The sequence below is a fragment of the Hymenobacter montanus genome (assembly GCF_014699115.1).
GTDB classification, from domain to species: Bacteria; Bacteroidota; Bacteroidia; order Cytophagales; family Hymenobacteraceae; genus Hymenobacter; species Hymenobacter montanus.
This window is the reverse complement of sequence record NZ_JACXAD010000016.1, coordinates 1-57473: the sequence shown is the minus strand read 5'-3', so window position 1 is coordinate 57473 and position 57473 is coordinate 1. Positions and strand designations below refer to the sequence as shown.

At 59.9% G+C, this 57473-nt stretch carries 51 protein-coding genes and 1 riboswitch (1 of these 52 running past the window's edge); of the genes, 30 read left to right on the top strand and 21 right to left on the bottom strand.

Features of this window, described 5'->3' with window-relative positions; genetic code table 11:
• On the bottom strand, positions 1-262 hold the beginning of the coding sequence (gene prmC, locus IC235_RS14490) for a peptide chain release factor N(5)-glutamine methyltransferase (protein ID WP_191005909.1). Its footprint begins 596 nt before the window's first position; 262 of the gene's 858 nt are visible here — the first part of the coding sequence; it begins with the start codon at positions 260-262; its stop codon lies beyond the left edge, outside the window.
• A gap of 61 nt (positions 263-323) precedes the next feature.
• Between prmC and ribD the strand changes: the two genes are divergently transcribed.
• The 8 genes from ribD (at position 324) to IC235_RS14450 (ending at position 8016) form a co-directional block, all read left to right on the top strand.
• Positions 324-1358 (top strand): bifunctional diaminohydroxyphosphoribosylaminopyrimidine deaminase/5-amino-6-(5-phosphoribosylamino)uracil reductase RibD, encoded by a 1035-nt coding sequence (gene ribD, locus IC235_RS14485; protein ID WP_191005908.1) that lies wholly within the window; start codon positions 324-326, stop codon positions 1356-1358.
• 114 nt (positions 1359-1472) lie between these two features.
• The gene (locus IC235_RS14480; protein WP_191005907.1) at positions 1473-2351 is read left to right on the top strand and encodes a hypothetical protein; all 879 of its coding nucleotides are present in this window, start codon (positions 1473-1475) and stop codon (positions 2349-2351) included.
• A 4-nt stretch (positions 2352-2355) separates the two neighbouring features.
• On the top strand, positions 2356-3288 hold the full coding sequence (locus IC235_RS14475) for a hypothetical protein (protein ID WP_191005906.1): 933 nt from the start codon (positions 2356-2358) through the stop codon (positions 3286-3288).
• Between the two features lie 4 nt (positions 3289-3292).
• Positions 3293-4498, top strand: a complete 1206-nt coding sequence (locus IC235_RS14470) for an adenylosuccinate synthetase (RefSeq protein WP_191005905.1) — start codon at positions 3293-3295, stop codon at positions 4496-4498.
• 115 nt (positions 4499-4613) lie between these two features.
• On the top strand, positions 4614-5096 hold the full coding sequence (locus tag IC235_RS14465; protein WP_191005904.1) for a GAF domain-containing protein: 483 nt from the start codon (positions 4614-4616) through the stop codon (positions 5094-5096).
• Positions 5097-5276: 180 nt separating this feature from the next.
• Positions 5277-5960: a hypothetical protein gene (locus IC235_RS14460; RefSeq protein ID WP_191005903.1), complete on the top strand. Its 684-nt coding sequence runs from the start codon at positions 5277-5279 to the stop codon at positions 5958-5960.
• Between the two features lie 359 nt (positions 5961-6319).
• On the top strand, positions 6320-6658 hold the full coding sequence (locus IC235_RS14455; RefSeq protein ID WP_191005902.1) for a hypothetical protein: 339 nt from the start codon (positions 6320-6322) through the stop codon (positions 6656-6658).
• A gap of 182 nt (positions 6659-6840) precedes the next feature.
• Positions 6841-8016: a glutathionylspermidine synthase family protein gene (locus IC235_RS14450; RefSeq protein ID WP_191005901.1), complete on the top strand. Its 1176-nt coding sequence runs from the start codon at positions 6841-6843 to the stop codon at positions 8014-8016.
• 188 nt (positions 8017-8204) lie between these two features.
• Here the strand turns inward: IC235_RS14450 and IC235_RS14445 are convergent, their stop codons facing one another.
• The 4 genes from IC235_RS14445 to IC235_RS14430 form a co-directional block, all read right to left on the bottom strand.
• Positions 8205-8867 (bottom strand): phosphatidylserine decarboxylase family protein, encoded by a 663-nt coding sequence (locus tag IC235_RS14445; RefSeq protein WP_191005900.1) that lies wholly within the window; start codon positions 8865-8867, stop codon positions 8205-8207.
• 248 nt (positions 8868-9115) lie between these two features.
• Positions 9116-10402, bottom strand: coding sequence for a Glu/Leu/Phe/Val family dehydrogenase (locus IC235_RS14440; protein ID WP_191005899.1), 1287 nt, complete (start codon positions 10400-10402; stop codon positions 9116-9118).
• 330 nt (positions 10403-10732) lie between these two features.
• Positions 10733-11644, bottom strand: coding sequence for a phosphatidate cytidylyltransferase (locus tag IC235_RS14435; RefSeq protein WP_191005898.1), 912 nt, complete (start codon positions 11642-11644; stop codon positions 10733-10735).
• 91 nt (positions 11645-11735) lie between these two features.
• Entirely contained in the window at positions 11736-12716 is a 981-nt protein-coding gene (locus IC235_RS14430; protein ID WP_191005897.1) for a CPBP family intramembrane glutamic endopeptidase, read from the bottom strand.
• A 199-nt stretch (positions 12717-12915) separates the two neighbouring features.
• Here IC235_RS14430 and dusB point away from each other — a divergent pair, with 199 nt between their 5' ends.
• Together dusB and IC235_RS14420 are read left to right on the top strand one after the other, a co-directional pair.
• Positions 12916-13905, top strand: coding sequence for a tRNA dihydrouridine synthase DusB (gene dusB / locus IC235_RS14425; RefSeq protein ID WP_191005896.1), 990 nt, complete (start codon positions 12916-12918; stop codon positions 13903-13905).
• A 100-nt stretch (positions 13906-14005) separates the two neighbouring features.
• Positions 14006-15211 (top strand): ATP-binding protein, encoded by a 1206-nt coding sequence (locus tag IC235_RS14420; protein ID WP_191005895.1) that lies wholly within the window; start codon positions 14006-14008, stop codon positions 15209-15211.
• A 338-nt stretch (positions 15212-15549) separates the two neighbouring features.
• Here IC235_RS14420 and IC235_RS14415 read toward each other — a convergent pair whose 3' ends face one another.
• From IC235_RS14415 to IC235_RS14405, 3 genes are all read right to left on the bottom strand, one after another.
• Entirely contained in the window at positions 15550-16623 is a 1074-nt protein-coding gene (locus IC235_RS14415) for a lipocalin family protein (protein WP_191005894.1), read from the bottom strand.
• Between the two features lie 127 nt (positions 16624-16750).
• On the bottom strand, positions 16751-17452 hold the full coding sequence (locus tag IC235_RS14410; protein ID WP_191005893.1) for a carboxypeptidase-like regulatory domain-containing protein: 702 nt from the start codon (positions 17450-17452) through the stop codon (positions 16751-16753).
• Between the two features lie 78 nt (positions 17453-17530).
• Positions 17531-18319: a carboxypeptidase-like regulatory domain-containing protein gene (locus IC235_RS14405; RefSeq protein WP_191005892.1), complete on the bottom strand. Its 789-nt coding sequence runs from the start codon at positions 18317-18319 to the stop codon at positions 17531-17533.
• Positions 18320-18435: 116 nt separating this feature from the next.
• On the opposite strand from IC235_RS14405, the gene IC235_RS14400 reads away from it, so the two are divergent.
• Positions 18436-20211, top strand: a complete 1776-nt coding sequence (locus tag IC235_RS14400) for an amino acid permease (RefSeq protein WP_191005891.1) — start codon at positions 18436-18438, stop codon at positions 20209-20211.
• A gap of 210 nt (positions 20212-20421) precedes the next feature.
• Complete coding sequence (locus IC235_RS14395; protein ID WP_191005890.1) at positions 20422-21507, top strand: sensor histidine kinase; 1086 nt, start codon at positions 20422-20424, stop codon at positions 21505-21507.
• On the opposite strand, the gene IC235_RS14390 is transcribed toward IC235_RS14395, so the two are convergent.
• Together IC235_RS14390 and IC235_RS14385 are read right to left on the bottom strand one after the other, a co-directional pair.
• Positions 21504-21914, bottom strand: a complete 411-nt coding sequence (locus tag IC235_RS14390; RefSeq protein ID WP_191005889.1) for a response regulator — start codon at positions 21912-21914, stop codon at positions 21504-21506. The genes IC235_RS14395 and IC235_RS14390 overlap by 4 nt on opposite strands.
• Positions 21915-21920: 6 nt before the next feature.
• On the bottom strand, positions 21921-23348 hold the full coding sequence (locus IC235_RS14385; protein ID WP_191005888.1) for a PAS domain-containing sensor histidine kinase: 1428 nt from the start codon (positions 23346-23348) through the stop codon (positions 21921-21923).
• Positions 23349-23951: 603 nt separating this feature from the next.
• Between IC235_RS14385 and IC235_RS14380 the strand changes: the two genes are divergently transcribed.
• On the top strand, positions 23952-24506 hold the full coding sequence (locus tag IC235_RS14380; RefSeq protein WP_191005887.1) for a transposase: 555 nt from the start codon (positions 23952-23954) through the stop codon (positions 24504-24506).
• 48 nt (positions 24507-24554) lie between these two features.
• Here IC235_RS14380 and IC235_RS14375 read toward each other — a convergent pair whose 3' ends face one another.
• Positions 24555-25598 (bottom strand): DMT family transporter, encoded by a 1044-nt coding sequence (locus IC235_RS14375; protein ID WP_191005886.1) that lies wholly within the window; start codon positions 25596-25598, stop codon positions 24555-24557.
• Positions 25599-25742: 144 nt separating this feature from the next.
• On the opposite strand from IC235_RS14375, the gene hemA reads away from it, so the two are divergent.
• From hemA to IC235_RS14355, 4 genes are all read left to right on the top strand, one after another.
• Positions 25743-27017, top strand: coding sequence for a glutamyl-tRNA reductase (hemA, locus tag IC235_RS14370; RefSeq protein WP_191005885.1), 1275 nt, complete (start codon positions 25743-25745; stop codon positions 27015-27017).
• Positions 27018-27203: 186 nt separating this feature from the next.
• Positions 27204-28379 (top strand): acyltransferase family protein, encoded by a 1176-nt coding sequence (locus IC235_RS14365; protein ID WP_191005884.1) that lies wholly within the window; start codon positions 27204-27206, stop codon positions 28377-28379.
• Positions 28380-29256: 877 nt separating this feature from the next.
• Positions 29257-30129, top strand: coding sequence for a helix-turn-helix domain-containing protein (locus IC235_RS14360; protein ID WP_191005883.1), 873 nt, complete (start codon positions 29257-29259; stop codon positions 30127-30129).
• Between the two features lie 75 nt (positions 30130-30204).
• Positions 30205-30942 (top strand): SDR family oxidoreductase, encoded by a 738-nt coding sequence (locus IC235_RS14355; RefSeq protein WP_191005882.1) that lies wholly within the window; start codon positions 30205-30207, stop codon positions 30940-30942.
• A gap of 258 nt (positions 30943-31200) precedes the next feature.
• Here the strand turns inward: IC235_RS14355 and IC235_RS14350 are convergent, their stop codons facing one another.
• The 3 genes from IC235_RS14350 to fdhD form a co-directional block, all read right to left on the bottom strand.
• On the bottom strand, positions 31201-33753 hold the full coding sequence (locus IC235_RS14350; RefSeq protein ID WP_191005881.1) for an FdhF/YdeP family oxidoreductase: 2553 nt from the start codon (positions 33751-33753) through the stop codon (positions 31201-31203).
• A gap of 250 nt (positions 33754-34003) precedes the next feature.
• Positions 34004-34327, bottom strand: coding sequence for a DUF7009 family protein (locus IC235_RS14345; RefSeq protein ID WP_191005880.1), 324 nt, complete (start codon positions 34325-34327; stop codon positions 34004-34006).
• A gap of 198 nt (positions 34328-34525) precedes the next feature.
• Positions 34526-35401 carry a formate dehydrogenase accessory sulfurtransferase FdhD gene (fdhD, locus tag IC235_RS14340; protein WP_191005879.1) on the bottom strand — a complete coding sequence of 292 codons (876 nt, stop codon included), beginning with the start codon at positions 35399-35401 and terminating at the stop codon, positions 34526-34528.
• Between the two features lie 213 nt (positions 35402-35614).
• Between fdhD and IC235_RS14335 the strand changes: the two genes are divergently transcribed.
• Positions 35615-36871 carry a cation:dicarboxylate symporter family transporter gene (locus IC235_RS14335; protein WP_191005878.1) on the top strand — a complete coding sequence of 419 codons (1257 nt, stop codon included), beginning with the start codon at positions 35615-35617 and terminating at the stop codon, positions 36869-36871.
• Positions 36872-37002: 131 nt separating this feature from the next.
• Entirely contained in the window at positions 37003-38175 is a 1173-nt protein-coding gene (locus tag IC235_RS14330; RefSeq protein ID WP_317173585.1) for a putative sulfate/molybdate transporter, read from the top strand.
• A gap of 129 nt (positions 38176-38304) precedes the next feature.
• Here IC235_RS14330 and IC235_RS14325 read toward each other — a convergent pair whose 3' ends face one another.
• The 3 genes from IC235_RS14325 to moaA form a co-directional block, all read right to left on the bottom strand.
• Entirely contained in the window at positions 38305-39465 is a 1161-nt protein-coding gene (locus IC235_RS14325; protein WP_191005877.1) for an MFS transporter, read from the bottom strand.
• A gap of 287 nt (positions 39466-39752) precedes the next feature.
• Positions 39753-40610, bottom strand: coding sequence for an alpha/beta hydrolase (locus tag IC235_RS14320; RefSeq protein ID WP_191005876.1), 858 nt, complete (start codon positions 40608-40610; stop codon positions 39753-39755).
• A gap of 136 nt (positions 40611-40746) precedes the next feature.
• A complete protein-coding gene (gene moaA, locus IC235_RS14315) occupies positions 40747-41784 on the bottom strand; it encodes a GTP 3',8-cyclase MoaA (RefSeq protein ID WP_317173584.1) in 1038 nt (345 codons plus the stop codon).
• Positions 41785-41928: 144 nt separating this feature from the next.
• On the opposite strand from moaA, the gene IC235_RS14310 reads away from it, so the two are divergent.
• Both IC235_RS14310 and IC235_RS14305 read left to right on the top strand, forming a co-directional pair.
• Entirely contained in the window at positions 41929-42171 is a 243-nt protein-coding gene (locus tag IC235_RS14310) for a MoaD/ThiS family protein (protein WP_191005875.1), read from the top strand.
• 33 nt (positions 42172-42204) lie between these two features.
• Entirely contained in the window at positions 42205-42627 is a 423-nt protein-coding gene (locus IC235_RS14305; protein ID WP_191005874.1) for a molybdenum cofactor biosynthesis protein MoaE, read from the top strand.
• A gap of 468 nt (positions 42628-43095) precedes the next feature.
• Here the strand turns inward: IC235_RS14305 and IC235_RS14300 are convergent, their stop codons facing one another.
• From IC235_RS14300 to moaC, 3 genes are all read right to left on the bottom strand, one after another.
• The gene (locus IC235_RS14300) at positions 43096-43788 is read right to left on the bottom strand and encodes a porin family protein (RefSeq protein ID WP_191005873.1); all 693 of its coding nucleotides are present in this window, start codon (positions 43786-43788) and stop codon (positions 43096-43098) included.
• A gap of 223 nt (positions 43789-44011) precedes the next feature.
• Positions 44012-45208, bottom strand: coding sequence for an NTP transferase domain-containing protein (locus IC235_RS22155; RefSeq protein WP_223847313.1), 1197 nt, complete (start codon positions 45206-45208; stop codon positions 44012-44014).
• Positions 45209-45216: 8 nt separating this feature from the next.
• A complete protein-coding gene (gene moaC / locus IC235_RS14290; protein ID WP_191005872.1) occupies positions 45217-45708 on the bottom strand; it encodes a cyclic pyranopterin monophosphate synthase MoaC in 492 nt (163 codons plus the stop codon).
• Between the two features lie 378 nt (positions 45709-46086).
• Here moaC and IC235_RS14285 point away from each other — a divergent pair, with 378 nt between their 5' ends.
• Positions 46087-47304 (top strand): molybdopterin molybdotransferase MoeA, encoded by a 1218-nt coding sequence (locus tag IC235_RS14285; RefSeq protein WP_191005871.1) that lies wholly within the window; start codon positions 46087-46089, stop codon positions 47302-47304.
• 316 nt (positions 47305-47620) lie between these two features.
• Here the strand turns inward: IC235_RS14285 and IC235_RS14280 are convergent, their stop codons facing one another.
• On the bottom strand, positions 47621-48214 hold the full coding sequence (locus tag IC235_RS14280; protein ID WP_191005870.1) for an FMN-dependent NADH-azoreductase: 594 nt from the start codon (positions 48212-48214) through the stop codon (positions 47621-47623).
• 115 nt (positions 48215-48329) lie between these two features.
• On the opposite strand from IC235_RS14280, the gene IC235_RS14275 reads away from it, so the two are divergent.
• From IC235_RS14275 to IC235_RS14240, 8 genes are all read left to right on the top strand, one after another.
• On the top strand, positions 48330-48731 hold the full coding sequence (locus tag IC235_RS14275; protein ID WP_191005869.1) for a winged helix-turn-helix transcriptional regulator: 402 nt from the start codon (positions 48330-48332) through the stop codon (positions 48729-48731).
• 87 nt (positions 48732-48818) lie between these two features.
• Positions 48819-48924: riboswitch (SAM riboswitch) on the top strand.
• Positions 48925-48998: 74 nt separating this feature from the next.
• The gene (gene metH, locus IC235_RS14270) at positions 48999-52805 is read left to right on the top strand and encodes a methionine synthase (RefSeq protein WP_191005868.1); all 3807 of its coding nucleotides are present in this window, start codon (positions 48999-49001) and stop codon (positions 52803-52805) included.
• 142 nt (positions 52806-52947) lie between these two features.
• A complete protein-coding gene (gene metF / locus IC235_RS14265; RefSeq protein WP_191005867.1) occupies positions 52948-53904 on the top strand; it encodes a methylenetetrahydrofolate reductase [NAD(P)H] in 957 nt (318 codons plus the stop codon).
• Between the two features lie 122 nt (positions 53905-54026).
• Positions 54027-54506, top strand: coding sequence for a tetratricopeptide repeat protein (locus tag IC235_RS14260; RefSeq protein ID WP_191005866.1), 480 nt, complete (start codon positions 54027-54029; stop codon positions 54504-54506).
• A 183-nt stretch (positions 54507-54689) separates the two neighbouring features.
• Positions 54690-55199, top strand: a complete 510-nt coding sequence (locus IC235_RS14255) for an energy transducer TonB (RefSeq protein WP_191005865.1) — start codon at positions 54690-54692, stop codon at positions 55197-55199.
• A gap of 211 nt (positions 55200-55410) precedes the next feature.
• On the top strand, positions 55411-56190 hold the full coding sequence (locus IC235_RS14250) for a hypothetical protein (protein WP_191005864.1): 780 nt from the start codon (positions 55411-55413) through the stop codon (positions 56188-56190).
• 26 nt (positions 56191-56216) lie between these two features.
• Positions 56217-56762, top strand: coding sequence for a hypothetical protein (locus tag IC235_RS14245; protein ID WP_191005863.1), 546 nt, complete (start codon positions 56217-56219; stop codon positions 56760-56762).
• A gap of 26 nt (positions 56763-56788) precedes the next feature.
• Positions 56789-57229 (top strand): putative signal transducing protein, encoded by a 441-nt coding sequence (locus IC235_RS14240; RefSeq protein ID WP_191005862.1) that lies wholly within the window; start codon positions 56789-56791, stop codon positions 57227-57229.
• The last annotated feature ends 244 nt before the right edge of the window (positions 57230-57473 follow it).

Genomic DNA, 57473 nt, shown 5'->3' with positions numbered 1-57473 from the left:
TCACTTCCAAAGCCATGCCATCGAAATCGGCCGTGCCCAACACGTACTGCACCGGCTCGTGAGCCAGCAGCCGGGCCCGCACGGCCGGCAGCTCCGCCAGAGCGGCAGCCGGCACCGTTGCCTGGGCATTTAGTACGCGCTGGAGGGCATCCTGGTGCAGCAAGTGCTCGGCCACCAGCGCGGCAATAGCCTGGGCTTCGCGCGCCGGGTAGAGGGGTTGGAGCTCCGAAGTCAGGGAGGCCGTGAATTCGCGGACAGTCATGGCCGTAAAGGTAGGTTCAAGGCCTGGGTACTGGGTACGGCCCGGGCGCTACCTTCGCCGCATGAAAACCGCAGAGGCCACTTTCATGCGGCGCGCCCTCGACCTGGCGCACCTCGGCACGGGCTACGCACGCCCTAACCCATTGGTAGGCTGCGTGGTTACGCACGAAGGGCGCATTATTGGCGAGGGGTGGCACCAGCAGTACGGCGGCCCGCACGCCGAAGTAAACGCCCTGGCGGCCGTAGCCGACCAGTCGCTGTTGCCTACCAGCCGCGCGTACGTGACCCTGGAGCCCTGCGCCCACCACGGCAAAACGCCGCCTTGCGCCGACTTGCTCATTGCCAGGGGCGTGCCCGAAGTCGTGATTTGTAACGACGACCCCTTTCCGTTGGTGGCCGGCCGCGGCATCGAGAAGCTGCGGGCGGCGGGGGTGCGCGTAACAACCGGCCTGCTGGCCGCCGAAGGCCGCTGGCTCAACCGCCGCTTCTTCACCTTTCACGAAAAAAAGAGGCCCTACCTGGTGCTGAAGTGGGCGGAAACCGCCGACGGCTTCTTGGCCGGGCGCTATTTTCAGCCGGTGCGAATCAGCAGCCCCCAGGCCGGCTTACTCACCCACCAGTGGCGCGCCGAGGAGCAGGCCATTTTAGTGGGCACGCGCACGGCGCTGCACGACAACCCCCGCCTGAACGTGCGCGACTGGCCCGGCCCCCAGCCCACCCGGCTCGTCATCGACAAAAACCTGAGCCTCCCCCCTACCCACTACTTGCTCGACGGCTCGCAGCCCACGCTGATCTACACGTACCGGCAGCCCTACCACGCCGCCAACCTCGACCTGGTGCCGGTATCCGAAGCCGACGACCTCATCCCCCAGGTGCTGGCCGACCTGTACCAACGCCAGGTCCAGTCGGTGTTGGTTGAAGGCGGGCCCACGGTACTGAACGCGCTGCTGAACGCCGGCTTGTGGGACGAGATCCGGGTATTCCGCGCGCCCCTGAAGCTGGGGCAGGGCATTGCCGCGCCGCGCCTGGGGTTGAGTGGCCTGCGCAGTCGCACCAACGTTGGTCCCGATGAGCTGTTTTGGTATGTAAATGAGTAACTTGCCGGCTCGCGGCAGAGGTATTGAATGGGATGGTGATGCACTTTTTCAAGAACATCCTTGTAACTTGCCGGTCTGCGGCGGAGTTACCTCTCTTTCCCTTCTCGTTTGTGTATGGATGCCCAGGCGCTGCTCTCCAAAATCCTTGCCTCCCGCTCTCCCGACGACGTTTTTACCCGCCTCAACTACCGGAAGGAATACCTGGCCTACCTTAAGCTGCTGCACCCCGATGTGTGCCAGCTCCCTCACGCCACCGACGCCGTGGCTCGCCTCAATCAGTATGTGGAGCAGCTGGAAGCCCTGCTTCGCCTGACCGACGATGCCGGCCTGCTACGCGTGTTGCCCGGCAACCAATTGCGCTTCGAGGGCGAGCACACGCTATTGCACCAGTCGCGGGCCAACTATCAGCGCCTGATGGCCCTTCGCGACCCGGCCGCCCAGCATTTTCACCAGTACCTGCCGGCAGCCCTGACGTGGGATGGCCCGGCCCTGCTGGCTACCACGGCCGCCCGGGTGGTGCCGCTGGCCGGGCTGGTGCTCCCGGCCCAACACGTGGCCTGGATACTGAGCCGGATGCTGGAATTCGTGGCCTGGCTGCATCAAGCGGGCTTTTGCCACGCCGGCTTCAACCCGGAGTCGCTGGCGCTGGTGCCCGAAACCCATGGGCTGGTATGTCTGTCGTTTTACCATATGACGTCGCTGAACGGGCCGCTTTCCACCATTTCGGGTAAGTACCGTCTCTGGTACCCCGACGCCACCTTTGCCGCCAAGCGCGGGGCGCCGGGCATCGACCTAGCCTTGGCTCAACGCACGGCAGTCTGCCTGCTTGGCGACGCGTCGGGCAACGGGGTACGGCTGCGTGCGACCGTGGACGAGCGCCTGGTAAACTTCCTGCTTAAGCCGCAGCAAAACGCTTTTGTCGCCTTCACGGAATACCGGAAACTGCTGCGTCAGCTTTATCCGAAACGAGAATTTCACCCTTTAAATATTTAATCTCATGGGCTACACGAAATGGTCGGACGATGCGTACGACTTCCTCAAAGACACCCGCGTCGGCAGCAGCGCCGACGATATTTTCACCAATAACCGCAGTGGCCGCGCCGACGACCAGATGCTGCCCAAGGGGGTGAAATTTCGGGAAAGCCGGGATTCAGACACTCACCCGGAGTCGCTGGCCATTGCCGTGTTTCTGGACGAAACTGGGAGCATGGGCCGCATTCCCGAAATTTTGGTGCGCGAAAAGCTGGGCCCGCTCATGAACACGCTCATCGACCACGGTGTGGCGCACCCCCAAATTCTGTTCGGGGGCCTCGGCGACCATCTCTCCGACCGATTTCCGCTGCAAGTAGGGCAGTTTGAGAGTGGCACGGCCGAGCTGGACCAGTGGCTGACCAGCATCTACCTGGAGGGCAACGGCGGGGGCCAGAACCGCGAATCGTACACGCTGGCCTGGCTGTTTGCCGCCCGGCACACCTCGTGCGACTGTTTCGAAAAGCGCGGCCAGAAAGGTTTCCTGTTCACCATTGGCGACGAAGCGGCCTGGGATGTACTCCAGGCCAATGCCCTCAAGGCCATCATGGGCTACCCCCAAGCTGAGGACCTTACCGACCAGCAGCTGCTCGAAGAAGCGCAGCGTAGCTACCACGTATTCCACATCCACGTGAACGAGGGCAGCTATCGCGACGATCCCCATGTGCTGGGTTACTGGAAGAAGATCCTGGGCGAGCGGCTCATCATTCTCGATGACTACAACGCCATTGCCGAAACCATTGCCACCGCCGTGGCCCTCGTCCACGGAGTTGAGCTGAAGGATATTCTGGCCTCGTTCGACAAGAAAACGGCCGGTACCGTGCAGCACGCGCTGGTGCACGCCTCCCAGGGCCTGGCCACCACTAAAAAGAGCTGGCTAGGCGGCATCTTCAAGCTTTAAGCAGGTGACGAAACGGGCGCACATCGTAATCGGGCTGGGATTCGGCGACGAAGGCAAGGGCCTGACCACCGACTGGCTCTGTGGCCAGGCCCTGGCGCGGGGGGAAACGCCGCTGGTGGTGCGCTTCAACGGCGGCCACCAGGCGGGCCATACCGTGGCTACCGCGGCCGGGCAGCGCCACGTTTTCTCTAATTTCGGCGCCGGCACCTTGCGCGGCGTGCCCACTTATTGGTCGGCTCACTGCACGTTCTCGCCAGGCTCGGTGCTGAAAGAGTACGCCTCGCTGCGAGCAGCCGGAGCCGCCCCGCGCCTACTGGTAGACGCGCTTTGCCCCGTCACCACGCATTATGATGTGCTATACAACCGCGCGCTGGAAACGGCGCGCGGGGCAGCCCGCCATGGCAGCTGCGGCCTGGGCTTCGGAGCTACCGTCGAGCGCCACGAGCACACGCCCCCGCGGCTCTACGCCCAGGACCTGCGCTTTCCGACCGTATATGGCCACAAGCTGGGGCAAATCCGCGCTCATTACCGGGCCCGCATCCGGGCTGAAACCAGCTTCGACTTCGATCAGCTCGACCACAATGCCGAAGACCGGCGCTTCGCGGAGTACGCCCGCGAGCTCAGCCGGCTACACGCGGAAGGGATTATTCAGTTCGTAGCGGAGGCGGCTGTTTTCGGCCCGGGCGCGCCCTGGCAAACCTACGTTTTTGAGGGCGCGCAGGGCATTTTGCTCGATATGGATTTTGGCCTGTTTCCGCACGTTACGCGGAGCCGCACCACTGCTGCCAATGCGCTGGCGCTGCTCCGCCGCAATCATCCCGCCCTGGCCGCGATAGCCGAAATCTACTACGTCACCCGGGCTTATCATACCCGCCACGGCGCCGGGCCCCTGCCCCACGAGGCGCCGCTCTCCCTCATCAACACGGCGCAGGAAACCAACCAGCTGAACGACTACCAGGGCCATTTTCGGGCCGGCCCGCTGTCTACTGAGCTCCTCAATTACGCACTGGCTTGTGATGCCACTTTTTCGCCGGGCTTGCCCAAACATTTGCTGGTGACTTGCCTCGACCAGTTGCCCGATGGGCTCCTCCGCTGCTGGCACGATGGGCAGCTCCAAAAAATAGCGCCTACTGCCCTACCCGAGCTGCTCGAAGCTGATTTCGCCAGTTGCCGGTTTAGCTTTAGTAGTCACGGCTCGGGGCTCGAATAGCGCCGTTTGGCCATTTTTGCAACCGGCGCCAGCCTCCAGGTCTGTTGATTGCCGCCAGCACGGCGGTATAACTTCGTGAGAGCTGCGCCATTACTCCATTTGAACACTTTTCGCCATGGCTGAAACCCTCGCCCTCGACTCCACCCTCACCAAGGCCGAGCAATACCGGCAGCTCCTGCCCCAAATTGAAGCGCTCACCACCGGCGAGCCCGACCTGGTCGCCAACCTCGCCAACACTGCGGCGGCCCTGCGCCAGGCGTTCGGCTTCTTCTGGGTAGGCTTTTACCTGGTGAAGGGCAATGAGCTGGTGCTCGGGCCTTTCCAGGGGCCCATTGCCTGCACCCGCATCCGCCACGGCAAAGGCGTGTGCGGCAGCAGCTGGGCCCGGGCCGAAACTATCGTCGTGCCCGACGTGGAGGCTTTCCCCGGCCACATTGCGTGCAGCTCGGATTCCAGATCTGAAATTGTGGTACCCATTTTTAAGGAAGGCCAGGTAGTAGCCGTACTGGATGTTGACAGCAACCAGTTGAACGACTTCGACCACGACGACCAAGCCGCACTCGAACGAATCATGCAACTGGCGGCCCGCTGGTTTTAGGGTCAGTTGAAATATTCATTAGACGGTCGGCCCGGCTAAAGCCGCCCCAGAACTGGTTCTTTTATAGCTTGGGGACCGGGCCTCGGTAGCATGGGTGGGCACTGCGCCACCCCAACCGCGTCCGCCACGACCAGTCGCCCGAATGCGTCTGTCCCTTGTTCCTAAGTTTTGTTCTTTGCCATGAAAAAGCACTTCCATCCCCTCCGCAACTGGCGCCGTAACGTGCTCCTGGTTGCCGCCGCCAGCAGCTTTGGCCTCCTGCTGCCGGCCTGCTCCAACGGCAATGCCGACCGCGACGAGGACAACGGCGCCGAAGGTAGTTGGGGTGGCGAAACCTACAGCCAGGGCGTCATCACCGAGCTGACTGAGGTAAAGCCCGGGGAATGGAAAATCACCGCTGAGCGCCCCGCCGGCAAGGAAGAAGTGGCCGCCGTGCTCCACCACTTCGATGGCAAAACCGATACCTTGCAAGGGCAGGCCCTGCAGCGCCAAATGCAAGACTACAGCCGCCAGTACCCCGAGAACCGCGCCCAGGGCACGGGCCTGATGGATGTACTGATGTGGAGCGGCATCGGCTACATGGCCGGCCGCTTCATCACCCCCAACCCCGGCTACTACGCCACCCCCGGCCTGTTGCAGCGCAACCAAGGCTGGCGCGCCAACGTGGCCCGCGAACGCCAGGACCAGGGCCGCAGCTTTTTTGGGCGCGGCTTTGCCGGGCGGCGCAGCTCCCCCAACGCGGGCATTCAGGAGAGCCGCTCGACCCTGCTCAGCTCGCCCCGGCCTAGCTTCCGCAACAGTGCGCCGACAGGCCGCAGCAGCAGATTTGGCAGCCGCGGCGGCTTCCGGGGGTTCGGCGGATGAGGTCCGTACCAACGAGCCCTTACCGTTTGGTAAAGCCCTGGGCAGTTCCTCCGCCTATTCCAGGCTCTACTAGGGCTAGGTGCTTATTACGAATTGATAAATTATTAGATAAAGATCAGCCCTCTTGTGGCGTCGGCACACGTTTTTTCTGCATGGCTCAGGAGTGTTTTTATTCTATCATGACTAAAATATTGTTTAAGTTTTATGTCAACGCATCTCTCGACACAACAACCGAAACCAATATCCTATAGTTAATTCCATGATATAATTTGACAGCATCAGCCAAGTTTCTTTGGCAGTAATTTGAGTTAATACCTAGTACAAAACTCATCAAATAAACAGGCACATAAGAGGGTATAATGAAGGCATTAATAACCGTACTTGGGCTTTTAAACGGAAGTTATATGCTTCTTGATGGCGTATTTGTAATGGTCAAAGGCAAGTTTATTGGCCCTGAAAAACCAGGCCCATGGGCGAATATTTTCTATAAGCTTAACATAAATGTTTTCAAACTTGGCCCTTTATTTATTGTCTTTGGACTTTTATGGCTAACTTGGCTCTACTCACTTTGGTCAAATCAAAACTGGAACTATGCATTTGGACTCACATTGAGCATCCTCACCTTATGGTATTTACCAGTCGGAACATTATTTTCATTAATAATCATGGGATTGCTCTTTTTTGCTAAATTAGGCTAAATAAGAAAGATGAGCTACCCCCTTGGCCTGGCGTCTGTGACGCACCGCCGGCGGGCCCTTAGAGTAGGATCGCGTTACAAACACAAAACCAGCTGGCAACCCGTCGCAGACGCCCGCTAGCGGCATCCTTAGCCAGCGCGCTTCTCAGCCTATCTAAACGACTCTCCCGACACCCCCCTTCAATGAAAATCAACCTACTTCCCCTCACCGGCGATGTTTCCCCGGCCGTGCGCACTTTAGGCTGGGACTGGGCCATTGAAGATGCCTGCCGGAACTACGTCGCCCGCGAAGCCGTGCAGCTCGCCGAAAGCGACGCCGAGGCACTACTGCAGGCCGCTGATACGCTCTACGACATGCTGGTGGCCGCCATTCCGGACCCCATCCCCGATGACTTTCTGCAACGGCTCGCCATCCCGTCCAACCTGTGGTCGGCCGTTCGGCATTCCTGGAACGACGAACGCCACTGGCACCTCTACGGCCGCTTCGACCTGGCCATGACACCCGAGGGCCCCAAGCTGCTGGAATTTAACGCTGATACGGCCACCAGCCTGCCCGAAACCGCCGTAGTGCAGTGGGCCAGCCTAGTCGCGGCGGGGCAGTCGGGCGAAGGCCGCCAGGCCAATGGCTTATTCGAATGCCTCGAAGACCAGTTTCGCCATTGGCGCGCCCTTAACAACGACCGGCAAGCCACCCTGCTGCTCGTGTACCTGCCCGGCAGTGCCGAAGACGAAGCCAACTGCGCCGTGCTGGCCGAAGCCGCCCGCACCGCAGGCTTCGCCGATACGTTTATTTGTCCCATCGACGACATGAAAGTGGGGATAGCGGGCGAAGACCGCGGCGTGTGGGCCGAAACGGTGCCGGGGCAGTGGCAGAAGTTCGACTTTCTTTTCAAGCTCGTACCCTGGGAAATCCTGGCCGAGGAAGAGCCCGAGCTCACCGCCGACTTTAGCCAGCTCCTACTCACCCGCGACGTAGTTATTGCCAACCCGGCCTATAGCCTGCTATTCCAGAGCAAAGGATTACTAGCGCACCTGTGGGACACTTTTCCGCACCACCCGCTGCTACTCGAAGCCAAGCTTAGCCCCCTACCCAACCACCACGTGCGCAAGCCTGTATTGGGCCGCGAAGGCCAGAACGTAACCGAAATCCAGCCCGACGGCCGCCCGGGCCCCGAGGTTCCCGGCGACTTCGCCCACCAGCCCCAGCTCTACCAACGCTGGGCCGAGCTACCTACCGATGGCCAAGGCCGCCGCTACCAGGCTGGCGTCTTCTGGGCCGGCGAAGCTTGCGCCATCGGCTTCCGACGCGAGCCGGGCCTAATCACCAATTTATCCGAGTTCGTACCCCACATCCTGTAACCACGGATTCGCTCGGATTTTTCGGATTACACGGATTTTGTGAACGGCGCATGCATATTCCAACAAAGTTCTCAATTAAGCAGAAAGGCTACTCAGTTGAGTAGCCTTTCTGCTTAATTGGGCTTTACACGCCCCGTCTACAAAATCCGTGTAATCCGAAAAATCCGAGCGAATCCGTGGTCCGTGGATCAGAGTTTCAGCTGGCAGATGACGGTTTCGCCGCCCTTTACTTTTTGGCCGAGTTCCACCTTCACTTCGGCGTCGATGGGTACGAATACATCGACCCGTGAGCCGAACTTGATGAAGCCGAACTCTTCGCCCTGGCTTACTTCGTCGCCTTCGTTCACGTACCATACGATGCGGCGGGCCATGGCTCCGGCAATTTGCCGGAAGAGCACCAGCGGGCCGGCGTCGCTCTCCACGACCACGGTGGTGCGCTCGTTCTGGGTGCTGCTTTTGGGGTGCCAGGCCACCAGATAGTTGCCGGGGTGGTATTTGAAGTACTTCACCAGGCCCGAAATCGGGTTGCGGGTTACGTGTACATTGATGGGCGACATGAAGATGCTGATTTGTTTGCGCTCATCTTCGAAATACTCGGGCTCAAACACGTTTTCAATCACCACCACCTTGCCGTCGGCCGGGGCCAGCAACAGGTCTTCGTGGGTGAACAGGTGGCGAAACGGGCTGCGGAAGAACTGCAGGATCAACAAAAAGATGATGACCGTGGCCCCGGCAAACAGCCGGTTGACCAGGTCAGCGCCCTTGTTGAAATTAAATACCAGTAAGTTAAGGGCCAGTAAAACCAGCAGCGTAACGAACAGGATGCGTCTTCCTTCTTTGTGAACTTTCATAATCACGAATTGAAACGAATCTGACGAATTAAGCGAGTCCGTTTCGACTGATAGATGAGCTTGGGTGAGTCTGGCTCAACGGCGGCTGCCGCATAACGAAGCCATTGAGTGGAACAAAGGTCAACAATGAACAGCAAAAAGGCACGGACTGCGCAGCCCGTGCCTCTCAAATGGATTGACAGATACACGGTGGCTAAGCTCCATTCGTGTAATTCATCAATTTTGTTTTGGTTCTTGCCCTTTACGGCCTAGAAGCCACCGCGGAAGCGGTAGGTCTGGGCCACTTTATCGATGGACACGACGTAGGCCGCGATGCGCATCGGGATTTTATATTTCTGGCTGGTCTTGTACACCTTCTCGAAGGCGTCGGACATGATGCGGTCGGCCCGCTCAGTCACCATCTCCTCGGTCCATTTGAAGCCTTGGCGGTTCTGCACCCATTCGAAGTACGACACCGTCACGCCGCCCGAGTTGGCCAGAATGTCGGGCACCACCATAATGCCTTTTTCGTTAATGATGGGGTCGGCCGAAGCCGAAGTGGGGCCGTTGGCTCCTTCCACGATCAGCTTAGCCTTGATGTTGCCGGCGTTGTGCTCGGTGATTACATCCTCCACGGCGGCGGGCACCAGCACATCCACGTCAGAGGTTAGCAGGTCGTCGGGGTTCATGAAGTCAGCGCCGCTAAAGCCTTCGAGGCGCCCGTTGTGGGCGTTCTTGTACGCAATGGCGTCGTCGATGTTGATGCCGTTGTTGTTCCAGTAGGCACCGGAAATATCGCTAACGCCTTTGATTTTAAGCCCTTTGTCGAAGAGCAGCTTCGCGGCCCAGGAGCCCACGTTGCCAAAGCCCTGCACGGCGGCCGAAACGGCCGTTGGCTCCAGGCCCAGCTTGGCCAGCGCGGCCAGGGTCGAAACCATCACGCCGCGGCCGGTGGCCTCGGTGCGGCCCAGCGAGCCACCCATTACCAGGGGCTTGCCCGTTACCACGGCGGGTGAGGTAGCGCCCGAGGTCTTCGAGAATTCGTCCATCAGCCAAGCCATCTCGCGCGGGCCGGTACCCATGTCGGGGGCCGGGATGTCACGGTCGGGGCCAAATACATCTTTCAGGGCCAGCGTGTAGGCACGAGTGAGGCGCTCCAGCTCGCCGGCGCTCATGGTGGTAGGGTCGCAGATAATGCCACCCTTGGCGCCCCCGTAAGGAATGTCCACGACGGCGCACTTCCAGGTCATCCAGGCCGCCAGGGCCTTCACCTCGTCGAGGTGCACGTGCTTGTCGTAGCGGATGCCACCCTTCGAGGGGCCCAGAATGGTGTTGTGAATTACGCGGTAGCCCTCGAACACCCGAAGCTTGCCATTGTCCATCGTCACGGGCAGGTTCACGATAACCTGCTTATCGGGCGCTTTGAGAACGTTGTACGTTTCGTCGTCGAGGCCGAGGATTTCAGCGGCGATGTTGAAACGCGACATCATGGATTCGAGCGGATTTTCGCGGTCGAGTAGCGGAGCTGGCTCTTTGTACACGGTGTGGGCTGCCATTCAGATAAAGGGTTAGTGAATAAGTGTTGGGTGGGAGTGCGCCGATGGTTTAGGGGCGCAAAGGTATTGCTTTTGGGAAGATGGTAAGCCGATTGGGCGCAAACGTTTTCGGCGGCTCGGGCCAAGAGCCGGGCCCATATATCCCCTAAGCGCAAAGATTATTCGATCCAGCCTGCCCGATACGCGAAGCCGGGGTGGTCGGGTGCGTCTTTTCGCTGCCCAACCCAGAGTGCTGGCGACCCTTTAACGCAGCCGCAGCGAGGCTGCCCCAATTCATCGCGCGGCCCGAACGACTCGAGCTGCCGGGCGCTAAATGACCGGTGCGGGGTGCTACGCCAGCAATTGCAGCAGCGCCAGCACCGGCAACACCAGCAGAAAAGCATCGAACCGATCCAGTAGCCCGCCGTGGCCGGGCAGGCTGGTGCCCGAATCTTTCACCCCTACGCTGCGCTTGAGCATGGACTCGGCCAAGTCGCCGAGGGGAGCAAATACGGCCACCACGCTAGCCGCGACGAGGCGGTGCGCGAGTGGTACATCGGGGAGCATAAATTTCAGGCCCCAGCCCACCACCAGCGTCATCAGAAAGCCGCCGGCCCAGCCTTCCCAGGTTTTACCGGGCGAGATGCTGGGCACCATCTTGTGCCGGCCGAAGGTCTTGCCGGCCGCGTAAGCCCCAATGTCGGATGCCCAGATGAGGAAGAGCAGACCAAAGATGCGGCGGTAGTCGTAGCTGCCGCCACCATAGGCAACAACCAGCAACAGGGTCATGGGCAGGCTGACGTACATGATGCCAAAAAAGGCGGTAGCCGCGTTGCTAAAGGGCTGAGGGTGCGCCGGCCATTTTATCATCTCCCGCACTAATAGCAGGATGGGCAGTAAAATGGCCAGTCCTCGCCACAGCAACCCGATATTGGTGACGGCGCTAATGGCGTTAAAAAAACTGTCCAAGGACGGAATACCGCCTAGTCCATCTTCCAGTAAACCGAATGTTCCGCCGAAAAGTAGCAGGCTTGCTCCTATGCCAATCCATGTGGCGGGCGCGTACCCGCCCGCCCGCATCATCCGGTAAAACTCCCACAGCATCACGGCTTGCACGGAGGCGAAGAACAACCCGAACGTCCACGGGCTGAACCAGACGCTGCCCAGCAGCGCCGTGGCGCCGGCGGCGCCCCAAATAACGCGCAGGCGCAGGTTGCTGGGTCCGCGCTTGGCGGCGGTGGGTGGCGGTGTAGAGTCGGACAATGCGGGAGGGAGTATGAAGCTTACTTTACGTCGCGCAATTACCGATGTTTTTTATTATTCAGAACGCGTCGGTTCAACCACCAAACTGCCATCAAGCGTCGCGGCGGTGCACGGCCACGCCGTTGCTGCTGAGGGTGAGCATGGCGCTGGGGGCGGGCGGAGCTGTTAGGCGCTGATACAGAAAATACAGCAGGGCCACCGTGAGCACCGCCGAGGGCCCAACCAGCCACCACGGCAGGGTCTCGGTCGAATCCGGGTCGAAGCCCCGGCCGAACTGTCCTTGTTGGGCGAGGTACACCAGTAGCAGTTGAAAGGCGTTTTGGGTGAAGTGCGCAACCATCGACACGAGAATATTGCCGCTCCAGAGGTATAAATACCCCAGCACCAGGCCCAGCACAAACCGCGGTACGAACCCAAAAAACTGAAAGTGGATGGCACTGAAAATGGCCGCCCCCAACCACACGCCCAGGTGGGGTGAGAACCAGCGGACCAGGTTTTTCTGAATCACGCCCCGAAACACCAGCTCCTCGCCCACGGCTGGTACCACGGCAATGACCACCACTCCAATCAGGAAGCGAGCCGGGGAATTAAACTGGGTGAGGAATTTGGTCAGGCTCTGGGCCCGGTCTTCGCTGGCCCGCGCCCACACCTCGAAGTCGTGCAGGGCGTGGGGGAAGTGCACCCCGGCGTTCCAGGCAATGAGGCTGGACATGAAGGGCAGAATCACGATGATGAGCACGGCGGCGGCCAGCAACCACCAGCCCGCTCCCAGCCGGCGCGGGCTGAAATACTCCGCCCAGCTATGGCCCAGCACCGGCGCCAGCGCCAACGCCCCGCCCGCGCAGGCGCAGAAGAGCAGCACCCCCTGAAACAGCATCAACAAGCCCCAACCCTGCGGGTAGGCCGACGGGTAGGTAACCACCTTGCCTACTTCCAGCATGGAAAGCCCAAACCCAAGCTGGGCGGCGGCGAAAAAGCCGGCGTAGCCCACGCAGGCCGCCCCCACCATCAGCACCAGCAGCAGAAGGATTTGGAGGCCAGGGTGCAGGCTGCGGGGCAGGAAACCTTTCATGGAAGATGGCTAGTTGGGAAGAGCGTAAATTTACCGCAGATTTCACTTAATCCCGATAATCCTAGAGTAGCAGCACTAGCTGTAAGCAGCAACTGAATCCGGCAGAGAACGTCCTACTTCAGCTCCACTCAGCAGGACGTTCTATCAATCATCACATTCAGTCAAACCCAACATTCGGCCAACTAATTAAGATATCCCCGTGGTCAACATAGGTAACATTCAGCTTCCTGACTTCCCCATCCTGCTTGCTCCGATGGAGGACGTGAGCGACCCACCCTTCCGCGCGGTGTGCAAGGCCAACGGAGCGGATTTGATGTACACCGAGTTCATTTCCTCGGAAGGGCTGATTCGGGCCGCCGCCAAGAGCCGGAAGAAGCTGGATGTGTTTGATTACGAGCGCCCTATTGGCATCCAACTGTTTGGGTCCGACGTGGCCACCATGGGCGAGTGCGCGGCCATCAGCACCGAGGCCGGGCCCGACCTGATTGACATCAACTACGGCTGTCCGGTGAAGCAGGTGGCTTGCCGCGGGGCCGGGGCCGCGCTCTTACGCGACATTCCCAAGATGGTGGAAATGACGGCCGCCGTCATCAAAAACACCCACCTGCCCGTGACGGTAAAAACCCGCCTGGGCTGGGACGAGGGCAGCAAAAACGTGGAAGACGTGGCCGAGCGGCTGCAGGACATCGGCATCGCGGCCCTCACCGTGCACGGCCGCACCCGGGTGCAGCTCTACAAGGGGGAGGCCGACTGGCGCCTGATTGCCAAAATCAAGGACAACCCCCGCATTCGCATTCCCATCTTCGGCAACGGCGACATTACTTCGCCCGAAAAAGCCCTCGAATACAAGAATCGCTACGGCGTCGACGGCGTGATGGTGGGCCGGGCCAGCATCGGTTACCCCTGGATTTTCCGCGAAATCAAGCACTACGTGGCCACCGGCGAACTGCTGCTCCCGCCCACGCTGGACGAGCGGGTGGCCATGTGCCGCATGCACTTCGACAAGAGCATCGAGTGGAAAGGACCGCGGGTGGGCATCTTCGAAATGCGTCGCCACTACGCCCACTACTTCCGCGGGCTGGAAGGCGCCAAGGCCTGGCGCACCCGCCTGGTCGATGCCGAAACGCCGGACGTGGTGCTGGAGATTTTGCAGGAAATTGCCAGCAGCGAAGCCGTGCCGGTGAGCTAAGGCAATAAAATTTAGAAGAATAGGGCGACCTACTCGCTAACTCAGAACGTCATGCTGAACGCAGCATGACGTTCTCATTACTACCAGGACTTACCCGTTGATGCTCCCGATTTACGACCAAAAATCTCGCCTTAAAATTCTGATTGCGGTGCTGGCCCTGCTGATTGGGGCGGCTACCGTCATCTACACCAACTTGCTGGTGCAGCGCGTGTCGGAGCGGGAGCAGCAGCAGATCCGGCTGTACGCCAAGGCGCAGGAGTTCATCATCAACTCGGAGTCGGACTCGAACACGCTGTTTGTTTTCAACGAGATTATCGACGCGAACGCCACCATTCCGGTTATTCTGAGTGATGGCCAGAACATCATCAGCGCCAAAAACATCGGGCTGCCGGCCCACTTAGCCCCGGCCGACTCCGTGCAGCTGCTGGACAATGAGCTGCAGTTCATGAAGCAGCAGCACCCGCCCATTGTGGTGAAGTTTGGGGCCGGGCAGGTCAACTACATCTTCTACCGCGACTCGCAGCTGCTGCGGCAGCTGCGCACCTATCCGCTGGTGCAATTGGTGGTGATTGGCTGCCTGGGCATCATTGCCTACTTCGCGTTCAGCTCGTCGCGCCGGGCCGAACAAAACCGGGTGTGGGTGGGCCTGGCCAAAGAAACCGCCCACCAGCTGGGCACCCCGCTGAGCAGCCTGGTGGGCTGGCAGAACTACCTACGGGACTCCGAACGGTTCAAAGATGAGCCCATCGTGGAAGAGCTGGGCAAGGACATCCGGCGGCTAGAAATTATTACCGAGCGGTTCAGCAACATCGGCTCGGTGCCCATGCTCAAGGACGAGAACTTGTTCCACACTACCCGCAACGCCATTGAGTATTTGCAAAGCCGGGTGTCGAAGAAAATAGTATTCAAGATCGAAACCGACCTGCCGCTCGACACGCCCGCCCGCATCAACGTGCCGCTGTTCGACTGGGTGGTTGAAAACATCTGCAAAAACGCCGTCGACGCCATGAACGGCCGCGGCTCCATTACGCTGCACCTGCGGCGGGTGCGTACCCGCCGGTCCTGGTACCGGCGGGGCATCCCACCCCGCCAGGTGGCCGTCGACATCACCGACACCGGCAAGGGCATCCCCAAACACAAGCTCGAAAGCGTGTTCATGCCCGGCTTCACCACCAAAAAGCGCGGCTGGGGCCTGGGCCTGGCCCTGGCCCGGCGCATCATCGAGAACTACCACGGCGGCAAGCTCTTCGTGAAATGGAGCGAAGTGGGCCGGGGCACCACCTTTCGAATCGTGCTGAACCAGTAAGCACGGGCCACCCTGTATAGTTGAAAAGCCCCGTGGCATGCGCCCCGGGCCGCATTATCCTCAAACAACCTGCCACACCGGCACCTATCTTTTTGCTCGCTGATTCGGCAGTGGTTAGCCCTGGGGTGGTGGTGCGATGAATCGCCCGCCGGGCTTCGTCGTACCACTATCGTGCTTTGGGGGCCTGCAACGGCTTTCAGCAAGTAGTAGTACGACGGCTCCAAGCCGGCGCACCACCCCAGAGCAGGCCACCGCCGCTGATTCTACGGCCTCCCCTGGTCGTTGGTGGACGACAAACGGTAGCACGGCACAGCGGACACCGTAAAGGGGGTGGGCTACTACCGGTTGGTGATTTCCACGTAAGCCTGGCCCGTTACGGGCTGACCGTGGTGGGTACCTTTCACGCGGCACATGCCTTCCCAGTAATACATAGTGAAAGCGTGGAAGAAGCGCAGGGCCAGCTCCTGCTGGGGCACCAGGGGCTCCACCGTGAGGTCGTAGCCCTGGCTGGGCACTTGCACGCGCCAAGTGGCGGGGTACTTCTTTTTGGACTTAGGGCTGGTCCAGTACGTGAGGGGCGTAAGCTGAAAGTCGGGGCCGCTCAGGTGCTGGTTGGAGCCATCGGCGCGGCTGAAGGTGCCGTTGTTGAGGGTTTCGCCGGTGGCCGTATTGCGCAGGTTGTTCAGCATGAACTCCTCCTGAGGCTGGTCGAGCTGAATGCTGAGCCAGTCCCAGCCCACTTTGTCGCTCACGATAGTGGTGCAGTTCCACTGCCGGTCGTACCACAGCTGACCGGTTACCTGACGGGTTTTGCCAGCCACCGTGAGGGTGCCGGTGGTGGCCAGGCGCGGGTAGGAATAATAGCCGGCCACGATACCTTTGCCGTAGTTTTCGTAGCCCGTACCGCTGTGGAGCACCACGGGCCGCGTGGGCCGAGTGGGCCGAGTGGTAAGGTCGAGGGCGTAGCCAGCGTTGTTTTTGCCCGTGAGGGCCGCTTGCAGATGGTAAGCCCCCTCTTGCCCGTCGAACTTCCAGACTTCGCGGCCCCGCCGCTCGCGCAGGCGGAGCGGCAGCGAGTCGGTGAGCAGCCGCGGCAGCTTGCCGAGCTTGTAGTCGTAGCGAAACTGCTGGCCTTGGGGGTCGGTGAGGGCGACGTTCACCATTTGCCAGTCCTGCTGGCCGTCTTTCAGGTTGAAGTGAAAGAATACGTACTCCACGCCAAACTGCTCGCCGGTGGCCTGGTCGGTAAGGTGGCCGGTGAGGTACCACCATTCCAGCGAGTTTTTGGGGTGGGGAGCCTCCTCCCGGGGCAGTTCGGCCCGGGTGGCCGGCGGGTTGAAGCGGGTAGTGGGCTTAGGAGCTGTGCAGGCCGTAGCGAGCAGGCAAACCAGGGCAAAACGCAGAAATCTCATACCCTGCCATAAGGCATTTTGGGTCGAAAAGGTTTGAGGCAGCCGCCGGCTACTGGCCGAACCCATGCGCCTTGGCGGGCAGGCAAGCCCCTATTCCGGTACCCAGGCAAGGACTCCATTCCTGAAATTACTGCTGCGGTGGCTTTACGGGTGGTGCTGGCATCCGGATTTTGCCCATGATCTGGCCGCGGTTGGGCACCGACTCCAGGCGCACGACGAGCGGCCCCGGCTGGGGCGTGGCGCGGACATTTACGTTCACGGTCTGTTTCACAAACTGGAACGGATTGCCTTCGAACCGTAGCCCCACAGTACCGCCGGCAAGGGGTGCCCAATTCCGCGCCAATGCCAGCTCAAACCGGCCTTTTTCGTCGGTGGTCGTGCCAAATTCGGTGTCGTTAATGAAGATATTTACTCCCTGCACGGGGCTGCCGTCGGCACCATCGAGCACCTGCCCCCGAATGATGAGCTGCTGTGCCGGAGTGGCGGATGGGCCACTTGGGTCACTGGCCGCGGCAGCTGCCCGGGGTAGCTGTTGGGGTGGCTTGGTTGCGCAGGAAGTAACCGAAGGCCCGCCCACCAAGGCCAGCGCGGCCAGTACCCAGCGCCGCCAACGGCTGGTGGGCAACGGCGCCAACTGCGAGGGGTTGGCCAGGGCGCACACCGGCCGGCCACCTTGCCGGGCCAGATAAGCCAGGATTTCGGCGTCGCTCAGGTGGGTGAAGTCGATTACTTCCGTAGCACAGGCCGCGCAGTAGCGGCCGGCGGCGGTGGGTGTCATGGTGGCCCAGGGCTGGGCGCAGGGCTGCGGGATGGAAATGGAAGTGGCCATAAGGCTAAGGTACTTGTTAGAGTAGTTTGGGGAACCTCACGTGCCCCACAGCTAACGAATACCAACCATAACAAGGGTTTACTCACTCCTGCGAAATGGTTGGGTGAGCAAGCGTTTACTCCAGTTGTAAAAAGCCCGCGGATGCCACGGCCACGGCTTCCGCGGCGCGTAGCATATCATTCCCTGGAGCTGGACATCGTTTAACTCCATGCCGACCATATCTATATTTATGGTCTGCGCTCCGCCATCAATGGGCAGCACCCGCGTTTGGGTTACGTAACCAATGGCGACGAAGCGTACCTGCGCCACGCCGGCTGCTCCCGTGGCTGGAAGGTGCAGTTCAAAACTGCCGTCAGCACCCGTCGAAGTACCGGTGGTGGTCCCCTCCAGCAGGACCGATACGCCGGGCATTTCTTCGTGCGTAACCGCATCGAGCACCCGGCCCCGAATCAGCAAAGCTGAAGGCAGGGCGGCTTGGTCGGGGCGGCTTGGTTCGTTATTGCCAGTAGCAGGGCTGCCGGCCTGGCGCTGAGCTTCCACGACAACCTGCGCCTGGGCCTTTACGCCCATCGTTTCGCGCAGGCTCCACACCGCCGCGGCCGCCGCCAGCCAGACCCGCCAGCGCCTTGGAGCAGCCAGCTCGGCGCGCTGCAACGGCCGCTCCAGCTGCTCCGCCGCGAAGCGCCCGCAGATGCGGTTACGCGCGGCCCCGGCCAGGTAGGCCAGAATTTCGGCATCGGTTTTCAGGGTGAAATCCACCACGGTTTTCTCACAAGCGGCGCAGTGCCGGCCCGTGGCAGTAGGAGTCATGGCCGCCCAGCTTTCGTTGCAAGGCTGTGGAATGGTCAGGGAAACAACTGGGCGCATCGGCTTGAATGAGTGAGGCGGTGACTGATTAGCTGATGCCGATGCGGGACTAATTGCACACGCCCCCGGCATTATGCTTTATCTTTTGCCCCTCAAACCCGTCCTTTCCACCCTACATGCGCTCCGACAAGTCTCTATTTCGCCGCAAAACCATCGCGGCCATCCTCCAAAACCCACCCGCCGACGCCGAGGGCCATTCACCCGGGGGCCTCGCCCGCCACCTCACCGTGCGCGACCTGACGGCGCTGGGCATCGCGGCCATTATCGGGGCCGGCATTTTCAGCACCATCGGCAAGGCCAGCCTGGATGGCGGCCCGGCCGTGTCGCTGCTGTTCGTCTTCACGGCCGTAGCGTGCGCGTTTTCGGCGCTGTGCTACGCCCAGTTCGCGGCTACCATTCCGGTGAGTGGCTCGGCTTATACCTACGCCTACGCTTCGTTTGGCGAGCTGGCGGCCTGGATAATCGGCTGGGCCCTCATCATGGAATATGCCGTGGGCAACATCGTGGTGGCCATTTCCTGGTCCGACTACTTCACCGGCCTGCTCGACGGTGTGGGCCTGCACATCCCTACTTACCTAACCACCGGCACCCAAAGCGCCTACCAGAATTACCAGGCCGTAATGGCGCTCATGGAGGCTCACCAGCCCCTGGCCCAGGCGTCGGCGGCCCAACTGGAGGGCTATAAGATCTGGAACTCGGCTCCGGCTCTGTTCGGCAACTGGCGCCTGGTGGCCGACTTGCCGGCCTTCACCATCACGGTCCTCATCACGGCGCTGGTGTACGTGGGCATCAAGGAAAGCAAAACCGCATCGAACATCCTGGTGCTGCTGAAGTTGATTGTCGTGGCCGTGGTTATCGCCGTGGGCGCGTTCTACGTGCAGCCGGCTAACTGGCACCCGTTTGCCCCCAACGGCGTGGGCGGCGTGCTCAAAGGAGTGTCGGCGGTCTTCTTCGCTTACATCGGGTTCGATGCCATCTCGACCACGGCCGAGGAGTGTAGAAATCCGCAGCGCGACTTGCCCAAGGCTATGATGTACGCGCTCATCATCTGCACGGTCCTCTACGTTGTTATCACGCTCGTGCTCACCGGCATGGTGTCGTACAAAGAATTGGGTGTGGGCGACCCGCTCTCGTTTGTGTTTGCCCGGATTGGCCTGCCGCGGCTGTCGGGCCTGGTAGCGGTGAGCGCGGTCTTTGCCATGGCCTCGGTGCTGCTGGTGTTTCAGCTGGGACAGCCCCGTATCTGGCTGACCATGGCCCGCGACGGCCTGCTGCCTTCGGTATTTGCCTCGATTCATCCGCGCTTTCATACACCTTCGTTTGCCACCATCGTCACCGGCTTTTTCGTGGCCGTGCCCGCCCTCATCCTCAACATGGACCTGGTGGTCGACTTAACCAGCATCGGCACCCTGTTCGCCTTCGCGCTGGTGTGCGGCGGCATTCTCATCATCGACCCGTACGGCCGCTCCGAGGCCCGCTTCAAGGTGCCGTACCTCAACGGGCAGTGGGTGGTGCCGCTCACGCTGCTGGCGGGCGGGCTGCTGTTGTTCCGCTACAATGCGGCCGACAACCAGGCCTTCTGGCTGGACGTGAGCGGCCAGCATGGGTGGCTGCGCGAAGACGCTCTCACCGGTAAAGTAGTGGGCGGCTTTGCTCACCAGATTCCTACCCTGGTGTTTTTTCTGTTCTGCCTGGTGTTAGCGGTGCTTTCGTTTCGCAAGCGGCTCTCGACGCTGCCGGTGCTGGGCCTGCTTATCAACCTGTACCTGATGACCCAGTTGGGAATCAGCAACTGGACGCTGTTCTTCGTGTGGCTGCTCATTGGCCTGGCCGTGTACTTCGGATACGGGTACCAACACTCGAAGCTGAGCCGGGGGGTACCGGCCGCCTAACCGCGCTTTTCGGCTGCTGGCCACCGTAGCCGGGCCCGGCGGAAAAAGTTGAGGAAATAGCCGGCGAAGAATTATACTTTTCCCATTGAATACCTCAGTGGTAATTCGCTCATCGAAACTTAATACGCGTTGGGTTACCTTCGGGTGGTATTGTCTTACACCTTGGGAAAGACGCCCTACGGCCTTTCTCCCCCTACCTACTCCTGCGTTATGCTAGACCAGCTGGAAGTGTTTCACCATCTGCTGGCGGGAAGCCCGACTTTGTTTTTTGTTTATAGCTTCAGTGCCAAAGAGGTACTATACGTCAACGACGCGTACGAACGGCTGTTTCCGCCGGCCCGGCGAGCTACCGTCAACGCCGACTTACTCTGGCTGCTAAGCTGCCTGCCCACCGAGGACCAGGCTTACGCGTTGAGCTGCCTAACGCAGTTGGCCCAGGGGGAGATGCACGACGACCTGCTGCTGCGCCTACAGCCCCAGCCGGACCAGCCCCTGCGGTGGCTGTGCGTGCGGGCCCACCGCGCTGTGGCCAGCGACGGACAGGTGCTGCTGTGCGGTACCGTGCAGGACGTAACCGTGGAACAGGAATACACACGCAACGCCGATGACTTCATGGCCAAGAAGAACACCACGCTGGAAATTCTTTCCCACGACCTGGCCGGGCCGTTTAACATGCTGAACCAATTGGCGGGCTTCTTTCAGGAGCGCACCCAGGAATTGCACGACCCGCAATTAGAGAAAATGGTGAAGGTGATGCAAGACACCTGCCGCGACAGCGTGAACCTCATCCGCGAGTTTGTCGACAGCGAGTTCACGGCCTCGGCCAACGTACAGCTCAAGCGCGCCCGGGTCGACCTGGCCGCCAGCCTGCGCCAGGTGATGGACACCTACCAGAAGTCGGAAAATCTGGTAGCCAAGCGCTTTAGCTTTAGCAGCACCCCGGCGAAAGTGTACGTGGAGCTGGATCATAATAAGTTTTTGCAGGTGATGAACAACCTGCTCTCCAACGCCATCAAGTTTACCCACGAGGGCGGCCACATTGCCGTGACGCTGGAGCAGCAGCCGCAGCACGTGCTGGTGACCGTGGCCGACGACGGTATTGGCATTCCAGAGAAGCTGCAGCCCGTGCTGTTCGACCGGTTTACCAAGGCCCGCCGGCCCGGCTTGCGGGGCGAAAAAACCACCGGCTTGGGCATGTCCATTATTCAAACCTTGGTTCGGCTGCACAACGGCACCATTTGGTTTGAAAGCCAGGAAAACCGGGGAACCACCTTTTACATTAAGCTTCCTACCTAAGCAGTGGGGCCGGCGGGATCAGGGGCTTCCACCTGGGTTCGCACGGCCTGGATTTGGCGGCTGTCGAGCGGCTTATGAATCAGGCCGGCTACCAGGGGAAAGTCGACGATGCGCTCCGCATCCGAATGGGCCAGCGAAGAGGTGAGGATGTAAATGAAGCAGCGCCCGAGCAGTTGTTCTTCCTGCGGCTTCAGGGCTTCTAAAAAATCCCAGCCGTCCATGACGGGCATGTTCAGGTCCAGAAAGATAACCTGCGGCAGGTGGTCGGGCTCGGCTTGTTGCAGGAAACTCAAGGCCGCTTCGGCCGAAGAGTAGGAGGCAATATTTTTGGTAAATCCTTCGCGCTTCAGCAAACGCTCCGTGAGAAACACGCCAATAGAGTCGTCGTCGATGAGTAGTACGTCCATGCGGAGTTAGCGTAGCTGCATGATAAATTGAGTACCGCCGTTCACGGTACTGTGCACCTTTATCTGGCCTCCCATGGTTTCGACGTGGGTCTTCACCAGGTACAGGCCCATGCCCCGGCCGGGCTGGCTGCTGTGAAACCGCTTGTAAAGACGGAAAACATCCGGCCCCGCCTTTTCCAGATCGAACCCCGAGCCGTTGTCGGCAAACACTACCTCAACGCCGAGGCCGGGCTGGCGGACGGCCTTGATTTCGACTCGCAAGGGCCGCTCTTCGGAGCGGTACTTTACCGCGTTAGATAACAGGTTGAAAAAAATGCTGTACAGATAAGCCCGGTTGCCCAGTACGCACAGGTCGGCCGGGATGTGCTGCACCACTTCGCCCCCGCACTGCTCCATGAGCTCCTCCAAGTTCAGGTACGCCTGCCGTACCACATCGGCCAGGGCCACGTGCTCAGGCTCGTCGACGTCCTGCTTATCCCGAATCGACAGAATGGTGTTCATGTCGCGCAGCACGGTGTCGAGCTGCTGGGTGCTGGCCCGCAAGTTGTCGAGCGTCTGGTCGTAGTCCGGCGAGCTTTTATCCAAGGTGCCGAGCAAGTCGACCAAGCCCAGGGCATTGGCGAGCGGGGAGCGCAGGTTGTGCGAAACAATGTAGGTGAATTGCTGCAAGTCCTGGTTCTGCCGGTATAGCTCCTCCTGCGAGCGGACCTTTTCGGTAACGTCGGAGAAATAAACCGACAGGCCCTCCTTGGAAGGGAATGCCTTTACCTCCAGCCAGATGTCGCGGCTGCGGAACGGCGCCTGGAAATGCACGGCCTGCCCCAGTTGGAAAGCCTGCTGAAAATGGCGGTAGAATATCCCGCTCTCTTCGGCGGGAAAGACGTCCTGCATGGTTTGCCCGAGCAGGTTCTCGCGTTTCACGGCCAGCAGGCGCTCTACTTCGCCGTTCACGTACGTGTAGCGCCACTCCTGATCCAGCAAGAAAAACGCGTCGGTGATGCTCTCAAAAATGGTGTTCAGCTTGCGGGCCTGCTCCCGAATCAGCCGGTGCGAGACGAACAGGTCGGTCATGTCGCGGCATACCACGTGCACCCCCCTCACCACGCCCTCCACCACCAACGGTACCTTGGTAACGGAAAGCATCAGCGTCGTGCTGGTATCCACAAACTGCACTTCGACGTCGAACTGCACCTTGTGGACCGCGAATGCCTCGCGCAGCTTCTGCGCGAACAGCTGGTGCAGGTGCTTCGGCAGGAAGTCATTCAACGGACGGCCCATTACCTGCTCCTTGGTTCTACCCAAGGCCTGAAGGTAAGCGGGGTTCGCATCGAGAATAACCCCGGTCCCGTCCTGAAACAGTACCAAGTCGGGGTTATTCTCAAACAGGGCCCGAAACCGCTGTTCGCTCTCTTTTAACTGAAAGATGTAACTCATAAACCGCTTCGCGGGAACCCGTGGTCCTGCGCTCCTCAGGGTGTGGTACGTTTTCCTTCTCAGTACGGCAACGCCTGAATTTTGTCGCTTGAAAAATTCAAAAAGGGATTTGGATTGCTGAATTTGTTAAAGCCTGGCCCCGTCGATTACCACCGAAAATGAGGCAATCAACCCCGCTGACCGTATTAATGCGCGATTCGCAAGCGAGTGCTGCTTCGAGTCTTTTGGGTCGAGCGGCGGATTGTCGGTCCGCCGCTGCCGCCCCGCCAGTATCCTTAGACTTACCCCTTAACACACCTTAAATAAATGCCCGTACAAGGGACCAGTTACAGTGTGCTGATCATTGCGAGGCCCAGGTTGAGCAATCAGCTATTCTTCCCTTTACTCGGTTGAGCGCCAGGTGTGGCTGTCCCGCTACGATGCCGTTGAGTTCAGCTTACAGCATGGCAGCGCCATTGTATTTCAATAGGAGCCCAAGCTACCCGTTGGTGGTCAAAGCAGCAGGTAACGGAACTAAGCGAGCCTGACAGCTACGCTAGGCGCGTAGCTGTCAGGCTCGCTTAGTTGGCAACGGCAGCCAGCTCTTTGCATCTTTCCCGCACGATGGCCCCCGGCATTACCTCCTTCCTCACTTTCCGCTTGCACGGCACCATCCCGGCCGCCACGGGCCGCGTGCTAAAGGCCGAGCTGCGCCAGGCCCAGGAGGCCGGCGACGATCATCAACGCATCCAGAAACAGTTCTTCGCCAAGTTCGACGCCGTACTCGACCAGGCTCCCATCGGCCCGGCGTACTTCGACCACGAGCGGATAGCGGAGGTACTGGCTGGCGAAATCATGATGCTGGAGGAGACCGGCTTCGTCGTGCACGGCTTCGCCATTTTGCCCAACCACGCCCACCTGGTGCTGCACCTGCCCGCGAGCAGTCCGCTCGCTTTCGCCAAAGCCATTGACCTGCTGCACCTGCGCAGCGCCACCAACTGCCGTCGGCTGGTGCGCCCCAAGCTGCCGCCCGAAGCCCAGTTCTGGGAAGTAGGCTGGTTTGAGTACAGCGTGCAGGACGAAGCCGAGCTCACCCGCGTGCTGGCCTACGTGCGCGGCAACGCCCGGCAGGCCGGCTTGGCGGCCCGTTTTCAGGCTTGGCCGTACGTAAGTGAGTGAGCACGCAACAATAGCTCTCCGCCTTGCTAAGGCGAGGAGCTATTGTTCTTACCTGGCGCGATGAATAATCAGCACGCCTGCCAGGATAACCACCATGCCCGCGAAGTGCCACAGGTTGAAGGCTTCGCCATCGAGCGCGCCCCAGGCCAGGGCCACAATGGGAATGAGGTAGGTGCTCGACGAGGCAAATAGCGCCGTGGACTGCTGAATGAGCCGATTGAATAGCACCATGGCCACGGCTGTGCTCATGGTGGCCAGCAGGGCAATGTAACCGAACGCGGCCCAGGCCCCCGGCACCGCGGCCAGCTTGTGCACGAAGCCCGTGCCCAGCAGCAGGTAGGCCAGCGCCGGTCCCCCGATGAGCAGCAAGAGCACGGCCGTCACAGTCATGGGCGTCATACCGCCGAGCTTGTGCTTAATGACGTTCACGCTGAGGCCGTAGCCCAGCGTGGCAACCAGGATGTAGATGCCGTACCAGGCATTGCCTTCACCGGTCGGGGTATCGCTGCCCCCGCTGCCGCCGAGCAGCAGCATCACCACAGTGCCCACCAGGCCCAGCGTAATGCCCAGCACCCGCAAGCCGGTGAGGCGCTGCCCAAACAACAGGGCGCCCACCAGCAGCGTGAACACCACGGTGAGGGCATTGAGCACGCCGGCCAGCCCCGAGGCCAGCTTGGTTTCGGCATACGCAAACAGAAAGGCCGGAATCAAGGTGCCCACTACCCCGCTCAGGGCCAACCATTTGAAGCGGCTGCGTTCGACACGGCCCACGTGGCGCAGGGCAAATGGCAGCAAGAGCAGCGACGCCACGCTCACGCGCGTGGCCCCCAGCTCCAGGGCGGAGAATACCTCCAGCCCTTTTTTCATCAAAATGAAAGAGGTGCCCCAGATAGAAGCCAGGATAAACAACAGCACCCAGGCCAAGGGAGTCGTGCCGCCAGCCGGCAGTGGGGGGATGCTGGCCGGGGCTGGCGAGGGGAGAATGGGTGGTTGCGACGCGGCCCTTACACCGGCAACGGCCCCACCCGAGGCAACCGCAGCGGGCTTTGCAACGAGTGAAGAATTGGCGACGGAAGGGGTTGGCGAATGCATGCCGCAAAGGTACGATAGGCCCGCGGGGCAGCTTATTTAAATGTCCCTCACCCCGAACCCCAGCCCCGGTTGGGCTGTTTTCTCCTTGTATGCTTGTCGATTCCTGCTGTATTTTTGCAGTCTGGTTTCGTGCCAATCCTGTCTATGTCGCATCCGTTCAAGGCTGTTAGCCTCTCATTCAAGAAAGCTCCGCTCGCCATTCGTGAGCTGCTTGCTCTGGATGAGGCCGCTTGCCGTCGTTTCCTGCACACGCTGCACCACGACCTGGGTTTGTCTGACCTGTTGGTGCTGAGCACTTGTAATCGCACCGAAGTGTACTACGCGGCCGAAGACGACCGCAGCCGTGAGGTCATCCTCGCCCTTGGCGACCTGAAGGGCCGCCCCGACGTGGGCCAGTTCCTCCCCTACTTCGACCTGCTGCTGACCGCTGAAGCAGCTACCCAACACCTCTTCGAAGTGGCCATGGGCCTCGATGCTCAGGTGGTGGGCGACCTGCAAATCAGCAACCAAGTGAAAATGGCCTACCAGTGGGCCGCCGATGCCGACGCTGCCGGCCCTTTCCTGCACCGCCTGCTGCACACCGTCTTCTTCACCAACAAACGGGTACAGACCGAAACCAGCTTTCGCGATGGAGCCGCCTCCATTAGCTACGCCGCGCTGGAGCTGGTCGAGGAGCTGACGGCCGACGTGGCCAACCCGCGGGTGCTGGTGGTAGGCCTGGGCGAAATAGGCGCCGACGTGTGCCGCCACCTGGCTGCCAGCAAGGCCTTCCAGGATATTACCATCTGCAACCGCACCCGCGCCAAGGCCGAGGCCCTGGCCGAAGAATGCGGGATGCGCCTCGTTGATTTCGAGGACCTGGTGCCGGCTCTGAAAGAGGCCGATGTGGTTATCTCCTCCATCAACCGCGCCGAGCCGTTCTTCACCCGCGAGCTGATCGAGCATCTCGACGTGCTCAGCTTCAAGTTTTTGGTCGACCTGAGCGTACCCCGCAGCATCGCGGCCGACGTGGAGCAGGTACCCGGCGTGCTCGTTTACAACATCGACACCATTCAGAGTAAGGCCTCAGCCGCGCTGCAAAATCGCCTGGCCGCCGTGCCCCAGGTGCGCGCCATTATCGCCGAAAGCCTTGCCGGCCTGAACGACTGGGCTAAGGAGATGATGGTGTCGCCCCTCATCCAAAAGATGAAGGCCAGCCTGGAAACTCTCCGCCTGGAAGAGCTGGACCGCTACCAGAAAAAGGCCACCCCGGCCGAAAGCAAGCTGCTCGACGAAGCCACCCGCTCGCTGATGCAGAAGATTCTCAAGCAACACGTGCTGCACCTGAAATCGGCCTGCAAACGCGATGAGGCCGACAAGCTGGTGGCCCTGCTGGGCGAGCTCTTCGACTTGGAAAAGCAAGGCGAGCCCGCAGCGTGATACGGGCCGCTATTTCGCGCGCAGAGCGCAACGTTTAGTCTACGGGTGGGCACATTTGGTTGTTCACTGCACTACTTTGCGAGGAGAATTGCGTGAGCATGATGGCCCCATTACTCTGCACTGCCCACCATCGATTTCTTTAATGGATCTACTAGGCGGACTAAATTGCGCACCACTATATAGCGAATGAAAGAGTTAAATGGACTAACGGGGATACGCTTCCTGGCAGCATTTTACGTGTTTGTATTTCATATTCAGTCACGGTTTTCTCTGGCTTTCCTACCGGATTCATTGGAGACTATTATTAGCGTGGGGGCCCTGGGTGTCAATTTGTTTTTTGTGCTGTCGGGCTTTATTCTCACTTACGTACATTTAAAGGACTTTTCGGACACGACTGTACCGACGGCCAGCTATTACGGTAGGTTTATGCTGAAGCGGTTTGCTCGAATCTACCCAGCGTATCTAATTGGTTTGGTTGCCTGTTTAGCGGTGAGTGGCTATTTACACGACTATCCGAGTCCGTTTCTGCGAATTCTGGCCCTTGATGCGACTATGCTGGAGTCGTATTTCCTCTCCTTATCCATGGAGTGGTATGGTGGTGGGGCCTGGTCGGTGTCGACTGAGTTCTTCTTTTACTTGCTATTCCCTTTTCTGTTACCGCTCCTGCTGCGACTTCCCGGCAAGGCCTTGCTCCCCGTTCTGGCTGTCGCTGTCTTGGCCAGCAGCCTTCCGGGCTTGTACTCGGCCACCCATCCTGGCGTTGTTTCATTTAAGGCAACGTATGCTTTCCCCCCAAGCCGACTCCCCGAATTCGTGAGCGGTGTGCTGCTGGGGCTTTTAGTGTTTCGTCATCACTTCCGCCTGTCTGAAAACCTCGCTTTAGCATTGTTGATGGGCGCGGCCTTGTATCTGGCTAAATTTGGCGCACGCTTACCCAGCTACACTGCCCATATTATCACTGCCTTGGGCATCCAACTTAGCGGCAACGAGCCTGGATACCTGCGCTTACCAGGCTATACAGCCCACAATATCGTTGCCTTGCCGGCTATTATGGCGCTGATTTGCGTGACCGCCAACGTGGAACAATCGCGTTATTTTCGCTGGGTTGGCTCCGGTTTTATGCAATACTTAGGTCGTATCAGTTTCAGCTTTTACATCATGCAGCTGCCTATTTTAATCCTGCTGGAGGGCTTGCTGGCCAAGAACATCGTTCACCGCGAAAACACGATACTGGCACTACCTATTCTGGCACTCAACCTTTTGTCAGCAGCCGCCTTGTACGAATTGGTCGAGAAGCGGGCACACAAATTCTTGTTGCAAAAGTTCTTGAAGAAGTCTGTACCGGCACCCGTACCTGCTTAATCGCCAGGAGCGTTTCGAGAAATCGCCGGCTCTGAATGGAGTTGTCACCTGCAGAACTGTTCTGCCGTTTTTTAGCAACATTATTTTGCCTACTGATCGATGCTGAGGTTGATCTACCAGGTAAAAACATGTATAACTAATTGGGAAACGTACAAAAAACGAACGGCCATCATTGCCTAGACCATCTATCAGGACCAAGAGTTGGGCGTAAATAAAATCTCAGAGAAACTTAGAATTTCTAAAGTTACCCTTTACCTGCGTTAGCACAACGTCACCATCCATACTTACAAGAAGGCGGTAGTGGCTTAAATTTTCCTGTAATACGTTTTGTATTGACCCACCCAGGGGCGAGTGAAAGCGAGCAGATCGGGGCCACTACGGCTAAGCAGCCTCCAGTTGAGGTTGTCTGCCCAAAATAGGCAGACAGTTTCAACCGCATTAGGTGAAAGCCCTTAAAAAGCTGTAAAAACGGCAGTGCCGACTAGAGATGCGAAGCGACTAATGTTGGTTTTTTGCCGTTCGAAAGTGAGAACAGTATTGGATAGTTATAAAGTTGGTCTAATTGTTCCTGCTTCTTCCCTATAGAACCGGATATGGCTAACCAATTAACCGATTGATAATGAATCTTTTTAGCCAAAAAAACCAAAGGAAAAGAGAAAGCTACTTCTTGGACATTTGGCCAAAAGTACGTTACTTCCAGGGAGAAGCATCATTTTTATGTCTGCTGCTTATTATCCGTTTTTTACCAGCTCCTTCAAGAGAAAGCAAGATACTTGCAACTATAACAGAAACAATCTCAGCTACCCGGTGTAGTTATGGCTATCTGGATATTAGCTGTTATTGTAAAGTGATACCCTACTAAATTTGAGCAGACGACATGCAAGATACAAATGGGAAATTCGAAAACTTGCAGAAAGATAAGTTGAGTATAAAGATTATCTCGAATAATAATCCTTACCCTGCTGCCGATACTCAGCAAAAGCTTCTGCAAACTCGCAGGATCACTTCTTACTTTATAGTCCTAATTGACAGCGGCTCCACCACATACAATTTGGATTTACAAGATATCACTCTTGCTGACGGACACTTGCTTTTTGCAATGCCTAACCAAGTTTTCACACCTCCACATAAAACTACTAATCTCAAGTACTTTAAGGTGGTATTCGATGAGAATACATTGGCATTGCTACCCCAACAATTTCCTTTTTTAATTAATCCTTTAAACTCTCAAACCATCATTTTTGACGATACTACAAGGGAGAGAGTAAGAAAGGTTTTTGTAATTTTAAATCAGATATTTCACATAGACAAAGATTCTATAGACACAGAAATAACATTAGCTTACCTAAACCTGCTGTTAACAGAACTAAATAATGCTTATTTCAAAAATAAAGAATCAATCAATACTTTAAACAGCAACCTGTCAAAGTTTATTGAATTCAAATTAGTTGTGGAAACGCATCTTACTGAGCAACCCTCTGTGAATACAATAGCTGACAAGTTGGCTTTAACCACAAATAGCTTATATCGGATTGTAAAAGAGCACTCGGGAGTTTCGCCTAAGGATTTTTTTACTAACCGTTTACTGATTGAAGCAAAGCGAAAACTACTTTACTCTCCCCTTTCGGTCAAAGAATTAGCTTATGAATTGGGTTTTAATGATCCTGATTACTTTTCAAGATTTTTTAAAAAATGCACGGGGAAAAGCGTAAGTGAGTTTTTAGAAGCCCAGCAAGATTTGTCCAGATAATCAATTGATCTATCCATCTCCTCTGTTTTTCAGCCATCTACCTTTGCTTTATAATCTAAGCAAAAAGGCAGAAAAATGAAATCAGCATTAGTAACAGGAGCCAACAAAAGCATTGGCTTTGAAGTTGCCCGGCAACTTGCTCAGCAAGGAGTTTATGTTTACCTAGGCAGCCGCAATTTAGAGAACGGGATAGCAGCCGTGAATAAGCTAAAGGCAGAAGGACTAAGTAATGTAGAGTCTATTCAGCTTGACATTACTGATGATGACTCCGTAAAAGAGGCCCGTGCTGAAATAGGCAAAAAAACAGAAGCGTTGGACATACTCATCAATAATGCTGGCATTTACGGTGGCTACCCACAGTCAGCGCTTGACTCAACCATAGACCAGTTCAAAACAGCATACGATGCAAATGTATTCGGGGTCGTAAGAGTTACACAGGCCTTTATTGATTTATTGAAAAAATCTCCCGAACCACGTATTGTAAATGTAAGCTCAAGTCAAGGTTCGATTACGTTGCACAGCGACCCTTCATACAGATATTACGACTACAAAGGAGTGGTTTATCTTTCTTCAAAATCAGCGATGAATATGTATGCAGTTGTTTTGGCATACGAACTAAGGGATAGCAACTTCAAAGTAAATGCTGTTTGTCCAGGATATACAAAGACGGATTTCAATGGTCATCGTGGGCCCGGGAGTGTTGAAACTGCGGGCATGCGGATTATAAAGTATGCTCTGATTGACCAAAGCGGACCGACGGGGAAATTCTTTAGTGAAGAAAATAATCCTGAAACGGGAGAAGTGCCCTGGTAACAAAGATTGACGGATACGAAGTAATACAACGAACTGCTAACAAGGGCTTTGCATTAGTGGGCAGACAGTGCGGATAGAAACAGTTGAGCAAACAATAAACTCGCCCAGATTATTCATCTGCTCCCATTGAAGGCACGTGTTCGGGGGGCCGCGGCCGGCAACGGACGCCGCTGCTACGGGCAGACCCTCAACCGCGTCTGCCTCCCTTCCAATAGTTACAAGCTGTGAGCGAACCAAGCCTCGGGCAGGGCGGTACCCCTACTCCACCATCATTCTCTCCCGCGCCTTAATGCGCTTGTCATTATTGGCGGCGGTGGGCACCACCGTTACTACTACGTATTTCGAGGTAGGCGTATTACTGATCTTTGCCACGCTGCCAATGGGCACCAACGGGTTGGCCTCGGGGAAATAAGCCGAGACGTTGCCCTTCGGAATGTCGTAGGGCACGGCCACGAATTTCTCCACCCGGCGCTCTTCGCCCTTGTAGTGGCTGGTGATGTCGATGAGGTCCTTGGCTTTGATGCCGCGGGCCGCCATGTCGGCCGGGTTCATGAAAAGCACGCGGCGCTCGCCGTGGATGCCCCGGTAACGGTCGTTATACTCGTAAATGGTGGTGTTAAACTGGTCGTGGCTGCGCACCGTCATCAGGACCAGCTGGTCGGGCTCGATTTCGGGCTTCTCCAGCGTGGTCGTGGTGAAGTTGGCCTTGCCGTTTTCAGTGGTAAACTTCCGTTCGCGGGGGCCATTGGGCAGGTAAAACCCGCCCGGCTCGCGGAGCTTCCGGTTGAAGTCTTCGAAGCCGGGGATGACGCGGGAGATGTGGTCGCGGATGACGTCGTAATTCTCGGTCATGGCTACCCAGTCGGTTTTGGTTTTGTCGCCGAGCGTGGCAATGGCCGTGCCGCAGATGATGGCGACCTCGCTGAGCTGGTCGCCGGCCAGCGGCACCAGAACGCCCTTGTTTTGGCTGACCACGCCCATGGAGTTTTCGCACGACGTTAGCTGGTGGCCCGACTTCTGCATGTCGATGTCGGCGTGCGTAAAGGTGGGCAGCAGCAGGCTGGTTTCGCCGGTGGTAAGGTGGCCGCGGTTGAGCTTGGTGCCCACGAACACGGTCAGCTTTTGCCGGCGCATGGCTTCGGCAATCAGCTCGGTGTCGGGGCCGGCGGCGAGCAGGTTGCCCCCCAGGCTGAAGTAGACCTTGGTGTGGCCCAGGCGCATGGCCTTGATGGCCTCTACCACGTCGAGCCCGTCTTCGGCGGGCGGCGTGAAGTGGAACTCCTTCTGCAGCGCTTCCATAAACTGCTTCGGCATGCGCTCCCAGATGCCCATGGTGCGGTCGCCCTGCACGTTGGAGTGGCCGCGCACCGGGCAGGTGCCCGCCCCGGGCTTGCCGATGGCACCCTTCATGAGCTGCAGGTTCACAATCTCCTGGATGGTTTGCACACCCTGGCGCTGCTGCGTGACTCCCATGGCCCAGCAGGTGATGATTTTCTGCTTGGGGGCAATGAGGTTGGCGGCTTCGAGCAGCTGAGCGCGCGAGATGCCGCTAATTTCCTCGATTTCCTCCCAGCTCGTGTTGCGGATGTTCTGCTCGAACGACTCAAAACCAGTGGTGTACTCGGCGATAAATTCACGGTCGACCACCTGGCCGGGGTTCCGGTCCTCGGCTTCGAACAGGTGCTTCATGATGCCCCGCAGCAGGGCCATGTCGCCGTTGATGCGCACTTGCAGGAACACGTCGGTAATCGGGGTGCCATCGCCCATGAGCGCGCCCAGCGCCCGGAGAGGATTCATGAAATCCTGCGGATTTCTAAAGTGGTTGAGGCCCGCTTCAATCAGCGGATTAATGCTGATGATCTTAGCCCCGTTACGCTTGGCTTTTTGCAAGGCCGTGAGCATGCGCGGGTGATTGGTACCCGGGTTCTGGCCGATGATGAGAATAACCTCGGCCTCGTGCAGGTCGTTGAGCGTGACGGAGCCTTTGCCCAGGCCCAGCGTGGGGCTGAGGGCCGAGCCACTGCTCTCGTGGCACATGTTGGAGCAGTCGGGCAGGTTGTTGGTGCCAAACTCGCGGGCAAACAGCTGGAAGAGGAAAGCCGGCTCGTTGGGTACTTTGCCCGAGGTGTAGAACACCGCTTCGTTGGGCGAATCCAACGCGTTTAGGTTATCGGCGATGAGCTGGAAGGCGTCGGGCCAGGCAATGGGCGAGTAGTGGTTGTCGCCGGGGCGCTTCACCAGGGGGTGAGTCAGGCGGCCGGCGTTGTTCTGGTCGCGGTCGGTCATGCGCGAGAGCTCGGCCAGGCTGTGCCGGGCAAAGAACTCGGGGCCGGCGGCCTGGTCGTCGGCATCGGAGGCGGTGGCTTTGGCCCCGTTCTCACAGAACTCGGCCACGGAGCGGTGCTCGTCCGGATCCGGCCAGGCGCAGGACGAGCAGTCGAAGCCATCCTTCTGGTTCATCTTCAGCAGGGCTTTGGTGCCCCGCCCCACTCCGCCCTCACCCCAGCTAAACTGCATGGACTTGATTACGGCCGTAACGCCGGCGGCAACTTTCGCGCGGCCTTCCAGCCGCAGGCCCGTTAGGGCTTCCGGGGGCTGAGCCAGGATGGGGTGCTGGTATTTGGCGTTGGCCACATCGGGGGCCGGAATGTGCGCGTGCACGTGCGTGCGGTTGGGGTCGGAGCGGTAGTGGTCGGGCGCCGGCGCCGCGCCCTGGCTGGGGCGCTCCCCGCTTTTGGGGGCATTGGCCTGCGCCCCCTGCTGGTCGGTTTGACCGGCCTGGCCGGGATCTTCAGCGGGAGATTTTTCCATGACAGTGAGTAGAAAGAGGACGCGAGAGGATAAGCAAAACCACTACAATAGAGCTTACGGGCAGCCATTCGGTTTTTTAACTGCCATAGGCTACAGTTGGTTTCCAACCGGGCTCAAGCCAAGCAAGGTAACGAATTGGCACCTGGGGCGCCAGGTTGAACTACACTCTTCTATTCAGACGAGACTGCCGCGGTTAAAGTTACCCTAGCAATTCGGCTATAAGCGGTGCAGCCTGTGGCAGGCCGGGCGGCTAGTGCCGACAATCCAAATCCTTTTCGATTAACACTTTAAGAGACTGGTTTTCGGCCATCATCAGGGTGGCGGAAAGGCCGTTCTGGTCGGTGCTGGTCCAGTGCGCGGCCAGCGTAGCGGGCACTTTCACGGTGATGGCCCCGGCTCCGTGGGTGATGCGAAACTCCTCCGAATCAGCGCGCTCCAGCGCGTAGGTCAGGCTTTCGCCCACCGTGAGCCCCAGCGGAACCACGACGGCTACGCGACCCGTCTCGGCAAAATGAGCGACTTCGGCCTCGGAGAGACGGAGGCGCAAGGAATGGTCTTCGAAACGAAGCTTCATGGAGGAAGGGTTGGAATGAAATTGAGCAAGACCGTGATAAGCCAGCCAAAAAATCAGCCCGGTATACAGCCATCGAGAAAGTATCAGCTCAATGCATCAGTTCGTCACACCGGGCCGACGCTTTCCGAATCTACTACGCGAAAAACTCGGCAGAGGATAGCAGTCCTTCCCAGACAGCTTCTTACTGCTCACTCTTCTTTAACGGGCATTTGCCAGGCGCCAGCCTCCGCAATAGATGTTGAACCGCTGCTGTCGCACGAAGCCAAGTACCGTCATGCCAAAGCTTTCGGCCGCCTGCACGGCTAAGCTACTGGGGGCCCCTACCGCCGCCAAAACCCCAATTCCCGCGGCGGCAGCCTTTTGCACCAGCTCGAAGCTGACGCGGCCACTCACCAGCAGCACGTGCTGGTGCAGCGGCAACTGGTTGGCCAACAGCATCGCGCCGATGAGCTTGTCGAGGGCGTTGTGGCGGCCCACGTCTTCGCGCAGCAAGAGCAGCTCGCCAGTGGGGCTGAAGAGCGCGGCGGCGTGCTGCCCCCCGGTTTGCTCGAAGCCAGCCTGGGCCGCGCGCAGGCGCTCGGGCAGTTGGTGCACCACGGCGTAAGCCAAGTGCGGGCCGGTGGCCGGCAGCGTGGGGCAAGTAGCCATGCGCACGGCATCGATGCTGGTTTTGCCGCACACCCCGCAACTGGAGCTGGTGTAGAAATGCCGTTCCAGGGCCGCGAAATCAACTTTTACGTGGGAAGCCAGCTCAGCGCGAACCACGTTGCCAGCTTCTTCGGCCTTCCGTACATCGGGGCAGGGAATGATGCCCAGCAGGTCGGCTTTGCTCCGGATAAAGCCTTCGGTGAGCAAAAAGCCGGCGGCCAGCTCTTCATCGTGCCCCGGCGTGCGCATGGTCACCGACAGGGTACGGTGCCGACGCTGACCAGCCTCCTCGTAGCCCACCCGGATTTCCAGCGGCTCCTCAGCCGCGAGCTGGTCGGAGGCCTGCACGGCTGGGCCGGCCCCGCTCACTTTCTGAATGGTGGTGAATTCGTAGCTGGCGGCGGGGAGCAGAATGGCGGGGTTCATGGCGGAGGTGGAATTTACCGGAGCAGCCAGTAAGTAACGGGGCCTTATAAGCAAGAATCCTGGACGTAGGTTCCTGAAAGTACGGTGGATGCCAGTTCAATCTGCTAAGGCTTCCCATGCCGGTGCCTGAGCCGACTGCCCAACGGCTTGAACAGGCTCGGGCGATTCCTGCGTAACACCATAGCTTAGCACCGCTTACCGTAGCTCTACCAGATGAACCTCAAGAATATCACCCGCCACCTGACGCTTTGGGTACTGCTGGCCATCGCGGCCGGGGCGCTGCTGGGCCACTTACAGCCCGCTACCGCCGTGCAGATGGAAGTTCTGGGAAAGCGCTTCATCGATGTGGTGAAGCTGTTTATAAACCCTATCATCTTTCTAACCATCACGCTCGGCATCAGCGCCATGGGCGACCTGAAGAAAGTAGGTCGCATTGGCGGCAAGGCGCTGCTCTACTTCGAAATTGTGACGACGCTGGCGCTGGCCATTGGGGTGGGCGTGGCGGCGCTGGTGCGACCGGGGGCGGGCGTGGCCGTGGGCAAGCTCAGCGCAACGGCCGTGGACGAGTACGCCAAGCGCGCCGGCCAGTTTTCCTGGTGGCATTTTCTGGCCGATAACGTCACGCTGCAAGTGCTGCTGCTGTCCATCGGGCTGGGCATAGCCTTGAGCAAATACGCCGGCCGCGAACCCATCATTCACCTCCTGAAAGAGGCCTCGAAGTATGTGTTTCGTGGGCTGCACCTGGTCATGCTTTTCGCACCCATCGGGGCCTTTGGCGGTATGTCGTTTACCATTGGCAAGTACGGCATCGCCACGCTGCTGCCGCTGGGCAAGCTCATGGCTACCGTGTACCTGACCATGGCCGTGTTCATTTTCGCGGTGCTCGGCGCCATTCTGCGGTACTGCGGCGTGAGCATGTGGTTGTTGCTGAAATATCTTAAGGCTGAGCTGCTGATTGTACTCGGCACTTCTTCTTCCGAAGCGGGCCTGCCGGGGCTGATGGAGAAGCTGGAACGGATGGGCTGCGCGCAGCCGGTAGTGGGCCTGGTGGTGCCCACCGGCTATTCCTTCAACCTCGACGGCACCACCATCTACCTCTCGCTCGCCACGCTTTTTCTGGCCCAGGTATTCCACGTCGACTTATCCGTTGCGCAGATTATCAGCATGATGGGCATTCTTATGGTCACGAGCAAGGGGGCGGCCGGGGTGGCGGGTAGCGGCTTTGTGGTGCTGGCCAGCACCCTCACCGCCCTGAAGGTGATTCCGGTGGAAGGGCTGGCCCTGCTGCTGGGCGTGGACCGGTTTATGTCCGAGGCGCGCTCCCTGACCAATTTCATCGGCAACGGAGTAGCCACCATCTTTCTGGCGCACCACGAAGGCGCGCTCGACCACGACCTGGCCGCGCAGGCGCTGGGTAAGCACTTACAGCCTCCTTACCGCGTCGGGGCCTTACCAGCTGAGAGGGCCTGAGCCTGTAGTGAAAGAAACCGCCGGGGGCGGGGCCTGGGCTGCGCCGCGTTCGTGCCGTTAGAAACCGGTAGTTCGGGCATCTTTCAACACGGCGAAGCCCAGGCTTTGCCCTGCGTGCCGACATTTGCTCCGTGGAAACTTCGACCCTGCCCCGCCCCGCTCCCACCCGCCCGCCCCTGCGGTTCGACCGCAATGAGCTGGCCGGCGCGTTTGGCGACCTGGGCACTGACTTACCACTGCTCATCGGCGTCATCGCCGCCGCAGGTGTCGACAGTGCCGGGGTGCTCATTCTGTTTGGGCTGATGCAGGTGTTTTCGGGTCTGTGGTACCGGCTGCCGATGCCGGTGCAGCCCCTCAAGGCCTTTGCGGCGCTGGTGATTGCCCAGAAAATTCCCGGCCGGGTCATCTTCGGCGGCGGGCTGGCCATTGGGGTGAGCATGTTTTTTCTGTCGGTAACCGGCCTAGTTGATGCGCTGGCGCGGCTGGTGCCCAAGCCGGTGGTGCGCGGTATCCAGTTCGGACTGGCCTTGCAGCTGGCCACGCTGGCCCTGAAGCAATACGTGCCGGCCGACGGATTGCCCGGCTACACGCTGGCCGCCGTGGCATTTGCCGTCACGGTGGCGCTGCTGGGCAACCGGCGCTGGCCGGCGGCGCTTATCGTCATTGCCCTGGGCGCCGCTTACGCCTTGGTCCTCAAACTAAACCTGGCCACGGCCCAACAAGCCGTTGGTCTGCATCTGCCCGCCTGGCACGTTCCCGCCCCGGCCGACATTCTCACCGGGGCCGTGCTGCTGGCCCTGCCCCAGATTCCGCTGTCGCTGGGCAACTCGGTGCTGGCCACCCGCCAGATTGCCGCCGACTACTTCCCCGAGCGCGGCCTCACCGTGCGGCAAATCAGCCTCACCTATGCGCTGATGAACTTAGCCAGCCCCTTCCTGGGCGGATTCCCGGTCTGCCACGGCTCGGGCGGCATGGTGGGGCACTACGCGTTCGGGGCGCGCACGGGGGGCTCGGTGATTATCTACGGGGGCTTGTTTCTGACGCTGGGATTATTTTTCAGCCGGGGCTTTCAGCAGGTGGTGCAGATTTTTCCGCTCCCCGTCTTAGGTGTGCTGCTGCTGTTTGAGGCCCTGACGCTAGCCACGCTCTTGCGCGACATCAGCGGGCAGCGCCGCGACTTGGTGGTGGCGCTGCTGGTGGGCCTGCTGTGCGCCGGGCTGCCGTATGGCTACCTCGTAGGCCTGGTGGTGGGCACGGCGGTGCACTACGCCATGCAACGCGGTTGGGTAGAGCTGGGGAAGTAGCGGTTAACAGCTCCCGGCCAGCTTGCGCTTTTCGGTTGGCAGGTTGGGGAACCTCACCCTCGTCCCCGTTCGCTTACCGCCGCGAAGCCCAGAAAACGAGGAGCCGACCCCAAGCTGCTGGTCGCTACCCTACACCCGCACCCGGCTTGCCACGGCCGACACGCACAGCCCCATGCCGGCAATCAGGGCAAACGACACCTGCAAACTCGTAGCTCCGGCCACCAGGCCGATAATGGGCGGCCCCAGTAAAAAGCCCAAGAACCCAATCGTAGACACCGACGCCAGCGCCATGCCCGCCGACATGCGCGACGATTTCCCGGCTGTGCTGTACACCAGCGGCACCACCGCCGAGGTTCCGAACCCCACCAGCAGAAAGCCCAGCACCGCCGTAGCCAGCGTGGGCCACAGCACGGCCAGCAGCAGGCCCGTGGCCGTGAGCAGGCCGCTGAGCTGAATAACCCGTCGGGCTCCCAGCCGCCCCGCCAGCCAGTCGGCCCCGAATCGGCCCAGCGCCATGGTGCTCATGAACGCCGTGTAGCCCACGCCCACCCAATCCGGCCCGGCCCGGACTACCTTTTTGAAGTACACCCCGCTCCAATCGAACATGGCCCCTTCGCAGATGAGCGCGCAAAAGGCAATGGCGCCCAGCCCCAGCAGCTCCTGGTCGGGCTTCACGAAAATGGGCGGGTTCGGGTCCACGTTGCGGTCTTGACGCACGGTGTAGCCGGCACTCACTGCCAGGCCTGCGCCAAGGCACAGCACGATGAGCAGAAAATGTACCCCGGGCGCCACCGCGTGGCCAATCATGAACGTGCCCAGGCTCGCCGCCACGAAGCCCGCCAGGCTCCACAGCCCATGAAACGAAGCCATAATGGGCTGGTGCTCATACAGCTCCTCCACGCCCACGGCCTGGGTATTCACCGCGATATTGGTCAGGTTGCCGCCGATGCCGAATAGTACCAGGCACGGCAGTAGCTGGTAGAGGCTGCTGGCCCAGCCCAGTCCCAGCAGGGCCGCGGCGTATAGCCCCAAGCCCCACAGCACCACTTTGCGGCTGCCCTCCTTGGCCACCAGCCACCCGGTGAAGGGCAGCGACAGCAACTGCCCGATCGGAATGGCCAGCAGAAGACCGCCCAGTTGGGCTTCGGAAACCCCCATGCGCTGCTGCACGCTCGGAATACGCGAAGCCCAGCTGGCAAAGCACAAGCCCAGCAGGAAAAACAAAGCCCCCACGGCCACCCGGTGCGCTTTTCTGGAAATTGGTTGGGAAGGAGCAGTCAACGAAATCATACAGCTACGGTTCTCACGGCGGCGCGGGAGCTCTCGTCCCCAACCCCAATTTTTGCAGGCCCAAGCTCCCCAACGCCAACCAGCCCCGACGAGTTGTCGAATGAGCCCGCCGGGTGATTATCCTTCCACTCTTTTACCTCACCCGCCTGCTTCAGCCTGAGCAGCATCAGCAGCCCCCTCGATCTTTAATTAAGCCATGCTCAACGCCACGGCCCAGAACGACAACCGCCTACTCTAGCGCCCTTTAGTTAGCCAGATTATTTGGTCCGCCCCATATTTAAGTAAGTCTAGATGCCGTCAGGCTCCACCTCTCCCCCGGAGAGGGGGCCGGCCCCGTAGGGGTCACGTGAGGCTCCCAGCAGCTTTGCTATCTCACGCTGGTAAAGCGGGTTGTCGGTCATGCCGTTGTGTCCCGCGCCGGGCAGCACCACTAACTGATCGGTCGGCTTGAGCAGGGCTTTTAGCTTGAGCGAGGACTCGTAGTAAATCACCTCATCGCAGTCGCCGTGAAACAGCACGATGGGCGCGCCGACCCGTGTAATCAGCTCGTTGGTGGGCAGGGGGTACCGTACCAAAAAGCCCGGCACGAACGGGTACAAGTGCGTGGCTAAATCGCGCAGGCTGAAATAGGGGGCCTGCAAAATCAGCAGCCGGGGGTGGTGGTGAGCCGCCAGCCAGGTAGCCGGGCCGGTTCCGACCGAGTAGCCGAGAATCACGGTCTGGCTTTCGGGGTACTCCGGCCGCAAGTGCTGGTAGGCAGTCTGCACGTCGCTCAGCAGCTGGCTCTGGCTGGTGATTTGGCCGCCGCTCTTGCCGTAGCCGCGGTAGTCGAGGATGAATACGTCGTAGTGCAAGCGGGTGTAGGTAGCCGCCGCCGCGCCCCAGCTATCCACTGCCCCGGTATTGCCGTGCAGGTAAAATAGCAGTCCCTTCGACCCCGGGGCCTTGAAGAGCACCCCGTGCAGGCGGGTGCCGTCGGCAGCGGTAATCCAGCGCTCCTCGAACTGGCCCGGAAAGTGAAATTGGTAATCCGCGCGCAACTGATTGGGATAGAACAACAGGCTTTCCTGCTTGAAATACAGCACGCCGCACAACGCAACGTAAAGCACGGCGACCACGACCAACAAGATGACCAGAACTTTCATAGCGCTACCTTAAAAACCCTCAATAGACTCAAATCCAAGACGCTGCGGCGCAAAATATCCAGCCGACTACCCCTGGCTCAGCCACCACATGCAATAAATAAATTTTATATTATCAGCTACTTACCTGAACAAGATGTCAACCCCCAATGGTAGCCATGCTCTCGAAGCTGAGCTGGTGCAGGGGCCGCTGCTGCTCCGCCTCAAACCCGTTGGCCGCCCGGAAGCGGAAGGCCGCGGCTAACGCGGCTACCAGCTGCTCGTCGTCGTGGCCGCCACGCAGCAAGGCGCGCACATCGAGCACACCCTGGTCGTAGAGACAGGTCTTGATACCACCTTCGGCCGTGAGGCGCAGACGGTTGCAACTGCCGCAGAAGGTCCGCGAATAGGCCGCGATAATGCCCACCCGGCCCTGGTGCCCGGCAATAGCGTAGTCCGTAGCCGTGGCGCCGACCGACCCGGCCAGGGGCGTAAGCTCGCCAAAGTGCCCGGCCAGATGCCGACGAATGCGCACGTGGTTCCATGGCAACGACGCGGGTCCGGCCGCGTGGCTGCCGCCGTTAAAGGGCATCTCTTCAATGAAGCGCACATCAACGGGTAGCGTGCGGCTAAGGTCGGCCAGCGGGATGAGATCGGCAATGTTTTGCCCATCCATGACCACGGCGTTGATTTTAACCTGGATGCCGGCCTCGAGCAGGGCGTATAACGTTTGCATCACCCGCGGCAGCTCGTCGCGCCGCGTGATGCTCGCGAACCGGGCGCGGTCGAGGGTGTCGAGGCTGAGGTTCACAGCTTTCACCCCCATCCGGGCCAGGGCAGGCACGTGCGGGGCAGTGAGCACGCCGTTAGTCGTCAGGCTGAGGTCCTCGATGCCGGGCAACTGGGCGAGGCGTTCCATGAAATACACCAGGTTGCGCCGCACGAATGGCTCGCCGCCGGTCAGGCGCACCTTGCGCACACCCAGGGTGGCCAGCAGGCCGGTGAGGCGCAGCATCTCCTCGTAGCTCAGCAGGTCGTGCCTGGGCGTATACCGGATGCCTTCCTCGGGCATGCAGTAGAAGCAGCGCAGGTTGCAGCGGTCCGTCACGGCCAGGCGCAGGTACTCCAGCGGCCGGCCGTGCTGGTCGAAGAGGGGCGACACCACCGGGGTGACCAGGGAAGAGGCAGCGGGAAGCACGTTTATCACCAATTTTGTCCGGCTGTACGTAACATGGCCGGCTTGCGCTAAACCCCCAACAACTAAAAGGTGTTCAGTCTGCGCGCCGCGGCCCCCGAAATGGCGGTTGCCCGTCGTTGGGGCCTCAATTTTACGTCGAAAGATATGTCATTAACCATTGCCCTGTACGGCATCACCCGCGACATTGTGGGGGCAGCCACCATTGAGCTGCCGGCCCCGGCGCCTACCACCGTGGGCGAACTGCTGGCCGAAATGCGCCGGCAGTACCCCGCGCTGGGCGAGTTGCGCAGCTGCGCCGTAGCTGTGAACCAGGAGTACGCCCCCACCGACCAGCCCTTACACCCCGTCGATGAAATCGCCCTTATTCCGCCGGTGGCCGGGGGCTAGTTCATCGAACTTCGTCCTACGCCCCCGCCATTCATGACCCGCCACCTCACCATTACCGATCAGCCCATCGATGTTGCCGCCGCCCTGGCTGCCGTGCAAACCGAGGCCGCGGGTGCCGTCAATGCCTTCGTTGGTACGGTGCGCAATCAATCGGGTGGACGCGCCGTGCGGCGCCTGCACTACGAGTCCTACGACAGTATGGCCCTGACGCAGCTTGGCCACGTGGTGGCGCAGGCCCACGAAAAGTGGCCTATGCTGCAAGCCGTGGCAGTGGTTCACCGCAAAGGCACGCTGGCCTTGGGCGACGTGGCCGTGGTGGTGGCCGTGGCCACGCCCCACCGCGCCGAAAGCTTCGCGGCCTGCCAGTACATCATCGACACCTTAAAGCAGGTGGTAACGATTTGGAAGCGCGAAGAATATGAAGACGGCACCGAGTGGGTGGCCGCGCATCCGTAGCTGAGTTTCAGCCACCAAAAGCCCGGCTTCCTGGCGGAAGCTTGCGCTCATCCGAAGTGCCAAAGCAGCACCGGCCTACTGGTCGGCGCTGCTTTCGTAATTATCGCCCGGACTCTCTGGTTGTTTTCTGCTAACCAAGTGCCACTAAGCACCGGGCATAAGCCAAGAAGGATGTTATTTCAATATCCTGCTCGAGGACAGCATTTTGAGAGAAGTAAATTATTAGAACAGCTACGGCACTCTTTTCGCACCAGGACTTCCCAAACCCCAATGCGGTGCTGACCATCTGGTCAGCACCGCATTGGGGTTTGTAGGCTAAACCTCCTAGAGGGAGACGGGATATCTGCGGCTGAAATGCTGTTCAGGCGACCGCGCCTGTGCTGAAGAGCTACTCAGGAGAAGCGTGAAAACGGCGCACTTTCGTTCGTTCAACCGCGAGACGCCCGGCGAGGCGTCTCTACACTGCTTTTACCGGCTGGGAATCAGATACCCCAGGGAAAGCTGAAACGACGAGTGACGGGCATTTTTGAGGTCACCATTAAAGTAAGCACCGTTATCACTCTTCACGAAGTCGCTGAAGGCACCGGTGTAGCGCAGATTCAGACTCAGCCCGTTCTGGGCCTGGTAGCCAAGACCGGCTAGGTAGCCCAATTCGTTGCGATTGAGTCCGCTCACATCCCTCTTATTCTGGGCTTCGGTAGTAGTCGGCGAACCGCCTGAGGCGGACGTGGTGGTAACTCTGGTTTGATCGTTGGCGCTGATCAGGTAGGAGTATTGCGGGCCAGCTTCGACAATGAAGCCCCCGGCATTGATTTTTAGCAGCACCGGCACGTCGAGGTAGTTGTAGTTGACGGTACCCTCGCGCGTTTGCTTGGTACCCAGAATGCTGGTGAATTCCGTGGGCTTGTTCTCGAAGCCCTTCTGCGAATACAGCACCTCGGGCTGCACCGACAAAAAGCCATCAGCGGCAACTGGCACGTTGAGCATTACGCCACCCAGAAAGCCCACCTTGTTGTTGTAAATGCTTTCGTTTTTGACGTTGCCCGCCAGGTTAGAATAGTTGGCGCCGGCGCGCAAGCCGAAACGGATGTCTTGAGCCTGAGTCGAAGAAATAGCGGTGGCCACCAGTGCCGAGGCTATTATAAAGGCAGATTTTTTCATGTCGATTACTGCTATGTGGAAAACAGATTTGAGTGGGCGCAAGTCGAAAAGTGTGCCAATCTGAGCCACCAGCGGCCATTCTGCTTTATCGCATTTAGTATCAGGCCAAAAAAAAGCCCGACCGTAGTATAGTCAGGCGTTTTCGGGCCGTTGGGCTTTGGGAAGCATTCGCGCTGGACTCAACCCGGCCTGACCGCCAGTGACTGCTGTAACTATTGGCACCTCAGCCCATCAGCTCCCGCTCCGCTTGGGCGCGCTCCTCGGGGGTATTCACGTTACGCAGCTCGGCGGACACCGGCGCGGGCAGCAGCGCGATGTCGGAGTTGATCAGGGCCTTGCGCGGACAGGAATAGCCCATACTCAGGAACCGTAACAGCTGCCCGTAGCTGCGCGGCTCCCAAATGGTGACGAGCGGCTCGGGAAAATCATCCACAGGGCTTCGCAACGCCGTGGCCGCGCGCGCCGACTGCCGGTTAGTAACCAGGAACTCCAACGTGGTGCGGGTGAGGAACGGCAGGTCGCAGGCCAGCACCAGCCAAGCGGCATTCGGATCGGCCTGAAACGCGGAGAGCAGCCCCCCCAGCGGACCCAACCCCAGGAAGGTATCGGGCAGCGGCGTGAGCCCGGCGGGCAGGTCGGCGGCCTGCTCGGGCCGGACGGACACGCGCACGTCGGGGCAAAACTCGCCGAGCAGCGCGGCCGTGTGCTGGCGCTGGTCGAGGCCGTGGTACTGCAGCGCCCCTTTGTCGGTTTGCATCCGCTCGCTGCGCCCCCCCGCCAACACGAGGCCCCGCAGTACGGGCTCAGCCATAAAATACCACTGCCGCAGGAAGGTGGCGATACCCGCCGTATCGGCCAGGGGCAGCACGGGCGGCAGCGGCGCGGCGCTCAGGTGCTCGGCCAGGACGGCGGGCAAATCGGTCTGGCCCTCCGCCAGCAAAATCAGCCGCACGTCGGTGAGGCGGTCGAGCTTCTGGTGCAAGGGCTTGCGGGGGTCGACTACCACTACTTGCTGGCGGGCCCGGAAATGGTTGCCATTCACCAGCACCATGCTTTCGTGGGCCAGCAGCTCGGGCTGCGAGAACTGGTCGAGCCGGCGGGTCAGGTTAAGCTGGCGGTAGCTGATTTTATCAATCAGCTCGGCCGAAAGGCCCGGCTCGGCGACCCGGAGCAACGGCGAGGCCCCGACTTCAGCCGCCGCGTCGGCCGCGCTGGTGGCATCACCCGCGGCGTGGTCGGCGTCGACATACCCTACCCGCAAGGCCGGCGTCAGGTGGGGTAGCAACCGGGCTACCAGGGCCTGAATATCCCCGCACGGGGCCCCGAGAATGGCTAGCTCGTGCCGACCAAACGCTCCCACGTCGGGCCGGGCCAGGGCGGCGTGCCTGGCTCGTTTTACGGCGGTAGAATGACTGTCCATGACGAAAGTTACACAGTTTCGGGACGATGAAAGTCGCTTTTACCCCCGGTTTTTTCGACAAGCTGCACACCATCAATGGTAATGTCGTGGGAGAAGGCCTTACACATGTCGTAGAGGGTGAGGGCCGCCACGGTGGCCCCGGTCAGGGCTTCCATCTCCACCCCGGTGCGGCCCGTAACCACGGCGGTGCACTCCACGCGCAGGGCATCGGGCCCGTCAGGCTCGATGGTGACTTTGCAGTCGTCGAGCCCCAACGGGTGGCACAGGGGGATGAGCTCAGCCGTACGCTTGGCTCCCATGATGCCCGCCAGGATAGCCGTGTGCAACACCGGCCCCTTGTGCGAGGGCATTTCCCCAGCCTGCACCCGCCCCAACAGCTCCGAGCCGAGCACCACGCGGCAGCGAGCGCGGGCCAGGCGGCGGGTGGGCGGCTTGGCCCCAACATCGACCATGGTAGGCTGGTTGGCAGCGTTGACGTGAGTAAAATCTGGGGGGAACATAAACAAAGGAATGTAAATACGCTTATTTGCGGCGGATTGTCAGCCCCATTGAGCCAACCGGCAGGAAATCATCTTTACGGCAAATCTGCCGCGTAAGAATAAATACGGCACCGGATTTATCGGCCCCTGCCAGTAATTAGAGCAGTTCTCGCATCGGAGAAAAGAATTAAAAATTAAAAATGAAGAATTAAAAATCTGATAGCCATATTTTTAATTCTTCATTTTTAATTTTTAATTCCTAAAAAACCGTACACTGACTTGGGAACCGCTCTAAATCGACTGAGTCTCAGCCTAGCCTGGGCGCGGCCGGCGGTTTTGACCGTTGCGCCGTTCAACGACCAGACGCAAATATTGCCTTGCTCCTTGTTTGTACCGCTTATGCTTTCCGTTGCCGAAGCCTTTGCCCGCGTGCGGGCCACTGCCCGCCCGCTACCGTCCGAAACTGTGCCCTTGCCCCAGGCCGTCGGCCGCGTGCTGGCCGCAACCATCGTGGCCGACCGCGACTTCCCGCCTTTCAGCCGGGTGGCTATGGATGGCATTGCCGTGGCCCACGCCAGTTGGGCGGGCGGGCAGACGGATTTTGCCATCGAGCATACCCAGTACGCTGGCGCCCCCGCCCAGCCGCTGCAAAACGCCCACGCCGCTATCGAAGTAATGACCGGGGCCGTGCTGCCGCCCGGTACCGACGTAGTGGTGCGCTACGAGGATATTCAGCTGGAGAATAGCCGCGCTACCATTCAGATTCCGCCACCCGGCGTGCCCGGCGTGAACATCCACCGCCAGGCCGCCGACCGCCGCCGGGGCGACGTACTGCTCCGGCCCGGCGTCCGCCTGGGCCCCGCCGAAGTGGCCGTCGCCGCCACCGTAGGAGCGGCGGCAATAACCGTGGTGCGCGCCCCCCGGGTGGCCGTCGTCAGTACCGGCGACGAGTTAGTGGACCTCGATGAATTGCCCTTACCCCACCAGATTCGCCGCTCCAATGCCTACGCGCTGCAGGCCCTATTCAGCCAGGCTGGGGCGCAGGTGTCGCTGTTTCACCTTAACGACGAATTCGTGGTCCTGCGCCAGGGCCTGGCCGGTATTCTTGACACGGGCTTCGACGCCGTAGTGCTCAGCGGCGCCGTGAGCAAGGGCCGCGCCGACCACCTGCCCGGCCTGCTGCGTGAGTTGGGAGCAGTTGAAATCTTCCACGAAGTGAATCAGCGCCCGGGCAAGCCCATGTGGTTTGGGGCGCGGGCCACCGGGCCGGTGGTATTTGGCCTGCCGGGCAATCCAGTGTCTACTTTCCTCACGGCGTGCCGTTACGTGCGGCCTTGGCTACGAGCCAGTCAGCGGCCGGCCGATGCGGCAAGCGCGGCAGTAGAAGGCCCCGCCCCAGCTATCCTCACTGTTGACATTGAGTTCAAGCCCCAGCTAACTCATTTCGTGCCCGTGCGGGTCGAGGTTGACGCGACAGGCCGCTGCCTGGCCACACCGCTGCGCGTGGGCGGCTCGGGCGACTTGGCCGGCTTGCTTGGCGCCACCGCCTTCCTGGAGCTGCCCCCGGAACCAGTGCGGTTCGCTGCCGGCACCGTTTGGCCCGCTTGGGTGCTGTAAGACGGACGTCAGTTACTTACTCATCGTGCATTGCCCAAAAAGACGGTTAATCCGTCAGTATAAGGCTCAAGACATCTTCCGGCTCAGATCCTGGTCGCCGGGCTCCCCGTTCCTACGGGGCGGCCTATGCCCTATAAGCTCCCGGGGCATATCAGGTTTCGGCGGCTGCACCGGGTACACGAATTAGGAAACAACTGTAAGCCAGAAATATCCTCCTATCCACTCTCACCAATTATCATCCCTTAGAGCCGCACCAAACCGAACGCTTTGACTGGACGGCCTCGTTACAGCCGAAGCGTTCGGTTTGGTAGAGACACTAGGCGGCCGCGTGAATCTGCCGAATGGCATCGCGGGCCGCGCTCACGGGCTGCTCACCGAGCAGGTTGAGGCGGTCGGCGCTGATGACCTGCACGTCGGTAATGCCCACGAAGCCCAGCACCTGGCGCAGATAGGGCGTGGCCAAGTCGTAGGGGCTGCCGACTTCCACCCCCCCGGAGGTGATGACCAGATAGGCTCGCTTGCCCGTCAGCAGCCCTTCGGGACCGGCCGCCGAGAACTTGAAGGTGAGACCGGCGCGGGCAATCAAGTCAACCCACGTTTTGAGCGAGGCCGGAATACTGAAGTTGTAAATCGGCGCGCCGATGATGAGCACGTCGGCCGCTTTCAGCTCCTGCACCAGTTGGTCGGAGAAGGCCAGCGCCTGCTGCTGCTCCGGCGTGCGCTGCTCAGCCGGAATGTAAAAGCCGCCGATCATCAGGTCGTTGACGAAGGGCAGGCTCGTAGCCACATCGCGGTAGGTAGTGTGCAGGTCGGGGTGCTTGGTCGCCAACTCGGCTACGAGTTCGGCCACCAACTTGCGGCTCACCGACTGTTCGGTGCGGCCGCTGGAATTAATCACTAGTGCGTTCATGAGTAAAAGGTTAAAAGTATGGATGGCGAAACTACAACCCATACTTACTTTTTGTTAGTGGTTATCTTTTTGTTAGTTGCTTACCTTTGGGTACCAATAATTGAATCTGAGGTATATGACCACTAAAAAAAAATATCCCCACTGCTGCCCCGTGCGCTACACCCTGGACCTGATTGGCGGCAAATGGAAGCTGCCCATCGTAGCGCTGCTGAGAAGCGGGGCGCTGCGCTTCACGGAAATTGAGCGCGCCCTGCCCGGCATCAGCGCCCGCATGCTGATTAAAGAGCTCAAGGAGCTTGAAAGCCACGGGTTGCTCACGCGCACTGTTTTCGCGGCAGTGCCCCTGCGCGTGGAGTATTGCCTTACCGATGACGGCTACAGCTTGTGCCCCGTGTTTCAGGCCATGCACGCCTGGGGTAGCACGCACATGGCAAGCTTCGCGGAGGAGACGGCGGCGTGTATTGGCCCAAAAACGGTGGGGCTGGCAGAGCCGACCGAAGCCCAAAAACTGGGCTGAGCTTTTGGGTGACGCAATCGGGTTCCGACGCTACCCGAACGGAGTGGCAACCCGGCTATTGCAGTTGCGTTGTACCTTTGCCCTAAGCTGCTATCCAGAAAGACCGAGGGACCGGGCCCGATGACGTCTTGGCAACCTGCTCCGCAGGTGCCAACTCCCGTTTCGCCGCCTTTTTAGCGAAAGAAGATGTCAGCCGGAACCGGACGCGACTGTTCGGGTTTCTTTCTGGATAGGCGTGCTATTTCGCCGTAAACCCACCCGAAAGAAATGCCGACTGCCACCCGCTCCACTGCCCCGCAACCCGAACTACCAAGTGCGCGCCACCGTCTCCCCGACCTGCTGCGCGAGCGGCTGCTGATTCTCGACGGGGCCATGGGCACCATGATTCAGCGCCATCCGCTGACGGAAGAGGACTTCCGTGGTACGCGCTTCGCCGACCACCCCAAGCCCTTGCGTGGCAACAACGACCTGCTCAGCCTCACCCGCCCAGACATCATCAAAGGCATTCACGCCGAATACTTTGCCGCCGGGGCCGACATGGTCGAGACCAACACTTTTTCGGGCACCAGCATCGCCCAGGCCGACTACGGCCTCGAGCACGTGGTGTACGAGTTGAACTACGAGTCGGCCCGCCTGGCCCGCGAAGCGGCCGAGGAGTACTCCACCCCGGACAAGCCGCGCTTCGTGGCCGGCGCCGTGGGCCCCACCAACCGCACCGCTTCGCTTTCGCCCGACGTGAACCGCCCCGGCTACCGGGCCGTGACCTTCGACGAGCTGGCCGCCGCCTACCTGGAACAGGTGCGCGGCCTCGTCGATGGCGGGGTCGATGCCCTGCTCATCGAAACCATCTTCGACACGCTCAACGCCAAGGCGGCGCTCTACGCCGTGCAGAAGTTCTTTGATGAGGGCGGCCGCGAGGTGCCACTCATGATTTCCGGCACCATCACCGACGCCTCGGGCCGCACCCTGTCGGGCCAGACGGTGGAAGCGTTCTGGAACAGCATCCGCCACCTGCCGCTGCTGAGCGTGGGCCTGAACTGCGCCCTCGGCGCCAGCCAGCTCAAGCAGTACGTGGAAGAGCTCAGCCGCATTTCGGACGTGCACATCTCGGCCTATCCCAATGCCGGCCTACCCAACGCCTTCGGCGGCTACGACGAATCAGCCCAGGAATTTGCCGCACTCGTAGAAGAGTACCTGAAAGACGGCATCGTGACGGTGGTGGGTGGTTGTTGTGGCACCACGCCGCAACACATTGCCGAGCTGAGCCGGCTGGCCGAGCGGTATCAGCCCCGACGACTGGCCTCACCCCCCAATCCCCTCTCTGAGGGAGAGGGGGAGCCTGAAGCTGGCGCAACGGAATCGCTTGGCTCCCCTCTCCCCCGGAGAGGGGCTGGGGGTGAGGCAACCACCCGCCTGGCCGGCCTTGAGCCCTTCAACATTACCCCCAACAGCTTGTTCGTGAACGTGGGCGAGCGCTGCAACGTGACCGGCTCGCGCGCTTTTGCCCGGCTTATCCGCACCGGGGCCTACGAAGAAGCCCTGGCCGTGGCCCGCACCCAGGTGGAAGAAGGCGCCCAGGTGCTCGATATCAACATGGACGAGGGCATGCTCGACTCGGAGCAGGCCATGACCACTTTCCTGCACCTCATCGCCTCGGAGCCTGATATTGCGCGGGTGCCGTTGATGATTGACTCCTCGAAATGGAGCGTGCTGGAAGCCGGCCTGAAGTGCGTGCAGGGCAAGAGCATCGTCAACTCCATTTCCTTGAAGGAGGGCGAGGAGCTGTTCCTGCAGCGGGCCCGCACGGTACGCCAGTACGGCGCGGCCATGGTGGTGATGGCCTTCGACGAGCAAGGCCAGGCCGATACCCTGGAGCGGCGCATTGCCATTTGTCAGCGCAGCTACAACCTGCTGATGAGTATCGGCTTCCCGGCCGAGGACATCATCTTCGACCCCAACATCCTCATCGTGGGCACGGGCATGGAAGAGCACCGCAACTACGCCATCGACTTCATTGAGTCGGTGCGCTGGATTAAGGCCAACCTGCCCGGGGCCCTTACCAGCGGGGGAGTGTCGAACATCAGCTTCTCGTTTCGGGGCAACGAGGTGGTCCGTGAGGCCATGCACGCCGCTTTCCTGTACCACGCCATCCGGGCCGGGCTCGACATGGGTATCGTGAACCCCAACCAGTTGGCCGTGTACGATGAAATACCCAAAGACCTGCTGGAGCTGGTGGAAGATGTGCTGCTCAACCGCCGCGCCGACGCCACCGAACGCCTGCTGGAGTTTGCCGATACGGTGCAGAAAAAGGGTAAGGTCGATGTAGTAGCCGACGCCTGGCGCAGCCTGCCGGTGCAGGAGCGGCTGGCGCACGCGCTGGTGAAGGGCATCACGGAGTTCATCGACGAAGACACCGAAGCCGCCCGCCAGGAGCTCGCCCGCCCGCTCGACGTAATTGAAGGTCCGCTCATGGCGGGTATGAACGTGGTAGGCGACCTGTTCGGAGCCGGCAAAATGTTTCTTCCGCAGGTGGTGAAGTCGGCCCGCGTGATGAAGAAGGCCGTGGCCTACCTCGAGCCCTACCTGCTGGCCGACAAGCAAGGCTCGGACCGCCAGACCGCCGGCAAGATTCTGCTGGCCACCGTGAAAGGCGACGTGCACGACATCGGTAAGAACATCGTGGGCGTGGTGCTGGCCTGCAACAACTTCGACATTGTCGATTTAGGCGTGATGGTGCCGCTGGAGAAGATTCTCGATGAAGCCCAGCGTCTGAACGTGGACGTTATCGGCCTTTCCGGCCTGATCACGCCCAGCCTCGATGAGATGGTATACGTGGCCCAGGCTATGCAGAAGCGCGGCATGAAAATGCCCCTGCTCATCGGCGGCGCCACGACCTCGCGCCTGCACACGGCCGTGCGAATCGCCCCCGCCTACAGCGGCCCCGTGGTGCATGTAAACGACGCCTCGCGCAGCGTGGGTGTAGCGGCGGGCCTGCTCGGCTCGGGGGAAGCCGCTTACGCCCAAACTGTGGCCGACGACTACGCCGCCCTGCGGGCCGATTACGCCAGCCGCCAGCGCGACAAGAGCTACCTGACCATCGAGGCGGCCCGCGCCAACGGCTTCCCGGCCGATTGGGCTACCACTCCCATCACCAAGCCCTCCTTCCTGGGTACCAAGGTGCTGGAAGACTACGACCTCGCTGAGCTGGCCGAATACATCGACTGGACGCCGTTCTTCCATACCTGGGAGCTGAAAGGCCGCTACCCACGCATTCTCACGGACGAAACTTTGGGCGAGGCGGCCACTAAGCTCTTCGCCGATGCCCAGGCCATGCTGCAGAAAATCATCGACCAAAAGCTGCTTACGGCCCGGGCCGTGCTCGGCTTCTGGCCGGCCAACACCGTCGATTACGACACCATCGAAGTGTACACCAACGACGGACGCGACACGGTAGCCACCAAGTTTTTCACGCTACGGCAGCAGGGCGAAAAGGGCCCCCGGATCCCCAACCTGGCGTTCTCCGATTTTCTGGCTCCCAAGGCTTCGGGCCGGGCCGACTACCTGGGCGGGTTTGCCGTCACGGCGGGCATCGGCATCGAAACGCTGCTGGAACAGTTCGAGGCCGACCACGACGACTACTCCAGCATCATGGTAAAGGCCCTGGCCGACCGCCTGGCGGAAGCCTTCGCCGAGCGCCTGCACGAGCGGGTGCGCCGCGAGTTCTGGGGGTACGCGCCCGACGAGCACCTGACCGGCGACGACCTCATTCAGGAAAAGTACCGCGGCGTGCGCCCCGCCCCCGGCTACCCCGGCTGCCCCGACCACACCGAGAAAATCACCCTGTTCCGGCTGCTCGACGCCGAGGGCAGCACCGGCATCAGCCTCACCGAGAACCTAGCCATGTACCCCGCCTCTTCGGTAAGCGGCTTGTACTACGCCCACCCGGACGCCCGCTACTTCGGCCTGGGCCGGATTGGCATCGACCAGGTGGCCGACATTGCCCAGCGCAAAGGCATGGAGCGGGCCGAGCTGGAGCGCTGGTTGATGCCCAACCTGAACTACGAGCCCAAGTAACCCTATCCCAACCCCTCTCTCCCTATAATTTAGGAGAAAGGCTTTTATCATTACTCAAGCTTAAGTCCTGAAATCTCTCGGCTCCCCTCCCCCGGAGGATTCTCCGGTTCAAGGAGAGAGGGCCGGGGGTAGGGTCCCGAATATGAAAGTAACCGAACACCTGGCCCGCGCCAAAGGCAAAACGCTTTTTTCCTTCGAAGTGCTGCCGCCGAAAAAGGGCGAGAACATCCACACGCTGTTCTCCAACATTGAGCCGTTGATGGAGTTCAAGCCCCCATTCATCGACGTGACTTATCACCGCGAGGAATACGTGTACCGCCAGCACCCCAACGGCTTGCTGGAAAAGAAAACCGTGCGCCGCCGCCCGGGCACGGTCGGCATTTGCGCGGCCATCAAGAACCGGTTCGATGTCGATACCGTGCCCCACCTGATTTGCGGCGGCTTCAGCAAGGAAGAAACGGAGAACGCCCTGATTGACCTGCACTTCCTGGGCATTGACTCGGTGCTGGCCTTGCGCGGCGACCCCATCAAGTCGGAAGGCGTGTTCAAGCCGGAGCCCGATGGCCACGCCTACGCCTGCGACCTCATCGGCCAGGTAGCTAACCTGAACAAGGGCGAGTACCTCGACCAGGAGCAGGACGATACCTGGGCCACGAACTTCTGCATCGGCACGGCCGGCTATCCCGAAAAGCACTTCGAAGCGCCCAACTATAATGCCGACATCCGCTACCTCCGCCATAAGGTAGACCGCGGCGCCGATTACATCGTGACCCAGATGTTCTTCGACAACGAGGAGTTCTTTCGCTTCGAGAAGCTCTGCCGCGAGGCCGGTATCACAGTGCCCATTATTCCGGGCCTGAAGCCCCTCACCACCAAATCGCAGCTCTCCATGCTGCCGCGCTCCTTCTACCTTAACCTGCCCGAACCGCTGGTAGAAGCCGTGAGCCAGTGCCGTGACAACGAGGCCGTGCGAACCATCGGCATCGAGTGGTGCCTCAACCAGAGTCGCGAGCTCATGGCCCACGGCGTGCCCTGCCTGCACTACTACTCCATGGGCAAGTCGGAAAGCATCCGGCGCGTAGCCAAGGAGCTGTTTTGATGGAGCTTACGCTGAGCTATGAGCCCGCCAAGCAGTGCGCGACGCAACACACTGGCCAACCAAGTGCTTTTTCTTCCGTTGGCTGAATCTCCGGCTTATTCACTGCTACCCGCTCCCTGAAGATGCTCGACGACCTGTTTGCTCGTTTGCGGCTGGCCACCGCCCCGGCTGAGATTGAAACCCTGCAGAATGGTATTTGGCAGTGGTGGCTAACAACCAATGACCTTGGCCTGGACAAGGAGCTGGAAGCTGGCATGCGCGCCATGCAAGCTGCCGATTACACGCTGGCCATCCAGCACTTCACCCGGATAATACAACTACGTCCGGACTTTGCCGAGGGCTGGAACAAGCGGGCCACGGCCCACTATCTGCGGGGCGAGTACCGGGCTTCGCTGGCTGACATTGCCGAGACCCTCCGCCGGGAGCCTCGCCACTTCGGCGCGCTGGGGGGCCAGGCAGACATTTTGCGGCAGTTAGGCGAATACCGGCGCGCCCTGCGGGTGCTGGACCGGCTAGCCGCCATTTGCCCCTACCTGCCGGGGCTGCCCGAGCAACGGCTTAGCCTGCGTGAACGGCTGGAAGACGGTGACCCTTTAGAATAAGGCATTCTATAATCTATAAAAAGAAACATTTTGTTATCTTTCATCCCGCAAACGTTTTCGGGCCACCCCTGCTCGATCTCCTTTCTACCTGAGCTGTAATTTATTTTGATAAGACCCATCACCCTTGTCTGTTGGCATTTGCTGCCACTGCTGGGACTTTCGTTGGCTGCGAGTGCCCAGAAAATGCACACCACCAAATGGGAGAGCGGCATGCTGGACCACCGCACCAAGGTTGGCGTGTGGGAGTATTACGGCATTACCCGTTCGAAAGAACAAGTAGTCGTGCAGCGCTACGACCACTCCAGCAAGCAGCTACTGTACTACCGACCCGTGGCCCGGATGGAGTACAACACCGAGGTTGCGCCGGGCGAATGGCGGTACAAGGTGGTAGACCAGCCCCCAATGTTTATTGGTGGTGATGCAGCATTAGCCGTTTACACTACCCAGCTGCAGTATCCCCAGCAAGCGCAAGACAGCAATATCCAGGGCCAGGTCACCGTCGGGTTTGTCGTCGACACGCTCGGGCAGGTATCGGCCCATCGGGTGTTGCGCGGCATTGGGGCCGGCTGCGACCAGGAAGCCCTCCGCGTAGCCCGTACCATTCCCAACGAATGGATACCGGCCCGAATAGGCAATCGAGCCGTTCCGACAGAGTATGAGTTAACGCTTTCTTTTCGCCTGGCCCAACCGTAAAAGGGATGGGCCAACTCGGGCTAGCCGGCTCATCCGCATCCTACCTTCCGCCTCCGTGCTGTTGCTTCGGGAGAAACCATCGGCACTGATCCCGTAAGAAGCAGAACGGGCTTCTGTGGGTTCATTTTGCACTCCTTTACTACTTTGTAGGACTGTTACTCCGGCTGGCGCTAACTCATACCGCTTACCTTTGGAACACCGAGGCCAGCTCATGAGATATTCCTTCCTTCTCCTTCTCGTACTTTTATGGAGTTGCGACAATAAACGCACAACTAATGCGCCAGTCACGCAAGCCCCCGGCCCCACAACCGCCGCCCCGGCTATCATGTCTTCAGCCAAGCCATCTGCAACCAAACCCCTCGACACCTTAGCTGCTGCTTCGGCTAGCGCTGGTTCCACCAATGCTCATCGTTTTCTGGCATCCGGCGAAACCCTGCGGCAGTTCGTGCCGGCCGGCTATTTCATTCAGTACGAAGCCCAGGGCGACATTAGCCGCGATGGCATCGCCGACGTCGCCCTGATCCTGCGGGAAATCACGGACAGCACCTCCGAGCGGGCATTTGTCGTACTGCTCGGCCAGCCTTCCTCCCCCAAATACAAGCTAGCCGATGCCGGCTGGAATGCCATCGGTCCTCAATGTTCGGACGATGGCTATCCCTTCCGATCCATCGAGCAGTTGGCTATTGCCAAGGGGGCCATCTCCCTGGAACTTTATGATCCCGGCCCGGCGGGCAACCTTTTCACCACTTACCGTTACATAGCTGGTAACGTACAGCTCACAGAAAGAGAAACCTTTTTCCAAGGCGCAGGCCAAGCCAGCCGCTGCCACGAGCATCTGCTGACGGGCGTCACCGAATGGGAAGAGGTTCACCTGCTGAAAGAGCCTGCGGAAAGCACCGAAACAACTGAGCAGACCAAACCAGTGAAAATTCTCCTCCACGACAGCAACCCGGATGAGATGACCAACAATAAAAACCACCAATTAAAGTAATGGACCAACGGCCTAACGGGATTAGAATGAAGCTGAAGTATTTTTCAGGCAGCCTGCTGGCGGCCTTGCTCCTCACGGGGTGCGACTCCACGCCCCGTGAGCGTCAGGCAGTGGCCCGCCAGGGAGCGCAGAAGCTGGACACGCTAGCCCGCACGGCGGCTCAAAAGCTGGCCCGCGTTGGTAAAGCCACCGCCCGCTACGATGCCGCCAACCGCGCCCGCCGCGCCCGGCCTCTCGACCCGCGCCAGGAGATAGCAATGGAAGACAAGCTGCTGGGGCCCTACTCCGGCCAGATCAACGCCCTTACTCCGGCCGACCTGCCGAATGCCTACGCCCAACTAGTGCGTGAGGCCCGCTCCCAACGCACCACCTGGACCGACCGGGAGTGGGACTACGCCCGCGCCGTGTACAAGCGCCTGAACGACCAGCTCAAGCAAATCCGCCTCGACCTGCCCGCCCGCGATGAGTTGCGCGTCCGCGCCCGGCAGGCCGAGTTCGTGGCCTTGCAAGCCGGCCACGCGGCCAAAGGCATCCGCGAAGCCACCAAAGAAGCCCCGACGGCTACGAAATAGCTGGCCACCAAGACCTATTTTCCGGTATGCCCAGCCCCGATTCCGTCGTTTTTATCGAGTCGTTCTACGAGCCAATGGCAGCCAACGTAGCCCGCACCCGGCTGGAGGCGGCGGGCATTCCGTGCTTTCTCAGCAACGAGCAGTTGGTGTCGCTCCTGCCGCTTTACAGCCCCATTACGGGCGGCGTTCGGCTGCACGTGCGGCAGCGCGACGCCGAAGCGGCCCTGGAGATTCTGCGTACCGTGCCCGTGCCGCCAGCCACCAGTCCCGACGAGGCTTCCTTCGCCGCCGATGCCCCCGACCCCGTCACTCCCCGTTGCCCTCGTTGCGGCTCCTCCGATGTGGCTTACGGGCCGGCTACGCGCAACACCTATGGGTTGTGGTCGGGGCTGCTCTCGGTACTGCTCCGGTTTCCGGTGCGCGACAAGCGTTACCACTGCTTTCATTGTAGCAACGAATTTAAATAGTCGTGGCCGCCATCGGCAGCATCGTATCTATTTTTAAAAAACAATGGCTCTGAGGTGCTCTGGCCGTAAGCAAAGCTGCTCTGGCCCTTTTTGCCTCCGATTCGTTAAAGGAGCGACACCAGTGGCGAAGCCATTCGTTAACAACGGCGAGAGCAGTTAAAGAGGGAATTAGGCAGTGTCTGAAAAGTGCTGGAGCTTAACTTAGGGGATGGCAGCACGATACGAATTAACGGATGCGCAGTGG

Coding starts and splice junctions, on each gene's coding strand:
- IC235_RS14400 (WP_191005891.1), top strand. CDS start 18,436: ATGCGCTCCGACAAGTCTCTATTTCGCCGCAAAACCATCGCGGCCATC.
- fdhD (WP_191005879.1), bottom strand. CDS start 35,401: ATGAACCCCGCCATTCTGCTCCCCGCCGCCAGCTACGAATTCACCACC.
- IC235_RS14405 (WP_191005892.1), bottom strand. CDS start 18,319: ATGCGCCCAGTTGTTTCCCTGACCATTCCACAGCCTTGCAACGAAAGC.
- IC235_RS14465 (WP_191005904.1), top strand. CDS start 4,614: ATGGCTGAAACCCTCGCCCTCGACTCCACCCTCACCAAGGCCGAGCAA.
- IC235_RS14305 (WP_191005874.1), top strand. CDS start 42,205: ATGACCCGCCACCTCACCATTACCGATCAGCCCATCGATGTTGCCGCC.
- IC235_RS14355 (WP_191005882.1), top strand. CDS start 30,205: ATGAAATCAGCATTAGTAACAGGAGCCAACAAAAGCATTGGCTTTGAA.
- IC235_RS14480 (WP_191005907.1), top strand. CDS start 1,473: ATGGATGCCCAGGCGCTGCTCTCCAAAATCCTTGCCTCCCGCTCTCCC.
- IC235_RS14310 (WP_191005875.1), top strand. CDS start 41,929: ATGTCATTAACCATTGCCCTGTACGGCATCACCCGCGACATTGTGGGG.
- IC235_RS14375 (WP_191005886.1), bottom strand. CDS start 25,598: ATGCATTCGCCAACCCCTTCCGTCGCCAATTCTTCACTCGTTGCAAAG.
- IC235_RS14320 (WP_191005876.1), bottom strand. CDS start 40,610: ATGAAAGTTCTGGTCATCTTGTTGGTCGTGGTCGCCGTGCTTTACGTT.
- IC235_RS14410 (WP_191005893.1), bottom strand. CDS start 17,452: ATGGCCACTTCCATTTCCATCCCGCAGCCCTGCGCCCAGCCCTGGGCC.
- IC235_RS14260 (WP_191005866.1), top strand. CDS start 54,027: ATGCTCGACGACCTGTTTGCTCGTTTGCGGCTGGCCACCGCCCCGGCT.
- IC235_RS14280 (WP_191005870.1), bottom strand. CDS start 48,214: ATGAACGCACTAGTGATTAATTCCAGCGGCCGCACCGAACAGTCGGTG.
- IC235_RS14440 (WP_191005899.1), bottom strand. CDS start 10,402: ATGGCAGCCCACACCGTGTACAAAGAGCCAGCTCCGCTACTCGACCGC.
- IC235_RS14255 (WP_191005865.1), top strand. CDS start 54,690: ATGCACACCACCAAATGGGAGAGCGGCATGCTGGACCACCGCACCAAG.
- hemA (WP_191005885.1), top strand. CDS start 25,743: ATGTCGCATCCGTTCAAGGCTGTTAGCCTCTCATTCAAGAAAGCTCCG.
- IC235_RS14335 (WP_191005878.1), top strand. CDS start 35,615: ATGAACCTCAAGAATATCACCCGCCACCTGACGCTTTGGGTACTGCTG.
- IC235_RS14350 (WP_191005881.1), bottom strand. CDS start 33,753: ATGGAAAAATCTCCCGCTGAAGATCCCGGCCAGGCCGGTCAAACCGAC.
- metH (WP_191005868.1), top strand. CDS start 48,999: ATGCCGACTGCCACCCGCTCCACTGCCCCGCAACCCGAACTACCAAGT.
- moaC (WP_191005872.1), bottom strand. CDS start 45,708: ATGTTCCCCCCAGATTTTACTCACGTCAACGCTGCCAACCAGCCTACC.
- IC235_RS14380 (WP_191005887.1), top strand. CDS start 23,952: ATGGCCCCCGGCATTACCTCCTTCCTCACTTTCCGCTTGCACGGCACC.
- IC235_RS22155 (WP_223847313.1), bottom strand. CDS start 45,208: ATGGACAGTCATTCTACCGCCGTAAAACGAGCCAGGCACGCCGCCCTG.
- IC235_RS14245 (WP_191005863.1), top strand. CDS start 56,217: ATGAAGCTGAAGTATTTTTCAGGCAGCCTGCTGGCGGCCTTGCTCCTC.
- metF (WP_191005867.1), top strand. CDS start 52,948: ATGAAAGTAACCGAACACCTGGCCCGCGCCAAAGGCAAAACGCTTTTT.
- IC235_RS14445 (WP_191005900.1), bottom strand. CDS start 8,867: ATGAAAGTTCACAAAGAAGGAAGACGCATCCTGTTCGTTACGCTGCTG.
- IC235_RS14285 (WP_191005871.1), top strand. CDS start 46,087: ATGCTTTCCGTTGCCGAAGCCTTTGCCCGCGTGCGGGCCACTGCCCGC.
- IC235_RS14390 (WP_191005889.1), bottom strand. CDS start 21,914: ATGGACGTACTACTCATCGACGACGACTCTATTGGCGTGTTTCTCACG.
- IC235_RS14460 (WP_191005903.1), top strand. CDS start 5,277: ATGAAAAAGCACTTCCATCCCCTCCGCAACTGGCGCCGTAACGTGCTC.
- IC235_RS14250 (WP_191005864.1), top strand. CDS start 55,411: ATGAGATATTCCTTCCTTCTCCTTCTCGTACTTTTATGGAGTTGCGAC.
- IC235_RS14475 (WP_191005906.1), top strand. CDS start 2,356: ATGGGCTACACGAAATGGTCGGACGATGCGTACGACTTCCTCAAAGAC.
- IC235_RS14395 (WP_191005890.1), top strand. CDS start 20,422: ATGCTAGACCAGCTGGAAGTGTTTCACCATCTGCTGGCGGGAAGCCCG.
- ribD (WP_191005908.1), top strand. CDS start 324: ATGAAAACCGCAGAGGCCACTTTCATGCGGCGCGCCCTCGACCTGGCG.
- IC235_RS14385 (WP_191005888.1), bottom strand. CDS start 23,348: ATGAGTTACATCTTTCAGTTAAAAGAGAGCGAACAGCGGTTTCGGGCC.
- IC235_RS14365 (WP_191005884.1), top strand. CDS start 27,204: ATGAAAGAGTTAAATGGACTAACGGGGATACGCTTCCTGGCAGCATTT.
- IC235_RS14420 (WP_191005895.1), top strand. CDS start 14,006: ATGCTCCCGATTTACGACCAAAAATCTCGCCTTAAAATTCTGATTGCG.
- IC235_RS14415 (WP_191005894.1), bottom strand. CDS start 16,623: ATGAGATTTCTGCGTTTTGCCCTGGTTTGCCTGCTCGCTACGGCCTGC.
- IC235_RS14240 (WP_191005862.1), top strand. CDS start 56,789: ATGCCCAGCCCCGATTCCGTCGTTTTTATCGAGTCGTTCTACGAGCCA.
- IC235_RS14325 (WP_191005877.1), bottom strand. CDS start 39,465: ATGATTTCGTTGACTGCTCCTTCCCAACCAATTTCCAGAAAAGCGCAC.
- IC235_RS14455 (WP_191005902.1), top strand. CDS start 6,320: ATGAAGGCATTAATAACCGTACTTGGGCTTTTAAACGGAAGTTATATG.
- IC235_RS14275 (WP_191005869.1), top strand. CDS start 48,330: ATGACCACTAAAAAAAAATATCCCCACTGCTGCCCCGTGCGCTACACC.
- IC235_RS14345 (WP_191005880.1), bottom strand. CDS start 34,327: ATGAAGCTTCGTTTCGAAGACCATTCCTTGCGCCTCCGTCTCTCCGAG.
- IC235_RS14360 (WP_191005883.1), top strand. CDS start 29,257: ATGCAAGATACAAATGGGAAATTCGAAAACTTGCAGAAAGATAAGTTG.
- IC235_RS14300 (WP_191005873.1), bottom strand. CDS start 43,788: ATGAAAAAATCTGCCTTTATAATAGCCTCGGCACTGGTGGCCACCGCT.
- IC235_RS14430 (WP_191005897.1), bottom strand. CDS start 12,716: ATGAAAGGTTTCCTGCCCCGCAGCCTGCACCCTGGCCTCCAAATCCTT.
- IC235_RS14450 (WP_191005901.1), top strand. CDS start 6,841: ATGAAAATCAACCTACTTCCCCTCACCGGCGATGTTTCCCCGGCCGTG.